Source organism: Bacillus sp. NS1 (assembly GCF_058248265.1).
Genome location: NZ_JBZAZF010000002.1, coordinates 512,764 through 568,880, shown reverse-complemented (window position 1 = coordinate 568,880; position 56,117 = coordinate 512,764). Strand labels below are relative to the sequence as shown.

Annotated in this window: 61 protein-coding genes and 1 pseudogene (1 of these 62 running past the window's edge); 15 read left to right on the top strand and 47 right to left on the bottom strand. The window is 42.7% G+C overall.

What is annotated here, in order from left to right:
- The first annotated feature begins 169 nt into the window (after positions 1-169).
- The gene (speA, locus tag AC4CV5_RS08470) at positions 170-1,642 is read left to right on the top strand and encodes an arginine decarboxylase (RefSeq protein ID WP_166853248.1); all 1,473 of its coding nucleotides are present in this window, start codon (positions 170-172) and stop codon (positions 1,640-1,642) included.
- Positions 1,643-1,675: 33 nt separating this feature from the next.
- On the opposite strand, the gene AC4CV5_RS08465 is transcribed toward speA, so the two are convergent.
- A complete protein-coding gene (locus AC4CV5_RS08465) occupies positions 1,676-1,795 on the bottom strand; it encodes a GapA-binding peptide SR1P (protein WP_222142763.1) in 120 nt (39 codons plus the stop codon).
- Between the two features lie 419 nt (positions 1,796-2,214).
- Here AC4CV5_RS08465 and slp point away from each other — a divergent pair, with 419 nt between their 5' ends.
- Positions 2,215-2,589 carry a peptidoglycan-associated lipoprotein Slp gene (gene slp, locus AC4CV5_RS08460; RefSeq protein ID WP_166853250.1) on the top strand — a complete coding sequence of 125 codons (375 nt, stop codon included), beginning with the start codon at positions 2,215-2,217 and terminating at the stop codon, positions 2,587-2,589.
- Between the two features lie 44 nt (positions 2,590-2,633).
- On the opposite strand, the gene lpdA is transcribed toward slp, so the two are convergent.
- From lpdA to AC4CV5_RS08435, 5 genes are all read right to left on the bottom strand, one after another.
- Positions 2,634-4,046: a dihydrolipoyl dehydrogenase gene (gene lpdA / locus AC4CV5_RS08455; protein ID WP_166853252.1), complete on the bottom strand. Its 1,413-nt coding sequence runs from the start codon at positions 4,044-4,046 to the stop codon at positions 2,634-2,636.
- A gap of 4 nt (positions 4,047-4,050) precedes the next feature.
- Positions 4,051-5,379: a pyruvate dehydrogenase complex dihydrolipoyllysine-residue acetyltransferase gene (gene pdhC / locus AC4CV5_RS08450; RefSeq protein ID WP_003222290.1), complete on the bottom strand. Its 1,329-nt coding sequence runs from the start codon at positions 5,377-5,379 to the stop codon at positions 4,051-4,053.
- A gap of 114 nt (positions 5,380-5,493) precedes the next feature.
- A complete protein-coding gene (pdhB, locus tag AC4CV5_RS08445; RefSeq protein ID WP_014113660.1) occupies positions 5,494-6,471 on the bottom strand; it encodes a pyruvate dehydrogenase complex E1 component subunit beta in 978 nt (325 codons plus the stop codon).
- 3 nt (positions 6,472-6,474) lie between these two features.
- Positions 6,475-7,590 carry a pyruvate dehydrogenase (acetyl-transferring) E1 component subunit alpha gene (gene pdhA, locus AC4CV5_RS08440; protein WP_003222294.1) on the bottom strand — a complete coding sequence of 372 codons (1,116 nt, stop codon included), beginning with the start codon at positions 7,588-7,590 and terminating at the stop codon, positions 6,475-6,477.
- Positions 7,591-8,012: 422 nt separating this feature from the next.
- Entirely contained in the window at positions 8,013-8,684 is a 672-nt protein-coding gene (locus AC4CV5_RS08435) for a YkyA family protein (RefSeq protein ID WP_166853253.1), read from the bottom strand.
- Positions 8,685-8,896: 212 nt separating this feature from the next.
- Between AC4CV5_RS08435 and AC4CV5_RS08430 the strand changes: the two genes are divergently transcribed.
- Entirely contained in the window at positions 8,897-9,049 is a 153-nt protein-coding gene (locus AC4CV5_RS08430; RefSeq protein ID WP_003222298.1) for a YjcZ family sporulation protein, read from the top strand.
- Between the two features lie 109 nt (positions 9,050-9,158).
- Positions 9,159-9,713 carry a peptide deformylase gene (gene def / locus AC4CV5_RS08425; RefSeq protein ID WP_373923526.1) on the top strand — a complete coding sequence of 185 codons (555 nt, stop codon included), beginning with the start codon at positions 9,159-9,161 and terminating at the stop codon, positions 9,711-9,713.
- Between the two features lie 35 nt (positions 9,714-9,748).
- Here the strand turns inward: def and AC4CV5_RS08420 are convergent, their stop codons facing one another.
- The gene (locus AC4CV5_RS08420) at positions 9,749-10,522 is read right to left on the bottom strand and encodes a Cof-type HAD-IIB family hydrolase (protein WP_490922460.1); all 774 of its coding nucleotides are present in this window, start codon (positions 10,520-10,522) and stop codon (positions 9,749-9,751) included.
- A 383-nt stretch (positions 10,523-10,905) separates the two neighbouring features.
- Between AC4CV5_RS08420 and rnpZA the strand changes: the two genes are divergently transcribed.
- Positions 10,906-11,115 (top strand): RNA polymerase subunit omega 1, encoded by a 210-nt coding sequence (rnpZA, locus tag AC4CV5_RS08415; RefSeq protein WP_003222303.1) that lies wholly within the window; start codon positions 10,906-10,908, stop codon positions 11,113-11,115.
- 5 nt (positions 11,116-11,120) lie between these two features.
- A complete protein-coding gene (gene rnjA / locus AC4CV5_RS08410; RefSeq protein WP_014113653.1) occupies positions 11,121-12,788 on the top strand; it encodes a ribonuclease J1 in 1,668 nt (555 codons plus the stop codon).
- A gap of 35 nt (positions 12,789-12,823) precedes the next feature.
- On the opposite strand, the gene ade is transcribed toward rnjA, so the two are convergent.
- The 5 genes from ade to abhA form a co-directional block, all read right to left on the bottom strand.
- Entirely contained in the window at positions 12,824-14,557 is a 1,734-nt protein-coding gene (gene ade / locus AC4CV5_RS08405; protein ID WP_326220613.1) for an adenine deaminase, read from the bottom strand.
- A gap of 157 nt (positions 14,558-14,714) precedes the next feature.
- Complete coding sequence (gene ktrC, locus AC4CV5_RS08400; protein ID WP_003222311.1) at positions 14,715-15,380, bottom strand: Ktr system potassium transporter KtrC; 666 nt, start codon at positions 15,378-15,380, stop codon at positions 14,715-14,717.
- 69 nt (positions 15,381-15,449) lie between these two features.
- Complete coding sequence (locus AC4CV5_RS08395; protein WP_490922458.1) at positions 15,450-16,277, bottom strand: gamma-glutamylcyclotransferase family protein; 828 nt, start codon at positions 16,275-16,277, stop codon at positions 15,450-15,452.
- 16 nt (positions 16,278-16,293) lie between these two features.
- Entirely contained in the window at positions 16,294-17,580 is a 1,287-nt protein-coding gene (gene kinC, locus AC4CV5_RS08390; RefSeq protein WP_490922457.1) for a two-component sensor histidine kinase KinC, read from the bottom strand.
- Positions 17,581-17,771: 191 nt separating this feature from the next.
- Positions 17,772-18,050 carry a transcriptional regulator AbhA gene (gene abhA / locus AC4CV5_RS08385; RefSeq protein ID WP_003244728.1) on the bottom strand — a complete coding sequence of 93 codons (279 nt, stop codon included), beginning with the start codon at positions 18,048-18,050 and terminating at the stop codon, positions 17,772-17,774.
- A 283-nt stretch (positions 18,051-18,333) separates the two neighbouring features.
- Here abhA and mreBH point away from each other — a divergent pair, with 283 nt between their 5' ends.
- The 3 genes from mreBH (at position 18,334) to AC4CV5_RS08370 (ending at position 20,921) form a co-directional block, all read left to right on the top strand.
- The gene (mreBH, locus tag AC4CV5_RS08380; protein WP_490922455.1) at positions 18,334-19,341 is read left to right on the top strand and encodes a cell shape-determining protein MreBH; all 1,008 of its coding nucleotides are present in this window, start codon (positions 18,334-18,336) and stop codon (positions 19,339-19,341) included.
- A gap of 101 nt (positions 19,342-19,442) precedes the next feature.
- Positions 19,443-19,577 carry a protein YkpC gene (locus AC4CV5_RS08375; RefSeq protein ID WP_003238865.1) on the top strand — a complete coding sequence of 45 codons (135 nt, stop codon included), beginning with the start codon at positions 19,443-19,445 and terminating at the stop codon, positions 19,575-19,577.
- 111 nt (positions 19,578-19,688) lie between these two features.
- Positions 19,689-20,921 carry an aminopeptidase gene (locus AC4CV5_RS08370; protein WP_490922453.1) on the top strand — a complete coding sequence of 411 codons (1,233 nt, stop codon included), beginning with the start codon at positions 19,689-19,691 and terminating at the stop codon, positions 20,919-20,921.
- A gap of 29 nt (positions 20,922-20,950) precedes the next feature.
- Here the strand turns inward: AC4CV5_RS08370 and AC4CV5_RS08365 are convergent, their stop codons facing one another.
- Together AC4CV5_RS08365 and AC4CV5_RS08360 are read right to left on the bottom strand one after the other, a co-directional pair.
- A complete protein-coding gene (locus tag AC4CV5_RS08365) occupies positions 20,951-21,862 on the bottom strand; it encodes a ketopantoate reductase family protein (protein WP_166853266.1) in 912 nt (303 codons plus the stop codon).
- 60 nt (positions 21,863-21,922) lie between these two features.
- Positions 21,923-23,542 carry an ABC-F family ATP-binding cassette domain-containing protein gene (locus AC4CV5_RS08360; RefSeq protein WP_014113645.1) on the bottom strand — a complete coding sequence of 540 codons (1,620 nt, stop codon included), beginning with the start codon at positions 23,540-23,542 and terminating at the stop codon, positions 21,923-21,925.
- A gap of 181 nt (positions 23,543-23,723) precedes the next feature.
- Here AC4CV5_RS08360 and AC4CV5_RS08355 point away from each other — a divergent pair, with 181 nt between their 5' ends.
- Complete coding sequence (locus AC4CV5_RS08355; protein WP_003232345.1) at positions 23,724-23,993, top strand: hypothetical protein; 270 nt, start codon at positions 23,724-23,726, stop codon at positions 23,991-23,993.
- A 35-nt stretch (positions 23,994-24,028) separates the two neighbouring features.
- Here the strand turns inward: AC4CV5_RS08355 and sipT are convergent, their stop codons facing one another.
- The 16 genes from sipT to AC4CV5_RS08275 all read right to left on the bottom strand — a co-directional run bounded on the left by sipT (position 24,029) and on the right by AC4CV5_RS08275 (position 40,411).
- Complete coding sequence (gene sipT, locus AC4CV5_RS08350) at positions 24,029-24,610, bottom strand: signal peptidase I sipT (protein WP_166853270.1); 582 nt, start codon at positions 24,608-24,610, stop codon at positions 24,029-24,031.
- Between the two features lie 143 nt (positions 24,611-24,753).
- On the bottom strand, positions 24,754-26,658 hold the full coding sequence (locus AC4CV5_RS08345; RefSeq protein WP_166853271.1) for a PTS fructose transporter subunit IIABC: 1,905 nt from the start codon (positions 26,656-26,658) through the stop codon (positions 24,754-24,756).
- A 14-nt stretch (positions 26,659-26,672) separates the two neighbouring features.
- The gene (gene pfkB, locus AC4CV5_RS08340) at positions 26,673-27,584 is read right to left on the bottom strand and encodes a 1-phosphofructokinase (protein WP_166853273.1); all 912 of its coding nucleotides are present in this window, start codon (positions 27,582-27,584) and stop codon (positions 26,673-26,675) included.
- Positions 27,581-28,336: a DeoR/GlpR family DNA-binding transcription regulator gene (locus AC4CV5_RS08335; protein ID WP_166853274.1), complete on the bottom strand. Its 756-nt coding sequence runs from the start codon at positions 28,334-28,336 to the stop codon at positions 27,581-27,583. Before AC4CV5_RS08335 ends, pfkB begins: the two co-directional genes overlap by 4 nt.
- A 278-nt stretch (positions 28,337-28,614) precedes the next feature.
- On the bottom strand, positions 28,615-29,808 hold the full coding sequence (gene skiZ / locus AC4CV5_RS08330; protein WP_166853275.1) for a sporulation-delaying-protein transporter subunit SkiZ: 1,194 nt from the start codon (positions 29,806-29,808) through the stop codon (positions 28,615-28,617).
- A complete protein-coding gene (yknY, locus tag AC4CV5_RS08325; protein WP_166853276.1) occupies positions 29,805-30,497 on the bottom strand; it encodes an ABC transporter ATP-binding protein YknY in 693 nt (230 codons plus the stop codon). Before yknY ends, skiZ begins: the two co-directional genes overlap by 4 nt.
- A complete protein-coding gene (locus tag AC4CV5_RS08320; protein WP_490922450.1) occupies positions 30,498-31,631 on the bottom strand; it encodes an efflux RND transporter periplasmic adaptor subunit in 1,134 nt (377 codons plus the stop codon). It lies immediately after the preceding gene.
- Positions 31,632-31,635: 4 nt separating this feature from the next.
- A complete protein-coding gene (gene yknW / locus AC4CV5_RS08315; protein ID WP_326220619.1) occupies positions 31,636-32,331 on the bottom strand; it encodes a YknW family membrane protein in 696 nt (231 codons plus the stop codon).
- Between the two features lie 114 nt (positions 32,332-32,445).
- Positions 32,446-34,260: an ABC transporter ATP-binding protein gene (locus AC4CV5_RS08310; protein WP_166853280.1), complete on the bottom strand. Its 1,815-nt coding sequence runs from the start codon at positions 34,258-34,260 to the stop codon at positions 32,446-32,448.
- A 10-nt stretch (positions 34,261-34,270) separates the two neighbouring features.
- The gene (locus AC4CV5_RS08305; RefSeq protein ID WP_019714248.1) at positions 34,271-36,028 is read right to left on the bottom strand and encodes an ABC transporter ATP-binding protein; all 1,758 of its coding nucleotides are present in this window, start codon (positions 36,026-36,028) and stop codon (positions 34,271-34,273) included.
- Between the two features lie 222 nt (positions 36,029-36,250).
- Complete coding sequence (moaD, locus tag AC4CV5_RS08300; protein WP_166853282.1) at positions 36,251-36,484, bottom strand: molybdopterin converting factor subunit 1; 234 nt, start codon at positions 36,482-36,484, stop codon at positions 36,251-36,253.
- Entirely contained in the window at positions 36,477-36,950 is a 474-nt protein-coding gene (locus AC4CV5_RS08295) for a molybdenum cofactor biosynthesis protein MoaE (protein WP_019714246.1), read from the bottom strand. Before AC4CV5_RS08295 ends, moaD begins: the two co-directional genes overlap by 8 nt.
- The gene (mobB, locus tag AC4CV5_RS08290) at positions 36,950-37,471 is read right to left on the bottom strand and encodes a molybdopterin-guanine dinucleotide biosynthesis protein B (protein ID WP_490922448.1); all 522 of its coding nucleotides are present in this window, start codon (positions 37,469-37,471) and stop codon (positions 36,950-36,952) included. Before mobB ends, AC4CV5_RS08295 begins: the two co-directional genes overlap by 1 nt.
- Positions 37,432-38,724: a molybdopterin molybdotransferase MoeA gene (locus AC4CV5_RS08285; protein ID WP_166853285.1), complete on the bottom strand. Its 1,293-nt coding sequence runs from the start codon at positions 38,722-38,724 to the stop codon at positions 37,432-37,434. The genes mobB and AC4CV5_RS08285 overlap by 40 nt, the downstream gene beginning before the upstream one ends.
- 17 nt (positions 38,725-38,741) lie before the next feature.
- On the bottom strand, positions 38,742-39,761 hold the full coding sequence (locus AC4CV5_RS08280) for a molybdopterin-synthase adenylyltransferase MoeB (protein ID WP_490922447.1): 1,020 nt from the start codon (positions 39,759-39,761) through the stop codon (positions 38,742-38,744).
- A 50-nt stretch (positions 39,762-39,811) separates the two neighbouring features.
- A complete protein-coding gene (locus tag AC4CV5_RS08275; protein ID WP_326220625.1) occupies positions 39,812-40,411 on the bottom strand; it encodes a molybdenum cofactor guanylyltransferase in 600 nt (199 codons plus the stop codon).
- Positions 40,412-40,546: 135 nt separating this feature from the next.
- On the opposite strand from AC4CV5_RS08275, the gene AC4CV5_RS08270 reads away from it, so the two are divergent.
- Entirely contained in the window at positions 40,547-41,512 is a 966-nt protein-coding gene (locus AC4CV5_RS08270; RefSeq protein ID WP_490922445.1) for a sporulation protein, read from the top strand.
- Positions 41,513-41,552: 40 nt separating this feature from the next.
- Here AC4CV5_RS08270 and rok read toward each other — a convergent pair whose 3' ends face one another.
- The 3 genes from rok to ahpA all read right to left on the bottom strand — a co-directional run bounded on the left by rok (position 41,553) and on the right by ahpA (position 43,649).
- Positions 41,553-42,128: a transcriptional regulator Rok gene (gene rok / locus AC4CV5_RS08265; protein ID WP_003232378.1), complete on the bottom strand. Its 576-nt coding sequence runs from the start codon at positions 42,126-42,128 to the stop codon at positions 41,553-41,555.
- 450 nt (positions 42,129-42,578) lie between these two features.
- Positions 42,579-43,037, bottom strand: a complete 459-nt coding sequence (gene ykuV / locus AC4CV5_RS08260) for a thiol-disulfide oxidoreductase YkuV (RefSeq protein ID WP_019714240.1) — start codon at positions 43,035-43,037, stop codon at positions 42,579-42,581.
- Positions 43,038-43,106: 69 nt separating this feature from the next.
- Entirely contained in the window at positions 43,107-43,649 is a 543-nt protein-coding gene (ahpA, locus tag AC4CV5_RS08255) for a biofilm-specific peroxidase AhpA (RefSeq protein WP_248602670.1), read from the bottom strand.
- Between the two features lie 244 nt (positions 43,650-43,893).
- Here ahpA and mscT point away from each other — a divergent pair, with 244 nt between their 5' ends.
- On the top strand, positions 43,894-44,697 hold the full coding sequence (mscT, locus tag AC4CV5_RS08250; RefSeq protein ID WP_222142743.1) for a small-conductance mechanosensitive channel protein MscT: 804 nt from the start codon (positions 43,894-43,896) through the stop codon (positions 44,695-44,697).
- Positions 44,698-44,733: 36 nt separating this feature from the next.
- On the opposite strand, the gene AC4CV5_RS08245 is transcribed toward mscT, so the two are convergent.
- From AC4CV5_RS08245 to fadH, 14 genes and pseudogenes are all read right to left on the bottom strand, one after another.
- On the bottom strand, positions 44,734-44,979 hold the full coding sequence (locus tag AC4CV5_RS08245; RefSeq protein ID WP_019714238.1) for a YkuS family protein: 246 nt from the start codon (positions 44,977-44,979) through the stop codon (positions 44,734-44,736).
- Between the two features lie 61 nt (positions 44,980-45,040).
- Positions 45,041-46,165: an N-acetyldiaminopimelate deacetylase gene (locus AC4CV5_RS08240; protein WP_166853290.1), complete on the bottom strand. Its 1,125-nt coding sequence runs from the start codon at positions 46,163-46,165 to the stop codon at positions 45,041-45,043.
- A gap of 69 nt (positions 46,166-46,234) precedes the next feature.
- Positions 46,235-46,945 carry a 2,3,4,5-tetrahydropyridine-2,6-dicarboxylate N-acetyltransferase gene (gene dapD / locus AC4CV5_RS08235; RefSeq protein ID WP_019714236.1) on the bottom strand — a complete coding sequence of 237 codons (711 nt, stop codon included), beginning with the start codon at positions 46,943-46,945 and terminating at the stop codon, positions 46,235-46,237.
- A gap of 104 nt (positions 46,946-47,049) precedes the next feature.
- Positions 47,050-47,505 carry a flavodoxin gene (locus AC4CV5_RS08230; protein ID WP_490922444.1) on the bottom strand — a complete coding sequence of 152 codons (456 nt, stop codon included), beginning with the start codon at positions 47,503-47,505 and terminating at the stop codon, positions 47,050-47,052.
- 15 nt (positions 47,506-47,520) lie between these two features.
- Complete coding sequence (locus tag AC4CV5_RS08225; protein ID WP_373923513.1) at positions 47,521-48,414, bottom strand: WD40/YVTN/BNR-like repeat-containing protein; 894 nt, start codon at positions 48,412-48,414, stop codon at positions 47,521-47,523.
- Positions 48,404-48,880, bottom strand: coding sequence for a flavodoxin (locus AC4CV5_RS08220; RefSeq protein WP_166853295.1), 477 nt, complete (start codon positions 48,878-48,880; stop codon positions 48,404-48,406). Before AC4CV5_RS08220 ends, AC4CV5_RS08225 begins: the two co-directional genes overlap by 11 nt.
- A gap of 111 nt (positions 48,881-48,991) precedes the next feature.
- Positions 48,992-49,873 carry a transcriptional regulator CcpC gene (ccpC, locus tag AC4CV5_RS08215; RefSeq protein ID WP_014113620.1) on the bottom strand — a complete coding sequence of 294 codons (882 nt, stop codon included), beginning with the start codon at positions 49,871-49,873 and terminating at the stop codon, positions 48,992-48,994.
- 146 nt (positions 49,874-50,019) lie between these two features.
- Complete coding sequence (cbpB, locus tag AC4CV5_RS08210) at positions 50,020-50,463, bottom strand: cyclic-di-AMP-binding protein CbpB (protein WP_019714232.1); 444 nt, start codon at positions 50,461-50,463, stop codon at positions 50,020-50,022.
- Between the two features lie 138 nt (positions 50,464-50,601).
- A complete protein-coding gene (gene abbA / locus AC4CV5_RS08205; protein WP_010886502.1) occupies positions 50,602-50,799 on the bottom strand; it encodes an AbrB antirepressor AbbA in 198 nt (65 codons plus the stop codon).
- 133 nt (positions 50,800-50,932) lie between these two features.
- Complete coding sequence (locus AC4CV5_RS08200) at positions 50,933-51,451, bottom strand: ribonuclease H-like YkuK family protein (RefSeq protein WP_490922442.1); 519 nt, start codon at positions 51,449-51,451, stop codon at positions 50,933-50,935.
- A 109-nt stretch (positions 51,452-51,560) separates the two neighbouring features.
- A complete protein-coding gene (locus tag AC4CV5_RS08195; protein ID WP_003218671.1) occupies positions 51,561-51,800 on the bottom strand; it encodes a YkuJ family protein in 240 nt (79 codons plus the stop codon).
- 260 nt (positions 51,801-52,060) lie between these two features.
- Positions 52,061-52,171 (bottom strand): annotated as a pseudogene (locus AC4CV5_RS08190) (manganese catalase family protein); the annotation flags it as partial.
- A gap of 248 nt (positions 52,172-52,419) precedes the next feature.
- Positions 52,420-53,643, bottom strand: coding sequence for an EAL domain-containing protein (locus AC4CV5_RS08185; protein WP_490922441.1), 1,224 nt, complete (start codon positions 53,641-53,643; stop codon positions 52,420-52,422).
- A gap of 63 nt (positions 53,644-53,706) precedes the next feature.
- The gene (gene fadH, locus AC4CV5_RS08180) at positions 53,707-54,471 is read right to left on the bottom strand and encodes a 2,4-dienoyl-CoA reductase (RefSeq protein ID WP_222142739.1); all 765 of its coding nucleotides are present in this window, start codon (positions 54,469-54,471) and stop codon (positions 53,707-53,709) included.
- A 142-nt stretch (positions 54,472-54,613) separates the two neighbouring features.
- Here fadH and AC4CV5_RS08175 point away from each other — a divergent pair, with 142 nt between their 5' ends.
- The 3 genes from AC4CV5_RS08175 to AC4CV5_RS08165 all read left to right on the top strand — a co-directional run.
- The gene (locus AC4CV5_RS08175) at positions 54,614-55,474 is read left to right on the top strand and encodes a metallophosphoesterase (RefSeq protein ID WP_490922440.1); all 861 of its coding nucleotides are present in this window, start codon (positions 54,614-54,616) and stop codon (positions 55,472-55,474) included.
- A gap of 56 nt (positions 55,475-55,530) precedes the next feature.
- Positions 55,531-56,025, top strand: coding sequence for a L,D-transpeptidase family protein (locus AC4CV5_RS08170; RefSeq protein WP_080010306.1), 495 nt, complete (start codon positions 55,531-55,533; stop codon positions 56,023-56,025).
- Positions 56,026-56,100: 75 nt separating this feature from the next.
- A protein-coding gene (locus AC4CV5_RS08165; protein ID WP_019714224.1) for an MFS transporter crosses the window boundary here: on the top strand, positions 56,101-56,117 show its 5' end (the start). It continues 1,276 nt past the right edge of the window; the window shows 17 of its 1,293 coding nt (coding positions 1-17); it begins with the start codon at positions 56,101-56,103; its stop codon lies off the right edge, out of view.

Here is a 56,117-nt window from a genome sequence, read left to right as displayed (position 1 = left end):
TAGATTTGCTTCCCTTAAGAGAAAGCATCTTCATTTGATCATAAATTGTTCTTTACATTCTTTCAAGTTCATAATATAATTCATTTGTTTTACGTCTAAAAAACGGTTGAGAAACTGATTTTAATACACACTATTATGCATAGGTATGATTACAAAGGTGGGAAAACAATTGTCGCAACATGAAACACCCTTATACACAGGACTGAAAAAGCATGCAAGCAGACAGCCTGTTCAATTCCACATTCCCGGCCATAAAAAAGGGGCAGGAATGGACCCAGAATTCAGACAATTTATCGGTGAAAACGCGTTAAGCATAGATTTAATCAATATTGAACCATTAGATGACCTGCACGCGCCAAAAGGCATTATTAAACAGGCACAGGATCTGGCGGCTGAAGCATTTGGCGCAGACCACACATTTTTTTCTGTTCAAGGAACAAGCGGCGCCATTATGACAATGGTGATGGCTGTGTGCGGACCTGGAGATAAAATTATTATTCCTAGAAATGTGCACAAATCAATTATGACAGCTATTGTATTTTCTGGAGCGATCCCAATCTTTATTCATCCTGAAATTGATAACGAGTTGGGCATCTCCCACGGCATTACACTCGAATCTGCCAAACGGGCACTTACCGAGCATCCAGATGCAAAAGGGCTTCTCGTCATCAACCCGACATATTTCGGTGTTGCAGCTGACTTAAAAAGCATCGTAGAACTCGCTCATTCGTTTGATGTGCCAGTGCTTGTTGATGAGGCACACGGCGTTCACATTCATTTTCACGACGAATTGCCGCTTTCAGCCATGCAGGCAGGAGCAGACATAGCAGCGACCAGTGTACACAAGCTGGGCGGATCACTGACGCAAAGCTCTATTTTAAACATGAGAGAGGGCCTTGTATCCAAAGACAGAGTGCAATCCATTCTGAGCATGCTGACAACAACATCAACTTCTTATTTGCTTCTCGCCTCTCTGGACGTTGCCAGAAAACGCCTTGCGACAGAAGGCCATCAGCTCGCCGAGGAGACACTGAAGCTTGCCAACAAGACGAGAGATCGCCTCAATCAGATTGAAGGCATTTATTGTGTCGGTTCTGAGATTCTTGGTTCAAAAGCAGCTTACAGCTATGATCCGACAAAATTAATTATCTCTGTTAAAAACCTTGGACTCACAGGTCATGACGTTGAAAAATGGCTTCGTGAATCCTTTAATATTGAAGTTGAGCTTTCTGATCTGTACAATATTTTGTGTATTTTCACCCCTGGTGACAGCCAAAATGATGCAGACCGGCTTGTAGAGGCTTTAACAGAGATTGCACATCATATGTCAGAAAAAGATGTAACACATCAGCAAACTGAAGTTCTTCTCCCGGAAATTCCTTTATTGGCAATGACTCCGCGGGATGCTTTCTACGCAAATACAGAAGTCATCCCTTTAAAAGAAGCATCTGGACGGATTATCGCTGAATTTGTCATGGTATATCCTCCTGGTATTCCAATCTTCATTCCAGGTGAAATTATTACAGAAGATAACATCAGCTACATTTTCAAGAACCTTGACGCAGGTCTCCCTGTTCAAGGACCTGAAGACTCAACTTTAAACATGATCCGGGTCATCAAAGAACAAAAAGCGATTCAATAAAAAAAGCATGCGGCTCAGGCCGCATGCTTTTTATTACTCTTCATCAATAGGACATTGACATTGTCCGCAGCATGTTCCGTATAATGTAGTCACTTTCTCATCTTCAAAGTAATGAATGGCTTCGTTGCAATCTTGGCAAACAATTGTACCCATCTGTCATTCCCCATTTCTTTGAAATTTGAAAACGCTTAATTTCTTTTGTTGTTATTATATTAATATGTCACATTTAAAATGTCAACAACAAACTGTATAACACATTTAATTTAGATTTCGTTATATATAGCGTATTTTTTCATTTTTCTCATATGATATTTCCTTCATGCAGCAGCGTTAATCGATACATATGCCAAAACACATAACATAATCTCATGTTTTCTTGAACTTTTATGAAAGAACGCAGCAATAAATTCTATATACCCCCAGATTGCTATTTTAAACGATGGATAAAAAATGTAATCTCACTTTAAAAACGGTTTCAATTATATAACAATTAGGTAACAAGGAGCAGATTACGCTGTCTCTCATGATAAACTAAAGCTAGTTTATTTTTGTTTAAACAGAGGAGAAGATAGATGCGATATCGCGCGGTATTCCCCATACTGATCATAGTATTTGCTTTATCGGGCTGTACGCTTTCCACCATCAATCCGGTGAAAAAAAGCCGGATTGACAACATTCATCATACACAAATCCTGTTTTTTTCTGATGAGAACCAAATTGATCAGGAAGCGCCATATTACGATGCACTGCTTGATTTAGAAAAGGACTATCCCGAGCAAATAGATAAAATGAAGGTCTATGATAACAAAGAAGGCTGGGAAAATGAGATTGAAACCGTCCCTACCCTTATGGTTGTTGATCAGCGCCATGTCGTGGTGAAAATCGAGGGATGTGTGAAAAAGAAAGAAGACATTATTAAACCATTGCAGCATGTGCTGTCAAAATAAAAAAACAGCCCTCGCTTTAAGCGGGGCTGTTTTTGATATGAGCATTATTTTACGATGTGAATCGGGCTTCCGATTGCCACTTCAGCAGCTTCCATTGTGATTTCTCCCAATGTTGGGTGAGCGTGAATTGTCATCGCGATATCTTCAGCAGTCATACCGCCTTCGATCGCTAAGCTTAATTCAGAAATCATATCAGAAGCACTTGCGCCGGCGATTTGCGCACCGATCACAAGACCGTCCTCTTTACGAGTGATCAGCTTCATGAAGCCGTCTGTTTCGTTAAGAGAAAGCGCACGGCCGTTTGCTGCAAATGGGAATTTAGCAGCAACAATGTCAAGACCTTCTTCTTTCGCCTGTGCTTCAGTGTAACCAACTGATGCAAGTTCAGGCTCAGAGAAGACAACCGCAGGAATACCAAGGTAATCGATTTCTGCAGGCTCTCCAGCGATAGCTTCTGCTGCGATTTTACCTTCGTAAGATGCTTTGTGAGCAAGCGGCGGTCCTTCGATGATATCACCGATTGCATAAATGTTAGGGACGTTTGTGCGGCACTGTTTGTCAGTTTTCACGACACCGCGGTCCGTCATTTCAATACCGACTTGCTCAAGACCAAGCTCATCAGTGTTTGGACGGCGTCCTACTGTAATCAGTACGTAGTCGGCATCAACAGTTTTTTCTTCGCCTTTTACTTCAAAAGTAACCGTTACGCCGTCGGGTCTTTCTTCAACGCCTTTAGCCATCGCACTTGTATGGATTTCAACGTTGCCTTTTTTCTTCAGTCTGCGTGTAACAAGAGAACTCATTTGTTTTTCGAAACCAGGAAGAATTTCATCTCCGCCTTCAAGAATAACTAGCTCAGTACCAAAGTTAGCATATGCAGTTCCAAGCTCAGTTCCGATGTACCCGCCGCCGATAACAACGAGCTTTTTAGGAATTTCTTTAAGAGCCAAAGCGCCTGTTGAATTCAGGACACGCTCACTATATTTGAAGTTTGGCAATTCGATAGGACGAGAACCAGTTGCAATAATTGCATTTTTGAACGTGTATGTTTGAGCAGAGTTCTCATCCATAACACGAACTGAATTGCTGTCTACAAAGTAAGCTTCACCTTTTACAACATCTACTTTGTTGCCTTTAAGAAGACCGGCAACACCGCCAGTAAGTTTGTTTACAACAGAAGCTTTCCATTCTTGAACTTTTGTGAAATCAACTGATACGTTCTCAGCAGTGATCCCCATGTCGTCAGAATGCTTTGCATTCTCATAACGGTGGCCTGCATTGATCAGCGCTTTTGAAGGGATACATCCAACGTTTAGACAAACGCCTCCAAGAGTTGCTTTTTCAACGACTGTTACTTTTTGTCCAAGCTGTGCAGCGCGGATGGCAGCTACATAGCCGCCAGGTCCCGCACCAATTACAAGAGTATCTGTTTCAATAGGGAAATCTCCTACTACCATAACATTACGCCTCCATTAAAATTAATTGTGGATCGTTCAGTAAACGCTTGATGTGATTTAATGCATTTTGCGCAGTTGCTCCGTCGATCATACGGTGGTCGAAGCTGAGAGAAAGAGCTAAGACTGGAGCTGCTACGATTTCGCCATCACGAACAATCGCTTTTTCTGCAATGCGTCCGATACCAAGAATCGCAACTTCTGGATGGTTGATAACCGGAGTGAACCATTGTCCGCCGGCAGAACCGATGTTTGTAATTGTGCAAGATGCGCCTTTCATTTCAGCTGGAGCAAGCTTGCCTTCACGAGCTTTTGTTGCAAGGCCATTGATCTCATCAGAAATTTCAAAGACAGATTTACGATCTGCATTTTTTACAACCGGTACAAGCAAGCCTTTTTCAGTGTCAGCAGCGATACCGATGTTGAAGTAATGTTTTTGGACTACTTCTTCTGTTTTATCGTCAATTGACGTGTTTAAAACAGGGAATTTTTTCAGTGCAGATGTAAGAGCTTTTACAACGTAAGGCAAGTAAGTCAGCTTGATTCCTTGATCAGCAGCAACCTGTTTGAACTGTTTACGATGTGCAACAAGGTTTGTTACGTCCACTTCGTCCATTAACGTTACGTGAGGAGCTGTGTGTTTAGAGTTAACCATCGCTTTCGCAATTGCTTTACGGATACCGCTCATTTTTTCACGTGTTTCTGGGAATTCGCCCTCTGGAGCTGGTGCAGCAGCCGGTTTAGCAGCTGTTTCTTGTGGTGCAGCTGTTTCTTGCGGTGCAGCTTCTTGTGCTCCTCCGTTTACAAAGCTGTCGATATCTTCTTTTACAACACGTCCGTTGTTGCCTGAACCTGTTACTTTACGGATGTCTACGCCTTTTTCACGAGCATATTTACGTACAGAAGGCATAGCGATCACGCGTTTGTTCGGGTCAACTTCAGCTTGATCCTGCTGTCCTGCGCCAGTTGCTTTTGCAGGCTCTTGAGCTTGCTCTTCTTTCGCAACGTCTTGTCCAGCTTCTGCTGTAGACTGAACTTGTGCTTCAGTTTTCGCATCATCTGACTCTTCGCTGCCTTTAAATTGAAGGTCTTCGTAACCAGGTGCATCAAACGTAATGATCGTTTGTCCAACGGTTGCAACCGTTCCCTCTTCAACTTTTAATTCTAATACTTTTCCTTTAACAGGTGAAGGAATTTCTACTACTGCTTTATCATTTTGGACTTCAGCCAGTACATCATCTTCGTCTACCTCATCGTTAGGCTTGACAAACCATTTTACGATTTCGCCTTCGTGGATACCTTCCCCGATATCTGGAAGTTTAAATTCAAATGCCACAGTTCTCGACCTCCTAGTTTGATTAAGCAATTTTAAAGTTACATCGTAAGCATTGAAAACAGATATATAATAGAGGGAAAACGTTCATCTTCCCTCTCGATTTATGCAGTTTGATTAAAATTCAAGTACTTTTCTTGCTGTTTCAAGAACATCTTTATGGTTTGGAAGCCATACGCTCTCCGCTTGTGAGAAAGGAAATACTGTATCAGGTGCAGCCACGCGAAGTACAGGAGCTTCCAAGCTCAAGATCGCACGGTCATTAATTTCTGCTACTACGTTTGCAGCAATACCGGCTTGTTTTTGTGCCTCTTGAACCACAATCGCGCGTCCTGTTTTTTCTACAGATGCGATGATTGTATCAATGTCAAGCGGGCTTACAGTGCGAAGGTCGACAACTTCAGCAGAAATGCCGTCTTTTTCAAGCTCCTCGGCAGCTTTTAATGATTCATGAACCATTGCGCCGTAAGTGATGATTGAAAGGTCAGTACCTTCACGTTTCACGTCAGCTTTGCCAAGCTCAATTGTGTATTCTTCTTCAGGAACTTCCTGACGGAAAGAACGGTAAAGCTTCATGTGCTCTAAGAAAACAACAGGATCATTGTCTCTGATCGCAGAGATTAAGAGTCCTTTGGCATCATAAGGAGTTGATGGAATAACAACTTTGATACCAGGCTGTTGTGCAACAAGACCTTCTAAGCTGTCAGCGTGAAGCTCAGGAGTATGAACACCGCCGCCGAACGGAGAACGAATGGTTACAGGTGAAGTCCAGCGACCGCCAGAACGGTAGCGCATACGAGCCATTTGGCCAGAAACTGAATCCATTACTTCGTAAACGAATCCGAAGAATTGGATTTCCATTACCGGACGGAAGCCGTTTAAGCCTAAACCAAGGGCAAGACCGCCGATACCAGATTCAGCAAGTGGCGTGTCAAACACACGGTCTTCACCGAATTCTTTTTGCAATCCTTCTGTCGCACGGAATACGCCGCCGTTAACACCAACGTCTTCTCCGAAAACTAAGACATTTTCGTCATTTTTCAGTTCTGTGCGTAACGCATCCGTGATTGCTTGAATCATTGTCATTTGCGCCATGGCTTACTTCGACTCCTTCTGTGTATAAATTTCAAATTGCTCCTCAAGGTTGTGAGGCATTTTTTCGTACATGATTTTCATTAAATCAGTTACTTTTTGCTTCGGCTCAGCATCAGCTTTTTTGATTGCTTGTTTAATTTCTTCTTTCGCATCCTCAATTACTTTTGCTTCTTCTTCTTCAGACCATAAGCCTTTGTTTTCAAGGAACGCACGGAAGCGTACAAGCGGATCTTTTTGTTCCCACTCATTTTCGATTTCTTTTGTACGATATTTAGTCGGATCGTCACCAGCCATTGTGTGCGGGCCGTAACGGAATGTAAGTGTTTCAATCAATGTCGGGCCTTCGCCATTGATTGCGCGCTCGCGTGCTTCAGCAGTTGCAGCGTATACAGCAAGCGGATCCATTCCGTCTACTTGTACGCCGACAATACCTGCAGCTACAGCTTTTTGTGCAATTGTTTCAGCCGCAGATTGTTTTTCAACCGGAGTTGAAATCGCGTAGCGGTTGTTTTGTACTACGAAAATTGCAGGTGCCTTATAAGCGCCGGCAAAGTTAATTCCTTCGTAGAAGTCCCCTTGTGAAGCTCCGCCGTCACCAGTGTAAGTGATTGCGACAGCTTTTTTACCGCGTTTTTTAAGACCTAGCGCAACACCGGCAGTTTGAATGTATTGAGCACCGATAATGATTTGTGGAGAAAGGGCATTCACATCATCAGGCATTTGGTTTCCTCTGAAATGTCCGCGTGAGAAAAGAAACGCTTGATATAATGGAAGGCCGTGCCAAATTAACTGAGGCACATCACGGTATCCAGGAAGTACAAAGTCTTCTTTTTCAAGCGCGAAATGCGTTGCAATCTGAGAAGCTTCTTGACCCGCAGTAGGAGCGTAGAATCCGAGACGTCCTTGACGGTTTAATGAGATAGAGCGCTGATCAAGCACACGCGTAAATACCATGCGGCGCATTAGCTCTTTTAATTGATCATCTGTTAAATCAGGCATCGCCGCTTCATTCACGACTTCTCCCTTTTCATTTAAAATTTGGAACGTTTCGAACTGCTTCTTAATGGCATCAAATTGCTTTTTACTATCAACGATAGCTTTTTTCGTTTTTGCAGCCATACTAAGTCACCTCTTCCTTTCTTTTAAACAGTCATTAGACGTGCATTCCTTTTATACATACAAACTTAGGGTACCCTAAAGTATTAGCAGTAAGTCGTATATATTTTAGCCGATCCCCAGTTTGCCAAAACCTTTTATGTAGGATAGTTACACTCTGCTTTGAACTGTATTATTTCGAAGTTGTAAAAAACTAATACAACACCGCTTAACATGGATTAGTTTACACCAAATAAAGAAGAGCCGTCAATCGTTTTCATCGCTGATTTTCAATAAATGTATTCGCTTTACATTTTCAATAAAAAAACAGATGGCGGCTGTATTCAAAACTGTACTAGTATACACCATCATACTGTACTACAATAGAATTGAAAATTTTGAACGAAATTGGCGTCGCGTTTATTTAAAAAAAGAGCTGTTCAAAGTCAGCTCTTTTTCACGCGATAGCCTGCAGCATCATATAGATCTTCCCGGGCATTATTATATTTTTCTGTTTGTTCATTAAACTCTCCGCTATATTTAAGGACCTTTTCATAAGAAGTATTGACTTTATCGATCTGCTTGTCCAGATCATCTCGTGTCAAGTCTTTATCTTTCAGCTGCATATACAGCTTTTTATTAAGCTGAAGCGCTTTTTTATATTCTTCATACATGGAGCCATATGATGTATATCTTTTCTCCATATGGCTTGCTGCGGCATCAGCCTTTTCTTTTATGTGTTTATCCTTAATTTGTTCAGCAGACGTTTTTGCTTCTTCAAATTCCGTTTCGGATTTTTTGATGCTGTCATTTTCAATCTTCAGATGTTCTTCGCGCTTGCTGACATTTTCTAGCGCCTCGTTAGATAAAGCAACAATTTTTTTGTAATCATCCATATTGAGCTTCATAACATCATCGTAAAGCTGATTTTCCTTCGCCTCTAATTTTTCGAGCGTTTTCTGTTCTTCTTGAAACGGTTTTTCCGATTCCGCAGCTTTTTCTAATGAATGGTGAAGTGAATCAACCGGGTCCTGTCCCATGCATCCTGTTAATATCAGTGTCATCGCACAAAAAGCTCCGATTTTCATTCCAGGCCGCCGTTTTTTTGCATCTTTCACGTTAAATCCCCCAATCATGACAATTTCTACTATAGAATCCATGGGGACGTTTGGCAATAGCTGTACTGTATGAGACAGCTCAGAAATCAAATCAAAAAAGTGAAAAATCAGGACAGATGACCATACAACTTTTTTGTTTTTACATAGGTTATAGTAGACGCTATGCCTACTTCTAAAGGCTCTGGCGTAATTAAAAGAGGAGGTTTTGTAATATGTATGGATATGGTTACGGCGGAGGCTGCTGCAGTTATGGTGGTTACGGATATGGCGGATATGGATATGGCCGCACTTTTGCGCTAATCGTTGTTTTATTCATTCTGTTAATCATTGTCGGTGCTGCTTATTTAGGCGGAGGCTGTTGCTAATTACACAGCTTGAACTTGACCAGCCATCTACGGCTGGTCATTTGTTTCGTTGCACCTTTGTGAAGAAATCCGATATAATTTACATATTAAGCTTTAGGAGTGAAGTTTCTTGATTACTATGGAAAACATCGTACGTGACGGCCATCCAGCCCTCCGAGAGACAGCCGAGCCTGTTGAGCTGCCTCCGACTGATGCAGAAAAACAGCAGCTGGCCGACATGATCGAATTTGTGAAGAACAGCCAAAATCCGGAATTAGCCGAAAAATACAAGCTGCGTCCAGGCGTAGGGCTCGCAGCTCCTCAAATTAATATCAAAAAACGAATGATCGCTGTTCATGCGGAGGATGCTTCCGGTAAGTTATACAGCTATGCTTTGTTTAATCCTAAGATCGTCAGCCATTCTGTTGAAAAAAGCTACTTAACAAGCGGCGAGGGCTGCCTGTCTGTTGATGAAGCGATTCCCGGTTATGTTCCCCGCTATGCTCGCATTAGAGTAAAAGGAACAACCCTTGAAGGCGAAAACATCGATATCCGTTTAAAAGGATTTCCGGCTATTGTATTTCAGCACGAGATTGATCATTTGAACGGCGTTATGTTCTATGATTATATTGATAAGGAGAATCCTTTCAAAGAACCTGAAAATGCAATCGCGATTGAGCGCTAAAAAGAAAAACGGCTGGCACAGTGCCAGCCGTTTCTTTATTTTAAAAGGCCCAATTCTTTTACAGCGTATGCAATTCCATCCTCGTCGACCGGCTTTGTTACAAAGTCCGCGATTTCTTTCAATTCAGGAACAGCATTTCCCATAGCTACACCTGTCCCCACATACTCAATCATTTGCAGGTCGTTTAATCCGTCGCCGAATGCATATGTATCACTGATTTCAAACGGTAGACGCTCGATCACTTTTTTGATCCCTTCCGCCTTCGAACCCCCATGCGGCAGAACATCAGTCGAAAACTCATGCCAGCGCACTAAATCAAATTCAGGAAAAGCAGCATAAGCTTTTTCTTCTTCATCCTGGCAAAATAACAGAAGCTGAAAAATTTCTTTACCTTCATAGAAAAGGTCATCGGTTTCTGGATAATCGGTTTTAAGGCTGCCGATTCCCTCCAGAACATGAGGGTGATCCGCAACAGTCGCTTTCATCGTGTCTTCAGCCATAAACACGACAGGATGTTTGCCCTCTCCCGCCTGCTTTAATAATCGCCTGATTGCCTCTTCAGGCAGCGGATTTTTATAAATGACTTCATTTTCAAAGACAACATACTGCCCATTATAGGAAATAAATGAGTGTATGCCCAGCTCCTCCAAAATCGGCTTAACCAAAAAAGGAGACCGTCCGCTGGCAATAAACACATGGTGCCCTTGGCGCTGCAGCTCCGCAACCGTTTTTCTCGTACTTTCCGGTATATTCTTCTCATGATCATATATCGTACCGTCAATATCAAAAAAGATTAATTTTGAATCCATTGTAACTTCCCCTTTATCGTCTTGATCTGCAATTCCCACCCTCATCATACAAAAAGATTGCCATTCAGCAAACTATTTCGTTCAAAAATCATATTAAATTCCAGTAATAACCACGAAAAGTCTTCCACAACCTCCGTATACTATTTGTATAAAAAGAACTCTGGACAAATGTTTATTAAAGGAGGGACTGACAAATGCTGCGAAAATTAAGAAAGAAACTCAGAAGACAATGGAACGGAATGCTCCGCAAGAAAGTCATTGCCTGACAAGGGATCTTTCACTTTTCGAGAGATCCTTATTTTGCTCAAGGCTTTCCTTATATTCCATTTTCGAATATAATAGAGTAAGCGAGTCTAACATACGGCATTTAAGGAGAGATTTGGATGATTTATAAGGTATTTTATCAAGAAAAGGCTGACGAAGTACCTGTTCGGGAAAAGACAGATTCACTTTATATTGAAGGCGTATCTGAGCGTGACGTCAGAACAAAGCTGAAAGAGAAGAAATTTAATATTGAGTTTATCACACCTGTTGATGGTGCATTTTTAGAATATGAACAACAGAGCGAAAATTTTAAAGTATTGGAGTTATGAGCGGTATGAAATTTGTAAAAAATGATCAGACTGCTGTTTTCGCCCTCGGAGGTTTGGGCGAAATCGGTAAAAATACGTATGCAGTTCAATTTCAGGATGAAATTGTGCTGATTGATGCGGGGATCAAGTTTCCCGAGGACGAACTGCTCGGCATTGACTACGTTATCCCTGATTACACGTATTTAGTCAAAAACGAAGATAAAATTAAAGGGCTTTTTATCACCCACGGGCACGAAGACCACATCGGCGGTATTCCGTACCTGCTCAGACAAGTGAATATTCCTGTTTACGGCGGTAAACTCGCGATCGGCTTACTTCGGAATAAACTTGAAGAGCATGGGCTATTAAGACAGACGAAACTGAACATTATCGGTGAAGATGATATCGTAAAGTTCCGCAAAACGGCTGTGTCATTCTTCAGAACAACACATAGTATTCCGGATTCCTACGGTATAGTTGTAAAAACGCCGCCAGGAAACATCGTACATACTGGAGATTTCAAATTCGACTTTACTCCAGTCGGCGAGCCAGCAAACTTGACGAAAATGGCCGAAATCGGAAAAGAAGGCGTACTGTGCCTGCTTTCAGACAGCACAAACAGTGAGAACCCAGAGTTCACCATGTCTGAACGCCGTGTCGGAGAAAGCATTCATGACATTTTCCGCAAGGTAGACGGCCGAATTATCTTCGCTACATTTGCGTCGAATATTCACCGCTTGCAGCAGGTAATTGAAGCTGCTGTATTAAATGGAAGAAAAGTTGCCGTATTTGGACGTAGTATGGAATCGGCTATCGAAATCGGACAAACTCTCGGATATATAAACTGTCCTAAAAATACATTTATTGAGCATAACGAAATTAATCGTTTGCCTGCCAATAAAGTAACGATTTTATGTACAGGAAGCCAAGGGGAACCGATGGCGGCATTATCAAGAATTGCAAACGGCACACACCGCCAGATTTCAATTAATCCTGGGGATACAGTCGTATTTTCTTCGTCCCCTATCCCGGGCAACACAATCAGCGTAAGCCGGACGATCAACCAGCTGTATCGCGCGGGGGCCGAGGTTATTCACGGACCTCTTAATGATATCCATACATCTGGTCACGGCGGACAGGAAGAACAGAAGCTGATGCTTCGATTAATCAAGCCTAAATTCTTCATGCCGATTCACGGTGAGTACAGAATGCAAAAGATGCATGTCAAACTTGCAACAGATTGCGGCATTCCTGAAGAAAATTGCTTTATCATGGATAATGGTGAAGTATTAGCGCTTAAAGGCGATGAAGCTTCAGTTGCCGGTAAAATCCCGTCCGGTTCAGTATACATTGACGGAAGCGGCATTGGTGATATTGGTAATATCGTGCTTCGCGACCGCAGAATTCTTTCTGAAGAAGGCCTTGTTATCGTGGTTGTCAGCATTGACATGGATGGCTTTAAGATTTCAGCGGGACCTGATTTAATTTCCAGAGGATTTGTGTACATGAGAGAATCTGGCGACTTGATCAATGACGCTCAAGAACTCATCTCAAACCACTTACAAAAAGTGATGGAACGAAAAACGACTCAATGGTCTGAAATCAAAAACGAGATTACAGATACGCTTGCGCCATTCTTATATGAAAAAACGAAACGCCGTCCGATGATCCTGCCGATCATTATGGAGGTTTAAAAAAAAGATGCACTCACTTTGGAGTGCATCTTTTTTTATTGCAATGCAATATGCTGAAAAGACTTTACATCAAATAATCCTGTAGTCGTCATTTTGATGTCAGGAATAACAGGCAAAGCTAAAAACGACAGCGTCAAAAATGGATTAAACCCGCCTCTGAAACCGACTAACGACAATTTATCATGCAGCGTCAGTAAGCTTTGATTCACTTGTTCTGCAGATTGATCGGATAATAACCCCGCAATCGGCAGCGGAACTGAATGAAGCTCTTCTCCATTTTTTATGACCGTTAATCCTCCGCCAATTTCCTGCAGCTTATTAACTGCAGCCGCGATATCGGTATCATTTGTTCCAACAGCAATAATATTATGGGAATCGTGCGAGATGGTTGTAGCAATCGCTCCGCTCTTGAATCCAAATCCTTTCACAACACCAAGCCCGATTTCTTTTAAACCTTTATGCCGCTCGACAACTGCAATCTTTAACAAATCGAGCTCAATGTCCGACTTAAAGTCGCGTCCATTAGGAGCCTCGACATGTACCAATCGTGTTTCAAGCTGATTGGGAATGATTTGAATCACATTGATCTGCTGCTTTGTATCAATTGGCATATGAAAATTCTGTTTGTTAAGAGGAGCAGCAAGCTTAACTGAATCAAGCAGTGCCCGTTCTGGTGCTGCTGTTGAAGCACTATCTTGATAGACTGCTTTGCTGCCTTCAGCAACAGTCTGCCCTTTTACCATCGTCATTGTGACAGTGACGTTTTCCAAATCAGATACAAAGAGTAAATCAGCGTCAAAACCCGGGGCTATCGCTCCCTTTGTATCTAGTCCATAGCATTCGGCTGCGTTGAGGCTCCCTAATTGATAGGCTAAAAACGGGTTAAGTCCGGCTTGAATCGCCATTTTCACCTGATGATTCACACTACCCTCTGACAATAAATCATCCACATGCTTATCATCCGTACAAAAGAAGAAACGGCGCGCGTTCTTTTCATTCACAGCCGGCAGCACATTGAGAGTGTTTTTTGCGACTGACCCTTCACGCATCATCACATACATTCCCCTTCTAATACGATCAAGGGCTTCTTCCTTCGTCGTTACTTCATGATCATTTAAGACCAATGCGGTTCTATATATGTTAATGAGGTCTGACGATAAACCCGCCAAATGACCGTCTATCCGCTTTCCTGCAACACGGGCATCGAGCAGTTTCTGAACCATATCTTCTTCAGCCTGCTGAACCGACACATAATCCATGACTTCAGCCAGCCCCAATACTTCTTCCTCTTCGTAAAAAGGCTTTAAATCGGCTGCTTTGAGTACTGCGCCTGAGCGCTCAAAACTTGCGGCAGGCACACTGGAGGGAAGCATAAAATGGATATTCAGCGGTGTTTGCCGAGCCTGTTCAATCATGAATGCGATCCCTTTTTCCCCAGACACATTCGCGATCTCATGCGGATCAGTAACAACGGTTGTCACGCCATGCGGCAGCACCGCTTTAGCGAACTCTATAGGTGTTACCATTGATGACTCAATATGTACATGTCCGTCAATAAAACCTGGAACAATCATTTGTCCCTCTGCATCAATAATATTTTCGCCTTCATACTCGCCGAGGCCTACAATGACTCCATCAGTAATCGCAATATCTTCATATATCCACTCTTGATTATATACGTCCATAATTTTTCCGTTCTTAATGACGATATCAGCTTTTTGTCTTCGGGCTGAAGCATTCAGCCTATTGACCAGCGCTTCTTTATTCAAATAGGCCCCTCCTCTTTTTTATTATATGGTACAATATGCTATCGGAACGCCTATGCTTAGTCAATAAAGTTTTAAGAAATTGACGCTCATTTCATTAAAGTTGTTATATTCTGATAATATTAAAAGAACCGCCCTTTGGGGACGGCTTGTTTTACTGCTATTTTGTATGAAGAACTCTTTTTTCGAAACGGGAAATGTCTGTAACTGATCCAATGACGATAAGAATATCTTCTTGATGTATAACTTCCGTCGCAAGAGGTGATACAATGACTTCCTTGCCCCGTTTGATGGCTACGATGTTAATACCGTATTTCGCACGAATATCTAAATCGAGAAGCGTATTTCCAGCCAGGCGGCTGTTAGCTACGATTTCAACAAGACTATGCTCTTCAGACAGCTCCAAATAATCAAGTACGTTGTTGGAAACGATGTTATGTGCAATTCGTTTTGCCATATCGCGTTCCGGGTGGACGATGTGATCCGCACCGATTTTAGACAGCACTTTTTCGTGATAATCGTTCTGTGCCTTAACTGTAATGGTATGAACGCCAAGTTCTTTCAGAATGAGCGTCGTTAAAATACTTGCTTGAATGTTTTCTCCGATAGCTACAATGACGTGGTCAAAATTGCGAAGACCCAAATTTTTCAGGACAGATTCATCTGTTGAATCACCAATAACGGCGTGGGACGCGATCTTGGCATACTCGTTGACTTTATCTTCATCAATATCCATCGCCATTACCTCGACGCCTTCTTCGCTTAATGCTTTGCAAATACTGCCACCAAAACGGCCTAGTCCAATTACCGCAAATTCTTTTTTCATATTGGTGCTCCTTTATCTGACTTCATTGATCAAATTTTATCATATTCTTTTGTAACAGTGTTAATTTCGTTATCCTTTTGGGAGCGAATTCATATGCCGCCTGAGCTTTTCAGCAAACCCCGGGGACAAATACATCTCCGCTCCGCGTTCAATTTCAATCTGATAGTGCAGAGGCGGGGCAGTTTCCGCTTCTTTTTGGAGGACGAGAAAAGTTAAGCAGTCTGTGTAGCGCCTTCCGCCTGCTTCAACGTCTACAAATGCCGGCCGATACGTAAGAGATTCAACGCCCTCCCTTTTATATAGATAGGAGAGAGCAGAGAAAGGAATACGATATAAAACGCCTTCTGTTGTACCTCCGTCTTCGATCATATCCGCTCTTGAGCCATCCTCTCTTTTTAGCGTAAAGCGGGTTGTGTATCCTTTTAAAACAGCTCTTCCCACTGGATCTTGAAAATAGTGATCGACTCCCGCCTTTTGAAAGCGGGCATTGTCCATGCAGGACCCATAGGCAAAATAATAAACAGGATTTTGCGATTTGCTGATCATCTGATGTTCTTTCCAGTCGCCGCTGCTTATTATCGGAAAGCCGGCACACTTGTCTTTGTTCATAAAATAAATAAACGCTTTTTTGATCCCGGTATCCGTTTCTACAAGCACCGTTTGTTTATCATAGCCTTGGAAAAACTGATCGAGCTTATGTAAACACAATTCATCTGCTTCATATACTTCGCCGCATATATAGCATTCTTCTTCAAAAATGGCTGCGGGACCCTCCTTTGCAGCAAACAGACATCCCTTCGTTCTGGCCTGCTCATTGATACATACCGATTGAGCAAGCAGATGATGATTTTCTTCATGTTTTCTTAATGTCCCATATACAAACAGAAGCGAGTTCATCTTCATTTTCCCCCTCTCAACTGTCTGATGTTAAAGGCAAAACAACTTGAAAGACGCTGCCTTTTCCAGCTTCACTTTCGATTTTCAATTCCCCGTCATGTTCCTTCAAAATTCTTAAACAAATGGCAAGTCCGAGTCCGGTGCCCTTTTCTTTTGTTGAATAAAAAGGTTTGCCAATCTGCTTAAGCTTTTCCTGCGGCATGCCGTTCCCTTCATCTTTGACGCTTATCACTGCGTGAGAGGCTGTTTTAGCAGTCGAAATGGTTACGACACCGCCTTTTGGCATTGCCTCAATCCCATTTTTAATGATATTGATAAAGACCTGCTTCAGCTGATTTTCGTCTCCGTTAATGATACAGCCATCTGTCTCTTTGAAATTTTTTTCTATGACGATATTGGACAGAATCGCATTGGTATCGAGCAATGTCGTGACTTGTTTCAAGATCTCATTGAGCTGATGCATTTTAAATGTGACCGCCTGCGGTTTTGCAAGCAGCAACAGCTCGCTGAGCACCAAATCGATTCTTTTAATCTCTGAAAAGATGATGTCAAAATAGCCTTTTCTGTCGGGATATTGTGTTTTCATAATCTGCAGGAAACCGCTGACAGATGTTAAAGGGTTTCTGACCTCGTGTGCAATACCGGCGGCAAGTTCACTCGTGATTGACAGTTTCTGAGATTCTCTCGCCAGCCGTTCATTAATTTCAATGAGCTCATCTTCAGCCTCTTTCCGCTCAGTAATATCTGACATTGTACCCAGGCTGCCTGTAAATTGCTCATCCCGGTCGTAATAAAGTTTATAATGAACTTCTCCCCAAAAAATCGTGCCGCTCTTTGTCACGTATTTTGCCGTAAACATGCCGGAAGACGCTTTGTTTTGAATTTGGGTGTTAATGTGGTCGGCTACGTGCTTTTCTTTTATGAAGTAATCATTATACATCGTTCCCATACATTCACTGATTGAAAAACCGGTTATGGATGCCCATGCTTGGTTTAAATATGTAATTTCGCCTTTTGCATTCGTTTGAAATACGATTTCCTGCAAATTATCCATGATACGGTTTTTTTCTTCAGAGAGCTGTTTATACTTCCATTCATTATCCTTCATTTTCTTAACCAGCTGCTGTTTCTCATCGACATAATAAGCCAGCATCCAGACACTTGCTATCGTGACTGCAGTATACACAATATCAACAGGCCAATTAACCGGGTTTTCGCCTATAAAATAAAATAAATAATCCCAAAACATAATAAAAATCATTGCCAAAACGATGGAAATGATACGAGCTTGATATTTTCTCATATGACCACCTGCCGCTTGTGTTTCTCTACTTATTGTACCATTCTTCGACAAATAATTGAGTAAAATATGTAAAGTATCCCAAATCATTCATTACCTATTATTCATGATGTCATATCTTAGGCGGCGGTAATCAGAAATTGGCACGAAAAAAAGACGGAGATTGTATCGCTCCGCCTTTTTCAAACATGATATTATTCTTTTAAAGCGGCTTGAATTTCTTCGAGAAGCAGCTGTGCACCTTCAGGACTTAACGTAATTTTACCGTTGCCGTATTCTTTATTTTCTGAAGTGATTTCTCCGGTCATTAAACAGACGCCATGAGGTTTGTACTTTTTCAAAATAATTTTATCTCCGTCAACAAAAAACTCAATGCTGTCTTTTATAGCAATATCAAGTGCCCGTCTTAATTCTATTGGCATGACAATGCGCCCTAATTCATCTACTTTTCTTACAACACCTATTGATTTCATAAAAACCCTTCTTCCTTTAAATGTTTCTATTCTCATGTAATGTTTAAGGATGTACCTCAATATATCGTAGACGTACGAAACTTAGAAAAAGTTTCCCGCTTTCTATAAAGAATTACAAGATATTTTTTCCATAAAACCGAAAAATGTATTACTTCTGTTACACAGTTCCGCGATTTTTTACAAAAACATTTCTTTACCGACGCACACCCCCAAAAATCTCTTCATTTCTTAGAAACTTTAAATGTAGAATCATATAAAATCAGGATAAAGATTGGGTGAAAACATGTTTCAATCAACTGAAATCGGGATTGACTTAGGAACAGCTAATATACTTGTTTACAGCAAAAATAAAGGGATTATCTTAAATGAACCATCTGTTGTCGCAGTGGATACAACGACAAAAGCAGTCCTTGCCATCGGGGCTGACGCGAAAAACATGATCGGTAAAACACCGGGAAAAATTGTCGCTGTCCGACCGATGAAAGACGGCGTTATCGCAGACTATGATATGACAACCGATCTGCTAAAGCACATTATGAAAAAAGCCGCAAAAAACATCGGCATGTCGTTCAGAAAACCGAACGTAGTCGTTTGCACACCGTCAGGCTCAACGGCAGTAGAACGCCGCGCCATCAGTGATGCGGTGAAAAATTGCGGCGCGAAAAACGTCCATTTAATTGAAGAGCCAGTAGCAGCCGCGATCGGAGCGGATTTGCCGGTCGATGAACCGGTTGCCAATGTGGTAGTAGATATCGGCGGAGGGACAACAGAGGTTGCTATCATTTCCTTCGGCGGCGTTGTTTCCTGCCACTCTATCAGAATAGGCGGAGACCAGCTTGATGAGGATATCGTTTCCTTTGTCCGGAAAAAATATAATTTGCTGATCGGCGAACGTACAGCTGAACAGGTAAAAATGGAGATTGGCCATGCACTGATTGAGCATGTTCCTGAAGCGATGGAAATTCGGGGACGTGACCTTGTGACAGGACTTCCAAAAACCATTATGCTTCAATCTAACGAAATTCAAGATGCAATGCGCGAATCTCTCCTGCATATTCTTGAAGCCATCAGGGCTACTCTTGAGGACTGCCCGCCTGAATTGAGCGGTGATATTGTTGACCGCGGCGTCATTTTAACAGGCGGCGGCGCGCTCCTTAACGGGATTAAAGAATGGCTCACAGAGGAGATTGTCGTGCCTGTACACGTGGCGCAAAACCCGCTTGAATGTGTGGCAATCGGCACAGGCCGTTCCTTAGAAGTAATTGATAAGCTTCAAAAGGCGGTTAAATAGTCTTTTCCTGTAAAAAATCTCACATACAGCAAATTTCTTGCTTCTTTTTTCCTCACTCTCTTCATATTGTGGGAAATGGAGAAACGTTAAGGAGGAAACAGATGCTAAGAGATTTAGGTAGAAGAGTAGCCATCGCAGCCATTTTAAGCGGAATCATTCTTGGAGGCATGAGCATTTCTTTAGCAAATATGCCCCATTCGCCTGCAGGCGGCACTGTAAAACTGAATCATCCGTAATATCGAAAGACCCAAGACATGTTGTTTTGGGTTTTTCACTTTGGCCTCCTTTCTTTCCTTTATAGGATCATATTTGATATGATGAGAAAAAAGCTTGAGGAGGAATCATTTATGGATTCATTTTCACAGAAATTAAATACATATGCGCAGCTGGCGGTAGAGGTCGGCGTAAACGTCCAAAAAGGCCAGTATGTAGTCGTAAATGCTTCAACAGACGTACGGGATTTTGTCCGCTTAATTGTGAAACATGCGTATGAAAAAGGCGCAAAAAATGTCACGGTAAATTGGCAGGATGACGAAGTTGCCAAATTAAAATATGAACTTGCGCCGTTTGAAGCTTTTGAAGAATACCCTGAATGGGAAGCAAAAGGCAGAGAAGAGCTTGCTAAAAAAGGAGCCGCTTTCATCTCTGTTGTGTCGTCAAACCCAGACTTACTAAAAGGTGTAGATTCCAAACGGATTGCTGCCTTTCAAAAAGCAGCAGGCAAGGCATTACATACATACAGACAATATATTCAATCGGACAAAGTCAGCTGGACTGTCGTAGGTGCGGCATCAGCGGGCTGGGCTCAAAAAGTTTTTCCTGGCAAATCTGGGGAGGAAGCGATTCAGCTTCTGTGGGAAGAAATTTTTAAAGCGACGCGCGTAAACGAAGACAACCCGGTTCAAGCGTGGATTAATCACGATCAAAATCTTCATGAAAAAGTTGACCATTTGAACGAGAGACATTATGCTGCTTTACATTATCAAGCAGCAGGAACTGATTTAACCATTAAGCTGCCTAAAAAGCATGTTTGGGCAGGCGCGGGAAGCGTGAATGAAAGCGGTCATGAGTTTATGGCCAACATGCCGACAGAAGAAGTATTTACACTGCCTCAAAAAGACGGGGTCGACGGAGTCGTATCGAGTACAAAACCGCTAAGCTACGGCGGAAATATTATCGAAAACTTCACTCTCACGTTTGAAAATGGCCGCATAATAGACATTAAAGCCGAAAAAGGTGAGGACATTTTAAAAGAACTGGTGGAAACAGATGAAGGTTCTCACTATTTAGGTGAAGTGGCGCTTGTGCCTTACGATTCGCCTATATCACAATCTAATATTCTTTTCTATAACACATTGTTTGATGAAAATGCGTCAAATCATTTGGCGATCGGAAGTGCCTATGCCTTTAACATTGAAGGTGGAAAGCAAATGTCTCGTGAGGAGCTTGTCAAAGAAGGCTTAAATGAAAGCATCGCACACGTGGACTTTATGGTTGGTTCTAAGGATATGAATATTGACGGAATTACAGCAGACGGTAAAAGAGAGCCTATCTTCAGAAACGGAAATTGGGCTTTTTAATAAACAAAAGGAGGCTTTTCGCCTCCTTTTTATTTTTCTGCTTCATACATTTGCAGATTGGCATAAACCGTTTCTAATATAGGTGCCGAAAGAGATAAACGCTTTGCTTTTTCAAGCAAAAAGCCGTGCAGGTGGTCGCCTTCAGTCGTTTGTCCGTTTTCCATGTCACGAAGCATGGAGGACTTCATATGATAAGACATGCTTAACATCGTCCGGAAGCTCTCTTCCTCAAGATTCGGATCAGCCGGAACGCCGTCTTTTCGCAAAATAGAGCCAATCTCTCCAATAAGAGTTTGAGCCGTGTGACGTCCGCCTTCTGTTTCGAGGATCGGGCCAAGCGGCCTTTGAAATAACGTTGTAATCCCCGATTGCGCCGCAATAAACAGATACTTTTTCCAAATGTCCTTCTCGATATGCCCGCTGATGATGACTTCTGCCTTCACGCCTGAAAACGCCTCTTCAAGCGCTGTTATTCGTTCCGTACGCTTACCATTCCACTCTCCGAATACAAAACGATGCGATGCGCTCGTATGATGAATTTCTCCCTTGTTGTCTAGAGCACTTTCTATAAAACACAAACCGCCCAGCACCTGTTCTTTCGAAAATGCCGTAAACAGCTGCTCGTAGTGGCGATACCCATTTAAGAAAGGGATAATGACAGATTCACGATCGATAAACGGTTTGACATCTTCTATCACCTGATCAAGTGAATATGCTTTAGAAGCGATGATAACGACGTCAAAATGCCCTGTTTTTCCGGCACTGATTAATGCAGGCTGAAATGATACATCCCCATTTTCACTATGGATGACAAGCCCGGTTTCTTTTAACTGTTTAGCTCTTTTTTGGCGTACGAGAAATGTCACATCATTTCCTTTCTCTGCAAGCCGGCCGCCAATATACCCGCCTACTCCTCCTGCTCCGACAACTAAAAATTTCATGCTGTGATCTCCTTTCAACTCTATGTATCAAAAAAAGCAGAGGTATCTCTGCTTTTTTTATTACGCGTATAGTTCAGCCAGTTTTTTCTGCACATCGGCATTTTCAAGGAACTCATCATAGCTCATTTGCTTATCGACGATGCCGTTAGGTGTAATTTCTATAATTCTGTTGGCAATTGTCTGTACAAATTGATGGTCATGGGATGTAAACAGCATAGCGCCTTTAAAGCTGATTAAGCCATTATTGAGCGCCGTAATGGATTCTAAGTCTAAATGGTTGGTCGGCTCATCTAAAATTAAAATATTGGCGCCAGAAAGCATCGCTTTCGACAGCATACAGCGAACCTTTTCTCCCCCGGATAGTACGTTTGCTTTTTTGTGGACTTCTTCTCCGGAGAACAGCATCCGTCCTAAGAATCCGCGTAAAAAGCTCTCACTTTGGTCATGAGGAGAATATTGACGAAGCCAGTCTACAAGATTCAGATCACTGCCTTCGAAATATTCGCTGTTGTCTTTTGGAAAATATGCTTGAGAAGTTGTAACGCCCCATTTAAATGTTCCGCTGTCAGCTTCCATTTCCCCGGAAATGATTTTAAACAGCGTAGTAACAGCCAATTCATTGCGGCCAGTGAAAGCAATTTTATCTTCTCTATTCATAATAAAGCTGACATTGTCAAGCACCTTTACGCCATCGATTGTTTTCGTTAAGCCTTCCACCCGAAGAACATCATTTCCGATTTCCCTTTCTGGTGTAAAGTTAACATAAGGATATCGGCGGGAAGATGGTTTAATATCATCCAACGTAATTTTTTCGAGAAGTTTCTTTCTTGATGTAGCCTGCTTAGATTTAGACGCATTGGCGCTGAATCTAGCTACAAACTCTTGAAGCTGTTTAATTTGCTCTTCTTTTTTCTTGTTCGCTTCTTGAGAAAGCTTTAACGCCAGTTGGCTTGATTCGTACCAGAAATCATAGTTTCCGACATAGATTTGGATTTTGTTAAAATCAAGGTCAGCAATGTGCGTACACACTTTATTTAAAAAGTGACGGTCATGGGATACGACAATAACAGTGTTTTCGAAGTTAATCAGAAACTCTTCCAGCCACTGAATCGCCTGAAGGTCCAAGTGGTTCGTCGGCTCATCAAGCAGCAAAACATCCGGCTTGCCGAATAATGCCTGTGCCAAGAGCACCTTTACTTTCTCTGAACCACCAAGGTCTTCCATCTTCTTCGTATGAAGGTCTTCTGAAATACCAAGGCCTTTTAAAAGGATCGCAGCTTCACTTTCCGCTTCCCATCCGTTCAGCTCCGCAAATTCACCTTCGAGCTCAGCAGCACGAATTCCATCCTCGTCTGAGAAATCAGGCTTCATGTAAATAGCGTCTTTCTCCTGCATGACTTCATACAGGCGTTTGTGGCCCATAATAACCACTTTCAGCACTTCATACTCTTCGTACTCAAAATGGTTCTGCTTCAAGATGGCAAGACGCTCGCCAGGACTCATATGAACATCGCCTGTCTGAGGCTCGATTTCGCCTGAGAGAACTTTCAGAAACGTTGATTTACCGGCACCATTTGCACCAATTAACCCATAGCAGTTGCCCGGGGTAAATTTAATATTAACATCTTCAAATAACTTGCGATCCGCAAACCGCAAGCTTACATTATTTACAGCAATCATTTATTATCCTCCATCATGTCTATCATCAATAAAAGTATACCATGAATGCAAGGCAAGAGAAATGATTCCCTGATAAAACAAGGGAGAAAACACTTATACACTCAAACCGGCCCGCTATGTTACAATTAAACAGAGAGAATGCATCCGGCTGGAAAATTACACACTCTCATGGAGGAACACGTTGAGGCTTTTAACACTTACTGAATACTGCTTATTGATCTTTTTTACGGGCTTTTACCTTGCCGTAACAGGCTTTACCGCCAAAGATATCGGCTTATATATAGGGATAGCTCTTATTTACATATTTTCGCACATTTTTTCTAAACGACTTTTAGAAAAACGCGGAAAAGAGAACAAACAGGTTCACCTTTTCTTCAGTGTGCTGGCCATTATCGGTTCAGTGTTCATAACTGTATTATGCATTGCATTGGTCGCTTCTTTTTCAAAATAAAAAACGCCTGCTGTCCAAAGGCCAGCAAGGCGTTTTTATTTTGTTTGACGCATTTCGTTAAACGGGAAAAAGACAAACTTCGATGTGCCGACAATCCGGTCTTCCGCAATCAGTCCCAGCCCATTTCGACTGTCCATTGAATTCAGCCGGTTATCTCCCATGACAAAATATTTGCCTTTTGGAACCTTAACCGGTCCAAAATCGCCTGTCAGACTGACACCAAGTTTTTCTGCTTCCTTTTTGTTTTTAGACAAGTAAGGCTCGGCTACTTTTTTTCCGTTTATATAAAGCGTGTCATCCTTCATTTGAACGGTTTCTCCAGGCTTTCCGATCAATCTTTTTACATAATGGATTTTCGAAGTCTCACCGTTGATAATAACGATATCTCCACGTTCCAGCTCGCCGATATAGTTGACTGTTTTATTCACAAACAGCCTTTCTCCATCATGTAATGTGGGATACATCGATGAACCTTCAACTAAATAAGGCTCAAACAAAAAGTGACGGATCAGGAGAGCCAGCAAAACAGCAATGACAATCGCTTTTCCCCATTCCAAGTACGTATTGGTTTTTTTCTTCGCCGTTTTTTCAGTTTTCGTGTTTTTTTCTTCGGTCAAAGTGTTTCCTCCTAGACGGTTGCTATGTCAGTTGTTTCCCTTCTTTTACTTTATCATAAAAGATAATAAAATACATAACTTAACCGCGCTCCAGCGAGCAGGATAAAGAAAAAGCGTCCTTTTGAATCAGGACGCTTTTTTTCTTATTTCTCTGTTACAGGTTTTTTAACGATACCTAGGATAATTGCCATCACGACAGCACCGATCACGATGCTTAATAAGTAAAGCAGCGGATGGTTAGTGATGAAGGCTACGAACACTCCTCCGTGAGGTGCCGGAAGCGTTACACGGAAGAATTCAGTTAATCCGCCGGCAACAGCTGCACCAACGACAGCAGCTGGAATGACGCGAAGCGGATCAGCTGCAGCAAACGGGATCGCTCCCTCTGTTACGAAAGCAGCACCCATGAAGTAGCATGTAATACCCGCTTCACGGTCTCGCTGAGAGAACTTGTTTCGGAAAATTGTTGTTGCAAGTGCGATACCAAGCGGAGGAACCATACCGCCGGCCATAATCGCTGCATGAGGCGCATAGTTGCCTGCATCGATCATCGCGATACCGAACGTAAAGGCTGCTTTATTAAGCGGACCGCCCATATCGATCGCCATCATACCGCCCAAGATAATACCCATTAATACAAGGTTGCCAGTACCAAGGCTTTCAAGCCAGTTTGTTAAGAAATCCATAAATGCTGCTACTGGTGTATTCACAACGAAACGCATGATAATACCAGTTAAGAAAATACCAAGAAGCGGATAAATTAATACAGGTTTTAGTCCGTCAAGTGACTGCGGAATAAAAACGAATGCTTTTTTCAAAAGAACAACGATATAACCAGCCAGGAATCCGGCAATTAATCCGCCTAAAAATCCAGCATTTGCTTGAGTAGCCATAAATCCGCCGACCATACCAGGCGCAAAACCAGGACGGTCTGCAATACTCATTGCGATGAATCCGGCAAGAACAGCCACAATTAATCCTAATGCATTGTCACCGCCGATAAACTTAAGAGCTGCAGCAAATGTATTGTAAGTAGGATCATCCGGGTTGGAAGAGTTAATTCCCCAGAAGAATGAAATCGCAACGAGGATACCGCCGCCGACTACGAACGGAAGCATGTTGCTGACACCGCTCATCAGATGCTTATAAAACGCGCTTCCGATGCTGCTGCCAGATTTTCCGCTCGCTTCATCTCCATCGTTTGAAGCTGAAGAACCGCCGCTGCCTTGATAAACCGGCGCATCTTGATTCATCGCTTTTTCGATAAGCTCTTGCGGGCGTCTGATACCTGCTGTAACAGGTACTTGAAGTACGCGCTTGCCTTTAAAGCGCTCCATTTCAACCTGCTTGTCCGCTGCGACAATGATTGCAGGTGCATCTTCAATTTCTTGGGCTGTCAGCTTGTGCTTAATGCCGCTTGAACCGTTTGTTTCAACCTTTATGTCCACACCAAGCTCTTTCGCTTTTTCTTTAAGGGCATCCGCAGCCATGAATGTGTGTGCAATACCTGTCGGACACGCGGTCACGGCTAGGATTTTTCCTTTTCCGGCAGGTGCTGGTGCCGCTTCTTCTTCCTCTTCCTCTTCGTCATCATCCTTATCGTGCTGGTTAATAATGTCGATGATGGCATCTTCAGACTCAGCTTCAAGGAGCTGCTTGCGGATTTCTTCACGCATTAACAGCGTTGAAAGTCTTGACAATGCTTCAAGGTGAGTGTTGTTTGCGCCTTCAGTCGCCGCAATCATGAATACCAAATGAGCCGGCTGTCCGTCTAATGATTCATAATCGACACCGTCTTTTGAACGTCCGAACGCGATCGCCGGGTTGATAACGCTTGCTGTTTTCGCATGCGGGATAGCGATTCCTTCACCAATACCCGTTGAGCTTTGGCTCTCGCGATTTAAAATGGCTTCTTTGTAGGCTTGTCGGTCATTTAACTTTCCAGCCTTATCAAGAACAGTGACCATTTCGTCAATAACATTTTCTTTTTCTTTGCTCTCTATATTAAGCTTTATCGTATGCTTCGTTAAAAGCTCAGTTATTTTCACTTTTGTTTCCTCCTCTATATACGTGTGACCTTAACTTCAGGAAGAAGCTGATGGACAAATTCTTCTGTTCCAAGTTCTTCAGAGAACGCGGTAGCGCTGCCTGATGTAACTCCTAAGCGGAAGGCTTCCTCAAGCGGCAGCTGTTTGGAAATACCGGCAAGGAACCCTGCAACAACGGAATCTCCCGCTCCGACTGAGTTTACCAATTTCCCTTTTGGCACGTTAGCAAAATAAACAGCTTCGTTCGTAAACAGAAGCGCTCCGTCTCCGGCCATGGATACGATTACATGTTCAGCGCCTTGTTCTACAAGCTTTTTCCCATAAGGAACGGCTTCTTCAACAGATGTAATTGTCGTGCCGAACATTTCTCCAAGCTCATGATGGTTTGGTTTCATCAAAAACGGTTTCATTTCTGTCGCTTTCAAAAGCGCCTCGCCTGAGATATCCAGCACAACTCGTGCGTTCTGCTGTTTGCAGGCCTCTGCGATTTTTTCATACGTATCATGAGGCAGTGAAGATGGAATACTTCCCGCAAGGACGACGATATCTCCTTCTTGCAGAGATTGGAACTGTTCTAAAAAGGCTTTGAAATCTTCATCTGAAATTGTCGGTCCCTGCCCGTTAATTTCAGTTTCATCACCAGTTTTCAGCTTTACATTGATACGGGTATCTCCTTTTACTTCAGAAAAAGCTGTTTCCAGGTTTTCTTCCCGCAAAAATGTTTTGATATATTCTCCGGTAAATCCGCCGACGAATCCGAGCGCTTTAGACGGTACATGGTGTCTTTTCAGCAGTCTCGATACGTTGATGCCTTTGCCCCCTGGATACTTTGTATCGTATGCGGAACGGTTCAGGCCTCCTACAGTAAAATCTTCAACGTGAACAATATAATCGACAGATGGATTAAGTGTTACAGTGTAAATCATGGTTTCACTACCTTTACGACAGTTTTTTCTTGGTAATTATCGAATGTAAGCTCTTCAGCGTCAGTCGTTATGATTGTTGCGTCGCCTATTCCGGCGAATGCCGAAAATGAAATTTCTCCGAATTTCGAAGGGTCTGCTAAGACGTAAGCGTGTTTTGCCTGTTTGACAGCTTTCTGTTTTAAAAGAGCCTCATCAGGGTCCGGCGTTGTGAAGCCAGCCTCTGTATGGACACCGTTTGTCCCCAGAAAACTCTTGTCGAATCTGTACTGATCCATGGCAATCAGTGAAGCGCCTCCAATAACCGCGCCCGTTCTGTGCTTTACGTATCCTCCAAGCAGATAAAAAGAAATTTCTTTCCTTACTAATGCTTCGATATGCATCACCCCGTTTGTGACAACGACAATATCCTTGCTTTTATCCATAAAATCAATCATGTGCAAAGTCGTCGTGCCTGCATCAAGGTAAATACAATCCCCCTCTTCTAACAGTGAAGCTGCTTTTTCAGCAATCTTCAATTTGTCGTGAAGGTTTTTGGATGATTTTTCAAGCATATCGGGTTCAAGTCTGATATCGGAAAGCTTGGCGGCTCCCCCATGAACACGCTTTAAAAAACCGCGTTCTTCAAGTGTCGATAAATCTCTTCTGATTGTTGATTCAGAAGCATTTGTCAGATTTATGAGCTCTTGAATTTTTACCACATCATACTTTTCTATTTGATCAATAATCAATTGATGCCGTTCAGGAGTTAGCATGCTTCACCTCCTAATGAAAACGTATTCATTTTGAATACAATTTCATTGTAAACGCTATTTTCAGTTTAGGCAACTAAAATCATTCAAATTCATTCAATAACTATCAAAATCTTTCACGTTTATCCATATTAACGTATGTCTATAGGGTTTGTAAACTGTAAATTCGACAAAAATAAGGACAATTGTACGACATTTTCTTCTTATTTTAATGAAAAAAGTCTTTTATATTCATAGTAGAAGTCATTAGACATAAAAAACCTCATGCATATTGCATGAGGTTACTCATAACGCAGTGCTTCAATCGGATCAAGCTTTGCGGCTTTATTTGCAGGAAGCATGCCGAAAATAACACCAATGAGCATACTGAACAGCACGCCCCCGCATACCACCTGCCAGGATATGAGCGACGGCCAGCCCGCAATAGCAGAAACAAGCGTGGCCCCTCCGTATCCGATTCCAATCCCAATCAGTCCGCCGATAAGCGTCAATACGACTGATTCAATTAAAAACTGAGTCAGAATCTGCCCCCTCGTCGCACCGAGTGATTTTCTGATTCCGATTTCCCGCGTCCGCTCCGTGACTGATACGAGCATAATATTCATGACACCGATCCCGCCGACCAAAAGAGAGATCCCAGCAATTGAGCCGATAATCGTCGTCATAATCGCCGTTACTTTGCCAATTCCGGCAGCGATTTCTTCCATGTTCATCACTTGGTACGAATCCTCTGTGCCATGATTGTCATTTACCAGCTGTGCCGCTTCCTTTCCAGCTGATTTTATGTCGTCTGCTGATTCGACTTGCAATGATACATTACTGAAATCACTTGTGCCAAAAGAGGATTTCATCATATTAAAGGGCACATACATTTCACTCAAACCAAAAGAAAGCAAGCCGGTTTCTTTTTTCAGCACGCCGATAATTTCGACAGGCTGTCCGTTGATCCAGATAACTTCACCGAGAGGGGAGGTTTTATCAAACAGCTCTTCAGCCATCTTTTGTGAGATGACTCCGGCTCTTTTCCCCGCAAGAAAATCATTGTCGGTAAAGGTTCTGCCGCTTTCGATTTCTAAAGAATTGACTTTCATGTATCCATCGTTTATTCCGTTAATCGTAACATCGGTTTCTTCCTCATGATAACGCGCTGTCATACTTTGAGAAGTCGAGGCAACGACTTGTTTGATGCCCTCTATCTCTTTTAAACCTTTAATATCGTTTTCTGTAAAAGTAGATTCTGCTAAGGCGTTCGGATTGCTTGCAAGCTCCTCATCGCTTGGCATATAGTACAGCTCTACGGTATTTCCCGGGCCGCTGATCGACTGCTTCAGCATTTGCTCTCCGCCCTGCCCTACCGCAACGACAACAATGACAGAGCCTACGCCAATGATAATGCCTAGCATCGTTAAAACAGAACGCATTTTATGGGCAAGGACAGAACTTAGAGCCATTCTGATGTTTTCTAACAGGCTCATTCTCCCACACTCCTTTGTCCGGAGTTGGCAGGAACAATGTTTCCGTCACGCACCATGACGATACGCTTCGTGCAATCTGCAACTTCCGGCTCGTGAGTAACAAGAACGATTGTGGTTCCCTCAGCATTTAATGCTGTAAATTGATCCATAATCGCCGCGCTTGTTTTCGTATCCAGCGCGCCGGTCGGTTCATCAGCTAAAATTAATTTTGGCTCATTCACGATCGCCCTCGCAATTGCAACTCGTTGCTTCTGTCCGCCCGATAGCTCATTGGGCATGTGGAGCATCCGATCGGCTAACCCGACCTTTTCCAACGCTCTCTCAGCCCGCTCCTGCCGTTCTTTTTTGCCTATGCCGGAATAAATCATCGGCAGCTCAACATTTTTTTTTGCGTTCAGCCGCGGAAGAAGCTGAAATTGCTGAAATACAAAACCGATAGACCGGTTACGGACTGCCGCTAATTCTTTATCTTTATATGAAGAAATATCTTCGCCGTCTAATTTATACGTACCGGAAGTCGGCCGGTCAAGACATCCGATAATGTTCATGATCGTCGATTTCCCTGACCCTGACGGCCCCATAATCGAGACATATTCTCCTTGATGAATGATCAAATCAATAGAATGGAGAACATCGAACGTTTCCCTGCCGATCTGGTAACTTTTTCGCACATTAGAAAGCTGAATCATTTATGCTTTCACTTCCGTTCCATCTGTCACCTGATCAGAAGGATTCAAAATGACTTGATCATCTTGAGAAAGTCCCTCTTTAATTTCTGTCAGATCATCTGTTACTTCACCAATTTTGACATCAATTCGTTTTGCTTTTCCGTCTTTTACTGTATACACATAATATTGATCATCTTCTTTTTTGACAGCCTTTGAAGGAAGCGTATTTGCTTTCCGCTTATCTGTTTCTATATTCATGATGAATTTAAAGCCGGGCTTTCCTTCTGGAAGTTTCCCTTTTATTTTCACTTGAAGGGGGTATTGGACTGCTTGTTCTGTTCCTTGTGCCGCAGTGCTTTCCTGCTGATCCGGAACAAGTCCGACTGCGGAAACTGTGCCTTTCCATGTTTTACCCTGAATTACATCTGAAGTGAGTGTGACCTTCTGGCCTTTTTTCACTTTCAGTGTATCGTATTCAGACAATTTCCCTGAAACGACAAGGTCTTTCGGGTTGCCGATATGTATGACAGGCTCTTGAATATCTGATTTTTTCGATGCAGCTTCTTGGTTGACAGAAATAACGGTGCCTTCGATCTCGCTTTTCACTTGAAGATCTGACACCCGATTGGAAAGTGACTGCCGCTGAAGCTCGGTTTGTTTTAAATCGATCTCAGCGGTTTTTTCCTGCATTTGAAGGTCCGTCCGCTCAGATTCAATTTGTTTTGCTGCTTCTTTCTTTCCAACCTGTTTTGCCAGTTCTTTTTCTTTGCTGTCTAAGGCTTTTAACTTTTCTTGAATTTGGGCAATTTGAAGCTGGTTCGATTCAGCCGTTAACTGGTTCTGTTCTTTTTCGAGGCTCAGCTGCTCATTTGTATAGGTGACCAAAGGCGTGCCCTTTTTAACTTTATCGCCTTCCTTCACTTTAATGTCTTCTAATGTCCCTTTATCTGCTTCATAAAACACATACTGTTCATTTGAAAATTTAAGTGTGCCGGGAACCATAACCGTTGACGACATTTCTTTTTCTTCGAGGCTTCCCGTCTGAAACTCCTGCCCGGCACTGCCGCTTGTCGGAGCGGCAGACCGGTAAATATTCATTCCAATAAATAGAGCGACTAAAACGGCGATTCCAATTCCGATCCAGACTTTTTTCATGAGTTTATGCACCCGCCACAGAGTTGATTAAACCTGAAAAGAACGAAAATAAGACCAGAATCCCGAAAAGAACAATCACTGAAATCCATCCTGCTTTTTTTGAGATGCCACCTGTTTTGTGAAGTCCGATTGCTAATAATACATAGCTCCATATGCTAAATATCTCAAAGGTATTTAACACACTGGCAAGAGCCCCGTCAGATGGGATAACCCCTGCCAGTGACGTCGTGCTGTAAAGGGGATTCACATCAGTCGTAAAAGCAACGATTCCGTTAACCAATAATCCAAGGCTGCTAATCAAAGAGACAAACAGACCGAGTGAAAGCATTTTTTTGTATGTCGTAACTCCGCCTGATATTTTTACACAGAGCCAATAAATAAGAGGGGCAATAAATAACGCTGCAATACCGCCGAATATAGCGCCTGCCATTCCTCCAAATTTGGTAATCGTTGCTACAGTTTCAATTTGTTCAGCTGATAACCCTTGAGTGTCCCCGCTTTTCAAAAGCTCACTATAATCCGTACCGAGTGATTGCAGCACCGCGCCAATGATGATAATCGCTACAACAATAAAAAGCGGACCCCATACAGCCGGTCTTTCTCTTATTCTTTCAAATTGAACGGACGGACTTGTGATCACTCCAAAAAGTGATGGCTTTTCAGTCGCCATTCCGCCGTTTTTTTCTACATTTGTTTCCATTATAAAACCTCCTTGAGAATATCTAACAAATAGTACGGGAGAAGTATCAAAAAGTTTCATTTTTTATTAGTAAATTTCCAAAAGCCTTCAATATATAACTGAAGGCTTTTTATATTATTCTATCGCTGTGCTGTATTGCGCTTTCACAAGCCCGGCATAGATGCCCCCTTTAGAGAGCAGCTGCTCATGGTTTCCTTCTTCCATCTTCTTACCGTGATCAAGAACAATGATGCGGTCGGCGTCGCGGATCGTGGACAATCTGTGGGCGATCATCACTGCTGTACGCCCTTTCAGCAGCGTTTTTAACGCCTGCTGAATTTTCACCTCCGTCTCTGTATCAATACTTGCCGTTGCTTCGTCGAGGATGATAATAGCTGGATCGGCGAGCAATGCTCTTGCAAAGGAAATGAGCTGGCGCTGCCCGGCCGACAGTACGCTGCCCCTTTCCTCCACCTCTGTTTTGTATCCTTCTGCTAAACAAGAAATAAACTCATCCGCTCCGACCGCTTGGGCTGCTTTCACCACTTCTTCGTCTGAAGCACCCGGCCGGCCAAAACGAATATTTTCCATGATAGTCCCCGAGAAAATAAATGTATCTTGCAGCACAATGCTGATCTGAGATCGCAGACTGGCAAGAGAAAGATCCTTAATCGGAATGCCATCGATTTTAATGGTGCCTCCCGTGGCATCATAAAAACGGCTGATTAAATTGGCGATCGTCGTTTTCCCGCTCCCCGTATGTCCGACAAGCGCAAGCGTCGAGCCCGCCGGGATAGCGAAGGAAACCGCGTGAAGGGCTTTTCGTTTTTCATCATAGGAAAATTCAACCTCTTCAAAACTGATCTCCCCACTTATCTTTTTCTTATGAATGGCATCCGGCTTCTCCTTGACATTTGGCTGTTCGTCCAGAAACTCAAAAATCCGTTCTGATGATGCCATCCCCATTAACAGCTGGTTATAGACCTGGCCCAGTCTCGAAATAGGTTCCCAAAACATGCCTAGATAGAAGGCAAAAGAAACGAAGACGCCAATCGTGATGGTTTCATTCATAATGAGTGTGGCGCCATACCAAATCAAAACAGCCGTTCCTATCGCATTCGTCATTTCTACCAGCGGACGGAACATGGCATTTTTTCTTGTTGCTTCCCGCCATGATTTGTAGTTCTCCTGATTGACACCGTCAAAATACGTCATGTTTTCTTCTTCCTGTGTAAATGCCTGTGTGACACGGATGCCCTGAATGCTTTCGTTCAGATGAGAATTGAGCTTTGATTGCTTAAGGCGCACCGTTTGCCAGGAGCGGCGTATTTTTTTTCTGAGACTTGTTGAAATAAAAAACATAATCGGCAGTGTCACCATGATGGCGATAGTCAGCTCAGGGCTCAGCGTAAACAAAATGATAATAACGCCGGCCAGAAGCAGCAAGTCCGTCAATAAGTTGATGACTCCGCTTGTAAAGAGCTCCTGAAGAGAGTTAATATCATTCATAATCCTGACCAAGATCGACCCGGCCGACCGCTGATCAAAAAACCGGTGGGATAAGCGCTGCACATGGGTAAATAAATGCTGCCGCAAATCGTATATCACATGTTGGCCAAGCTGATTCATCCACCTGATTCTTAACACATTGGCCGCATAATTGAGGACATATAAACCGCTAATAATGAAAATGAGCTGAATCAGCAGCTCCGAGTTTCTCGCTGTAATGGCTTGATCGAGAACATAAACGCCGATCAGAATAGGAATCACAAGCTTTACAGCAGTCCCAATCAATACGGTGAGAAAAGCAAGCGGCAAAATTGTTTTTCGATATGGTTTGACATAGCTCAGCAGCCGCCACATTTGAGCCCAGTTAAACGGCTTTTCAATGATTTCATCTGAAGAATAATAGAAACGCTCCAAAATTCCCTGTTTTTTTGCTTGTTTCATATGGCCCTCCCTACCCGACCTGATGCGGCTCATTGATCAATTTGACATCACGGTATTGCAAATCGTAAATTTTTTTATAATAGCCGCCTTTTTCAAGAAGCTCTTGATGTGTTCCCCTTTCACAAATGCGCCCCTTATCAAAAACGAGAATTTCATCGGCGTGTTTCAGTGAAGAAATGCGGTGAGCGATGATAAAGGTTGTGCGGTTTTCCATGACTTCTTTTAAGGCAAGCTGTATGCTGTGCTCCGTTTGCATATCTACTGCACTTGTGGCGTCGTCCAATATTAAAATGCTCGGGTTCAAACAAATGGCTCTCGCAATGGCGATACGCTGTTTCTGTCCGCCGGAAAGCCCCATTCCCCTCTCTCCCAGCATCGTGTCATATCCATCTGGAAGCTCCATAATAAAGTCGTGAGCCTGCGCCCTTTTTGCCGCTTCGATAATGTCTTCCATCGAGGCATCCGGCCTCCCGTATGAAATGTTTGATCGAATCGTAGATGAAAACAGAAAAGATTCTTGAAGTACGACCCCGATATTGGAGCGAAGAGTTTTTAACGAATAATCTGTGATGGGTTTGTGATCAATGGTAATCATTCCGCCAACAGGGCTGTAAAATCTGGTGAGGAGCTGTGTAACTGAGCTTTTGCCTGAACCTGTCGGGCCCAATAGTCCGATTACCTTCCCGCTGCTTGCCTCAAAGCTTACATTGCACAGCGCGTTTGTTTGTTCTTTTCCGTATGCAAGAGAGACATTTTCGAAATGGACATTGCCGGTTAATTTTTGTTTATGCAAAGCGTGAGCGGCGTCTGTGATGTCTTCTTCTTTTTCCAGAATTTCCAGCAGGCGTTCACCTGATGCTTTTGCTTGCGAGAACATATTGATTACAAAGCCTAAGTTCATAATCGGCCACATCATATAATTGACGAGACTGAAAAAAGCGACAAGCTCGCCGGGATTAAGCTGATTTTGCATGACCAAGTAGCCGCCATATGAGAGGAGAGCTACAATACAAATATTACCGATGAACTCCATTAAAGGGAAATACGCAGACCAAATGGATGATGTTTGTAAATACTGTGCCCTGTATTCTGCATTAGCCTTATTGAAAGTGCTGATCTGAAAATCTTCTCTGGAAAGAGATTTCACCGTATTGATGCCGCTGATATTTTCCTGAACTTTTGTATTGAGTGTCGCAAACGATTTGCGGATGCCTCTAAAGGCAGGATGGACCCTTTTGTCAAACTGATATACAGCAACAGCGAGAAATGGCAGAACAGCTATTGTTACAAGCGTAAGTGAAACAGAATAGTAAAACATGACCGACAGGCTGATGGCGACCAGCAGGCCGAATCGAATGAGCTCAGCGAGACCGTATGACAAGAAAAAACGAAGCCCTTCAACATCAGCTGTCAGCCTGGACATCAAATCTCCTGTTTTCGCGTTATCATAGTAAGAAAAAGAAAGCCGCTGCAGTTTTTCATACAGGCCATTTCTCAGCCGATAAACGGATTTGATTCCGAACATATCACCTAAATATTGATGAAAAAAAGTGGCGGTTCCTTTCAGGGCCATTACCGCAATAAATCCTAAGCTAACCCATGCTGCAAGCTGATACTGCCTACCCAGTACGATTTCATCAATCGTAATTTGCAGGATAATCGGGTATACGACAGTAATCGCAGTCATCAAAAGCATAGCCAGAAGCGACCACATAAACACTTTTCTGTACGGCCAATAAAACATTTTTAGTCTTTTAAATGTCTCCATATCCAGCACCTTTCCAGTTTTTATCATCTTTACTATATCGATACCCGAAATAAATTTCTATTGTTTTTCAAAAATTCAGTCTAATGATGGAGTGAGTCTCTTACTTTATAGGGAATCCCTTATGTAGAATAAACGCTTACAGAAAATCATTGTATGCTGAGGATACTTGGGGATATGCGAAAAAAATAAAGAAAAACCGGATGGCTGAATGCCGTCCGGTTTTCATCCACCGCTGACCGGCGGAATGATAGCTACCGTGTCACCTGAAGATACGGAGGTGTTTTCTTTTACATAGCTTTCGTTAACAGCAATCATAGCTGTATCAATGGATTCGAGGCCGTATTGTTCTTTTAGACTCGCTTTTATCTCGTCTGTCGTTGCTTGTTCCATATCTATTTCCACTGCCTGTGTGCCGGCCTGTTCGGCAAGCCCTGCAAATAAAAGAATTTTAATCATGCTGCTCTCCCTCGCTTAGATCTGGTTTTCCGTTCGGATAAGCTGTTGTTTCAAGCTGGTCGCCGATCCATTTCTCACCGTCTTCCCAAATTTCTTTTTTCCAAATCGGCACAATCTGTTTAATTCGTTCGATAGCATACTCATTGGCTTCATAAGCAGCTTTTCGATGGGGTGAAGATACAGCGATCACGACCGCTGCTTCACCGATATCCAGGACACCTACACGGTGCGTGATCGCGGCTGAAGCGCCCTCCCACTTTTCTTCAATTTCAGCGCCGATTCGAGCCAGCATCTGCACGGCCATCGGTTCATATGCCTCATATTCAAGGCGAACCGTTCTTTTTCCGTTTGTCCATTCCCGAACCGTGCCAATAAATGTAGTAATTGCCCCTGCTTCCCGTTTCTCCACTTTTTTGATGATGTCTTCAGTAATAATGGGTGTTTTCGTAATCTCAAACCGTTCCATTATGCAGATTCCCCCTTCAGCTGTGAAAGCACAAAATCCACGGCAACCGGATCATCCGCATGAAAAACGGGTAATCCCTGATGCTCTGTCATATGCTCTTTTTTTCTATAGATGATGGCGATTGTATTTACTGCCCGCAGCGCTTCTAGATCTTCCATTTCGCTTAGTATAACTACTTTAGGATAAGGGGCTTTTTTAAAGCCTTCTATCAGAAGGCAGTCTGTTTCGAGAAACCGATGTAACTCGATCAGCCGCGGCAAATCCCAATTGCGGCGGGCTGTCAGCTGTAACACCCCGGCACCTTCTACTGCTGTCACATCAGCGCCTGCAGCTTGGTATCGGTCAGTGTCTTTTCCGTCAGTGAACGTTTGCGGTTCACCGCCGTGACCGTGATGCTTCAGGCAGCCCAAATTGAGCCCCTGTTTAGAGGCTTTTTTAAGAATACGCTCGATAAATGTTGTTTTCCCGCTGTTTTGAAACCCTACAACTTGGACGATCGGGAAAGGACGGACCAAGGCCATTCACTTCCATTCTCTTCTCTAATGAGCAGCACTTGAACCGTTCGGCCAGATTCATATCCTCTCGTGCCGCCCGGCAGGATAATAAACGCATTTGCTTCTGCAAGTGACGTGACGGAGCTCGACTTATCTAATCCGACGGGGGCCGCCAGCAGCTTCCCTTCCTGGTGGTACACGAACGCACGAACAAATCGGGTAAATGGGTTCGGCTTCGGAAAATCCTTTGTCAAAACAGCTTCCGCACAAATCGAATGCGGTTTTTCGTTGAGCAGCCACGTCTGGATCATCGGTTTGACAAACAGTTCAAAACCGACATAGCATGCTGACGGATTACCTGAAAGTCCAAACAGCAGCATATCGTTTGCATGCGCCACCGTTGTCACGCTGCCCGGGCGCATAGCAACTTTATTAAACAGCACGTCCGCTCCGAGTTTTTCATAGATCGCAGGCAAAAAGTCAAAATCACCGACTGACACGCCGCCAGTTGTGATTAGAAAATCAACCTTTTTCGTGGCTTCTCTGACGGCGGCGAAGCTTTTATCCAGATCATCAGAAATTTTTCCTAAATAAAGTGGTGATCCGCCTGCTTCTATCACTTGCGCATAAACCATACTGGCATTGCTGTTACGGATTTTCCCCGGCTCTAGCGGATCACTGACATTCAGCAATTCGGTACCGGTTGCGATAATCCCGACAACAGGTTTTCTCACGACAGGCACAGATGCGTATCCGAAGGTTGCCAAAAGCGCAGTCACTCCTGGTGTCACTCGGGTGCCCTTTCTCAATAAAACACTCCCTTTTTGAGCGTCTTCACCTGTTTTTGAAATATTATCGCCCGGCTGAAAGCGGCGTTTTAAAGACATAAACGCCTTGCCATTCTCTTCAAAGGTTTGAGTCAGCTCAATCATGACGACTGCATCTGCCTCTTCAGGGATTTGCGCGCCAGTCATAATCCGCACGGCCTGAAATGGGCCAAGTTTTTTTTCAGATACAGCCCCCGCTCCAATATGGTCAATGACCTCAAACCGAACTGGGTTTTCACGTGAAGCTTCAGCTGTATCACACGCTCTTACAGCAAAACCGTCGTATGGCGAACGGTCAAATGCAGGTACGTGGTGATCCGCTGTTATGTCTTCAGCTAAAAATCGATGAAGGCTGTTTTCGAGCGCCACCCATTCTATTTCTCCTTGTTTTTGAAAATGGCTGACACGCCGAACTGCCTCGTCTACCGGTATCGGTGTTCTTTTCTCCAGCATTCTGACCCCTCCTGTTGTTACAATCCAATCACTCTTGCCAACACAGAATTGGCTTCTTTCACATCATTTGTCCCATGGACCAGTGCCCGTCCGTCATTGAAAATGACGATTCTGAAATCTTCGTAAAAAATATGCAGCAAAAATGCATTGGCCTCGACTTTGCCGATTGTTTTCAACCGCTTGATGAGCTCCTGTTTCGGAATTCTTTTTAATGACTCCGACCTTACCTGTACTGTATCACGGCCGCATAGTACAGCGGCTTTTGGTGTGTTCCAGTCTTGGAGGTAAGGGTAAAACGCCTGTGCTCCGCAAGACGGACAATCCTCACGGCGAACATGATTAACGTTAATCTTCATATGCGAATTGTTCCAGACATCGAATGTCACAAAACCGCGCTGTATCGCTTCTGTTTGGCCGGTTAACAGCTTTAATGCCTCAGCCTGCTGATAAGCCGAAACGATATGCACAGCGGGCGGTATGATTCCGGCAGTATCACACGTCGCTCCGCCGACAGGAATCTGCTCAAACAAACAAGACAGACAAGGTGTTTCTCCCGGAATGATCGTCATGAACATCCCTTGGCTGCTTACACAAGCGCCATAGACCCACGGTGTCTTTGTTTTCTGGGCAAGATCGTTTATCAGCATGCGGGTTTCAAAATTATCAGTCGCGTCGATCACGACATCTGCTTTTTTAATCAACGGCTCAAGTGTTTCGGCTGTTCCTTCGGCAACATACGCCTCAATATGTATTCCGCTGTTAATCGCTGATAGATGCTCTTTGGCAGCCATGGCTTTCGGCATGCGGAGTTTGGCATCGCTTTCTGTGTAAAGCTGCTGCCTTTGCAGATTGCTCCATTCCACATAGTCACGGTCAATAATGGTAATGGTACCGACTCCTGCTCTCGTAAGCCCTTCCGCTCCTGCAGTCCCGAGCGCTCCAGCTCCGACAACCAGTACATGGCTGTCTGCCAGCCTTTTCTGGCCCTTTTCCCCTATTTGCTTAAATCTGATTTGCCGTGAATAACGCTCCTCCATCAAACCTGATCTCCTTATCTTTTATGTCATCTTAACATGTTTTTCCCCCATCAGTCCCACCTGAAGGAGTTCGTTTTTTCTTCCAAACGCCTAAAATCATCACGTGTATTAACATTGATAAACTCTGCCGGGTTTGCCCCGATCTCTTCAGCCTGTACGTAACAAACCGAAATTTGGCCTAACAAATCTGATATTCTTAATCTCTTCTCAGAAAGCTGGTCATATAGAATGGGCATGATTCGTTTATGGTAAATTGCAATCAATGGCTGCTCCCGTCCGTCTGAAATCGGAACGACCGCGTCTATCCCCGGAGTCATCAGACACTGGAGCTTCAGCATCGTCCTTCTTTGTATCAACGGCGTGTCACAGGAAAGAACAGTATAAAGATCACCGTCTGTCTTTTTAAAAGCCGTATATATACCAGCCAATGGCCCCATGCCTTGAAATGGATCGGCATCTTGATACACTTCATTTTCACCGTTTTCTTGAAATCTATCAATAAACTCAGGACGGCTGATGATAACCGTATGTTCTCCAAGCGCCTGTTTAGCCCATTCGTAAAACATTCTGCCCTTCCATTTTACAAATGCCTTCGGTTCCCCAAAGCGCCGTGAAGCTCCTCCTGCCAGCAGTACGTTTATATGCTTCATGTCATCTCACCTCTAGTTCGTTAAAAGCATAGCAAAAGCAAAGCCCTAACGCCACTGCTTGTCTGTTTATTAAAGAGGAATAGCTGTTCAGTATTTGCATATTGTAGTGTTAACATCATGAGGGAGATGGTTCGAATGAAAAGATCAGGTCCTTTTTTCCACGACGTGTCTCAGGAGAACCTTTATTTAAAATCTGAGCTTTCAAGGTGCCATAGGCTGATTTCCGAACTTGAAGCAAGCTACTTCCATCAGAAAAATAACAAACTGCTTAAAGAAAATAACGATATGAAAGAAAAACTCCAGCAGATGTCTGCCGAATTAACACAAATGTCAACGAAAGAGAAACACGCCTCCCATACCAGCCAAACCCTGCACCAAATAAGAGCTGAACTGCTTGGTAAAATCGTTGCGTTGCAGGAGTTACTTTCTGCTGAAACCTATAAACGCAAAGCCGAAATAGAAGAAAAACATAAACTTCACATTGCTAACATCAAAATTGAAGAAGAAAATAAAAATCTTCATAAACGAATCAGCCATCTTCAAGCCTCTATTGAGCAGGAACAGGACGCGCTGCTTCAGGCAAAACAGCAAACCGATATGATAAAAGCCGAAAACGGCCGTCTAAAAGAGCAAATGGTAGAAAAAGAATATCAGCTAAAACATATTAAAATAGAAATTGATCATATGAAAGATCGAATCATAGAAACGAAAGAAAGGCTGCTCGAAATAGAAAAAACGAAAGAAAAATTATTTCACGAAACTATTATATCGTATAAAAGGCAGCTTGATGAAAGCGATGCCTGGATTGCTTCTCATTTTGCCGATATTGATGGCGGCACGAAACAAAAAGAAGAAACGGAAGAAGAAGCTTCAGTGGTCTACGCGCAGCCAAATCATGTAGAAACCATACTTGAAGATGTCACCAAACAGATACATGTGCTTCAAAAACAGCTTGCCCGCGCCCAATCATCAGACCAGGCCATGAGCCATACAATCGAAGAGCTGAAAAACAGAGCCGTTGAAGAAAAGCCATATCAAAAGTGGGTATATAAGCTTAATCTTGAAAAAGAAAACAAACCTTCACAGAAAAAACCTCAATAAAAAAACTGCTTGAGCCATGCCAAGCAGTTTTTCTGTATCTTTATTCATTTGCTGATTCTGCTGATTCAATTTCGCCTTCTAAAATGTACTGGCCGCGATACGGCTTTTTCACTTCCGGGTACATTTTAATTAAGCTTTGCATAAACGTTGTCATATTAGGGATTTCAAGACCGCTTTCTTTTTCAATCTCTTTTTGAAGCTCGGAGCTCTTAATCGCCGCGTTGTGGCGTTTTAATGTTTTAATTGCAGCTTCACGCAGCTTAGCTGCTTTTGACCCCGGTCTTGCCGTCCCTCTTCTTCTTCGTGTTGTGCCATCTGGTATACCGGCAGGAAGAGAGGAAATAGATTGAAGCTGAGGCTGAACAGACTGCTGCTGTGATTGTGGCTGATAGCTTCTGATTTCCTGTGCCGCAAGCTCAGCGAGAACCGGCAGAGAATCAGGTTTTTTTTCAGAACGGAAATCCTTTTTGATTTCGGAAGGGCTTCCATTTCTGTCAAGCTCTCTTAATTTTGCGTATATTTTATCACGTTCAATTTGATATTCACGAATGACTTTCACTTCAGCTTCATTTAATTGTTCTAACCGCAAGCGCAAAGCTTCTCTTTCATTAAACATTCCTCAATGTACCCCCTATCAAAATTAACATCTTTAATTAAGATATTAGATTACAAAAGTAATTTTATCAACTATTATTTTAGCATTTTACTATTATATTTACTCTATGAAAAATTCCTTATTTTCTGAAAATGTTTTATTTTTCAAAAGAATCCTTTATTCACAAGGGATAGAGGGCTTTTCGAGTTCATTTGGTATAATGTTGAAAATATATATATTACTTACTTCTTTAATGAAATTTAGTGTAATATCTACAATTTTCGAGTTATGGGATATGAAATTTATCAAAAATTGAGGAAAAACATCAAAAATTAGCTGTGTTTTTAGCGTATCAATCAAACAAATCACCATTTCCTATGCCCAAATTTGGAAAAAAAATCTTCTTACTCTTCTTCGGTTGCTTTCTTGTACAAATAAAAAAACCTGATCTTAAATCAGGTTTATGAAAAACTATTCAGATGCCTGTTCTGTTTCAGCCAGAACACGGTTCACACGTTTTTCAAGCATTTTCATACCGCTCCCGCCGGCTTGGAAGTGACGGAGCTGTCCTGTTTTATCAAACACATAGTATGCAGGCACATATTCATTTCCAAATGCATCGGTTAAAGTATGATCGCTGTCGACAAAAATCGGCTGAGTGATGTCATGTTCAGCAGCTACTTCTTTAATTTTGCCGAGGTCAAGATCATCTTCGGAACGAGGCATATGCACAGCTATAACGTTCAGTTTATCTTGATATTTATCACGAAATTCATTCACTTGCGGCATCGCTTCTTTGCACAGATGGCAGCTGATGGACCAGAAATGAATAAGCGTCGGCTTTTCTCCGATCAATTGCTCTTTCGTTACTTCACCATTGAACCAGGCTTTTTCCCCAGTCAATTCAGGCATTGGCTGACGTAATTTCATTGCTTTACCCTCCTATTAAACAGAAAGGCCTAACGAATAGGTTAGACCCTTTTTCGTTCTTAGAAAGAATTAAAGTGTTTTTTGGCCGGGTTTCCAGTTAGCCGGGCAGAGTCCGCCAGTTTGCAGCGCTTGAAGAACACGAAGCGTTTCATCAACGTCACGGCCAATGTTGTTATGGAAAACAGTTTGATATTGGAGCTCGCCTTCAGGATTGATAATAAACAACCCGCGAAGGGCCACCCCTTCTTCTTCGATTAAAACGCCATATTCACGGGATACCTCATGGTTTGTATCAGCAGCAAGCGGATATTTCAGCTGGCCAAGGCCGTTTTCTTTGCGGTCTGTATTAATCCACGCCAAATGAGTATGGATTGTATCAGTTGAAACACCGATGACTTCAGCATCAAGATCTTCGAATTCGTCATAGCGGTCAGACATTGCTGTAATTTCAGTCGGACAAACAAAAGTGAAGTCCATTGGATAGAAGAACAATACTGTCCATTTGTCGTTTTTCATGTTTTCCTCAAGACTTACTTTGCCAAATTCTTTACTTGCAAGGACTGCTTCCATTTCAAAACGAGGAGCCTGTATACCTACCATACGTTCTGCCATATGTATCCCTCCAATTTATAGTTTGGCTTAAAAGCCGGATTCGCATGGAAATAAAGGATGTTTATCCATAATTCGTTAATAACATCACAATGCCCATTATATAGGAGCGGATTTTACGAGTCAATTTTTAACAAATCAAGCATGTCTTTGGCTTCGACAATTTTGAATAAAGAGTTTAACATATTCATGCATAGGGTAACTAATCTCAATGTCCAGCAATCAATTCAAAAAAAGGAGCTCCAACATGGATTTTATTAAACAATACGATTGGGCGGGACTGATTACAAACGCCAGTATTCTGCTCATTAAACTCGTCATTATGATATTGCTCTATTTTATCGTTCGATCTTTAGGCATAAAAATCATTAAACACCTGTTTGCGAAATTCGAGGAGCAGCACAGCTTGTCTATCGGACGTGCACATACGCTCCGAAGCCTGACTCTTAACATATTTGCTTACATATTAATTTTTATATTCTTTGTCATGGTACTGGATTTGTTTCACTACGATCCAAGCGCTCTTTTAGCGGGGGCAGGAATTGTCGGACTGGCTGTCGGATTTGGCGCCCAAGGGCTTGTCAGCGACATCGTGACAGGTTTTTTTATTTTGCTTGAAAAACAATTGGATGTCGGAGATTATATTACCGTTTCCACCTTTGACGGGATTGTTGAGCAGGTTGGCTTAAGAACCACTCAAATCCGCAGCTTTGACGGAACCCTGCATTATATCCCAAACAGAAACATTACAAACGTGAGCAATCATTCGCGGGGAACAATGCAGGCTTTAGTTGATATTAAAGTGCCGGCTGAAAGAAACATTGATGAAACGATTCATATTTTACAGCAAGTATGTGATGAGACAGCAGCCGCTCTTCCGCAAATAAAAGAAGGCCCTAACGTCATCGGGATTCAAGAACTGGGAACTTCTGAAATTGTGATCAGAGTCATTGCCAAAACAGAAAACATGGAACAGTGGCGGGTCGAGCGGGTACTTAAAAAGGAAATAAAAACCGCGCTTGACCGCGCTTTTCCTAAAGAAACAGAATAAATAAAAGAACCGAAGCTTTTTGCTTCGGTTTTTATTTTACTGAATTCTGCTTTCAACTTCGCTGCAAATTTCTTCAGCAGTCATCCCGGAAGCTGTAATGACAGGTGCTTGTGTTACCGTATCGGCTATGCCTTGCACATTATTATCAAGACCTGTTACGACACAGCAGTCACAGCCTTTTGCATCATCAGGGCTTTTCATCATTACAACGTCATATCCTTTTTCTTTTAATGCAGCTTCTACATCTGATAACGATTGTTCAATTCCAATTTTTTTAGTCATTATTGAACACCTCCGTTTACTAGAGTGCTCACTTAATGGAATTTTATTCTTTCATTTATACTTAATTGGCATAAACAGAAAAATAACCTGTCATAACGTTAACCGCTGTTTCTATCGCATTTTCATCGGGATTCAGCTTTGCGTGATGAAGCCCATGTTCAGAGTTAGCACCTAACCAGAACATGAAGCCGGGATATTTTTTCAGCATGTAGCCAAAATCCTCTCCAGTCATTGCTTCTTTTGCTTCGATTACTGTTGCCAGTTGTTGTTCAGCAACAAAAGACATAAATTCTTCTGTCAGTCCGCTCGTATTGTAAACTTGGTGATACACAGACGGATATGTCACTTTTCCTTTGCAGCGGAAACCAATTTCGATTCCTTTCACCAAATCTTCAATCCGTTCCTTTACCTGCTTCATCGATTCTTCAGAAAGCGTACGGATCGTGCCTTCCAGGTGAGCTGTTTGCGCGATGATATTTTGCGCTGAACCGCCGGTAATGGTACCAACTGTAATGACGGCACTGTCCAGCGGATCTGTGTTTCTAGAGATGATCGTTTGCAGCTGGGTGACAAGTGTGCTTGCTGCTACAACCATGTCCTCAGCCAAATGCGGATAGGCTGCATGTCCCCCTTTGCCTTCCAGATCGATGACAAGCTCTGATGTATTCGCAAAAAGGAGGCCGCTTTTTGTCGAGATGGTGCCTACAGGCAGCTCTGGAGCAATATGCAGCGCAGTGATGAAATCAGGCTGCCACTTTTTCAAAACGTCGCTCTCAAGCATTGGTTCCGCACCGCCAGGTCCTTCCTCTGCCGGCTGGAACAGAAAAAGCAAATCATGTTTGACCGGGTGGTGAACAAAATGGTCAATAATGCCGAGTGCAATCGTCATATGCAAATCGTGTCCGCAGGCGTGCATGTTACCGTGATGCTCTGACGCGAATGGAAGACCGGTTTGCTCCTCAATGGAAAGCGCGTCGATATCCGCTCTATACGCCAGCATTTTTTCCGGTGCCGTCCCGTTCACCTTTACAAAAAGCCCTGTTCGCCATTTCTCAATTTCAATTCTGTCTTGCGGATATTGTTCCAAGACATTTAGTAAATACTGTTGGGTTTTGAACTCCTGAAATCCAAGCTCCGGTATACGGTGCAGATCTCTGCGGATTGCGATGAGCTCCTCTTTCTTCATTTTCATTCCTCCTGCCTATACGAATAAGGCGTGGATATATTATCCACGCCTTTTTTATCAAACTATTCCTTACAGCTGGCGTAATTCCTGCTTGATTTCAGTTTTGCCTTTTGTTTTCTCATCAATGTCTTTGATTTTTTTAGCAGGTGTGCCTGCAACGACAGTGTAAGGCTCAACATCGTTTACCACGATCGCTCCCGCAGCAACAACGGCTCCTTTACCTACTGTTACGCCTTCAAGCACAACAGCATTTGCGCCAATCACAACGTCGTCTTCAATGACAACCGGTTTAGCGGATGGTGGCTCAATAACGCCCGCAAGAACAGAACCTGCGCCGATGTGGCAGTTTTTACCAACGGTAGCTCGTCCGCCTAAGACAACGTTCATATCGATCATTGTGCCTTCGCCGATGACTGAACCGATATTGATAGAAGCTCCCATCATGATGACTGCGTTATCACCGATTTCAACCTGGTCGCGGATGATCGCGCCCGGCTCGATACGCGCTTTGATATTTTTAAGATCAAGCATTGGAATCGCAGAATTGCGGCGATCATTTTCAACCACATAGTCTTCAATTTTGCTTTTGTTTTCTTCAATTGCTGTTTGGATTTCGCTCCATTCACCGAAAACGACACCAGTATTTCCGTTGATAAAAGCTTTCGCAGATTCGCCGAAATTGATTCCTTCCAGCTCACCCTTCACGTAAACCTTTACAGGTGTAGATTTTGTACTATTTTGAATAAATGAAATAATTTCATTTGCGTCCATCATTTTCATATGTATAGTCCTCCTCCTGATTTTCTACCTCATTACTGTATCAAAGGAAAGATACAAAGACAAGAAAAAAAGGAACAGCCGCTTTAGCAGTTCCCAGTGAGTGATTAGACAGTGCATCCGCTTTTTTTTGCGAATTGTCTCCCGAACTCCATTAATTCTTCCTCTTCTTCACCTTCTGGATTATTTTCGATTTTTACCGAAGGCAGCACAATTTCGCCTCCGCGTTCTTTTATTTTTGCTTCGAGCGTATCAACCGCCCCGCAGAAAAATTCATATGCTGTATCACCGGAACCGAATACAGCGCATGTTTTGCCGGAAAAATCAATCTCATCCATATCTTCAGCAAGGTCTAAAAATTCATCAGGCAGATCTCCGTCACCCCATGTATAGGTTCCCATAATAATATGATCATAATCATTAAACAGCTGTGCATCATCAATATCCATCGCTTCAAAACGGTCCGCTTCAGCTTCCGTCTCCTTAAGCCCCTTTTCAATCAAATCTGCCATTGCTTCAGTGTTGCCTGACATTGTTGCATAAACGAGCAAAATCTTCCCCAATTCCTTATTCCTCCTCTAATGAATCATTGCTGAAACTTCGTACGGCTGGACAAATTTACATTCATACAAGCCTGCACAAAAGAAATTCTCTTTCTGATTAGCCACTCTCCACCCATGCCCCTTAATGGTATCGAACCATTTTAACGCCCGGGCTTCGAGATCAGCCTGGTAAATTCTAGAATAACCATTTTCATCTTGCGTTGTTGTGACATATATAATTCCATCATCCTCTGAAATATCAAGAAATGATTCTTCTTTTCTGATCATGCTGGATTGTATGGTGAATTCTTCGTCAGTCAAAGTATTCCGTACAGTGACTGCACCGTGCTTTCCTTTCACAGAACCCATTGCCGCCACAAGCCAATTTTCATTGAACACGAGCATGGATGCCGTCATCCGGTTTTCTTCTTTTTTAACGATTTGGACAGTATCACGTTTAAAATCGTAAGCCCAAATGCCCCCAAAATATGCGTGTATTTGCGTACCGATGAAAAGACTGCCGCCGTGCAGGCACAATGAACGGATTACAGGCGGGTTATCCAATTCCGCAAAAGGTTTGGCTACGCGCCATGAAACACCAAAATCATCCGATACATAAATGCAATGCTTGCCATGGGCGCAGACAAATCCGTCGTTTCGGCCGGTAATCGCCCACACTGTTGCATTTGTCGGAAAGCTCGACATCGTCCAGGTTTTCCCCTCGTCAGACGAGCGAATGACCGTTCCTTTTTCACCGACACCAAATAAGTAAGGCCCTATGTAACTGATGCAATGAATTTTGCTTTTCAAACGAAAAAGCTTTCTCCAGCCCTGCTCTAAAGAATAATGAAAAATGCCTTCTCTTTGTACCGCCACAAAATAACCAGAAAATGCGGATGCCGTGACAGCAGTCGCTCCTTTATGAAACATGGATTTTTTCCTTGTTCATATAATCTGCCCATGCAAGAAAATCTCTCGCAAACGCGCGGCAGCTTTCCACATCTTCATCTGTTTCAGGCGCCAGTTCGATTTTCAAGGTTTCCTGGTAAACAGCAGCTCCCGCCTCTTGCAGCATGGCACTGAACAAATTGACCGCTTCACAAAACTTTGGATAAGAATAATCTCCAGATCCGAAGCAGGCTGTTTTTAAGCCATTAAGCTGAAGCTGTTTGACCTCTTCGAAAAAATCCTCCGCTTCGTAAGGCAAATCGCCGTCGCCCCATGTATAGGTGCCAATCAGTACATAATCATAGGATGTCAGTGCAGACACATCCACATCATCTATCTCGACACAATCGATACCTAATTCATATTGCTGCAGCGTTTCTTTTATAATTACGGCAATGTCCTCTGTATTTCCTGACATGCTGGCATATGTAATCAAGGCTTTAGCCATGTTATCACCTCATCAATTGATAATGATTTTCAATATCATATGTATCACTTTAACTGATAATGATTTTCATTGTCAATGTGTAAATAAAAAAAAGACAGCACATCGCTGTCTTTAAAATGGATTTTCCTGATCCAGCATATCCTTTATCACTTGAACGAAAGCTTGAACTTGCTTCAGCTCAAATGCAGGCTCATAGCCTAATAGCCATGTATCCCGTCCGATCGGATGCTCTTTCATGTCTAACAGAGGCATTTTATTGACTTTATCTTCGTTTTGAAGGGTGACAGACGGCAAAATGGCATAACCGATTCCGTGCAGCGCCATCTGTTTGCACGTTTCAATCTGATCAACCAATATCGTCTGTTTTGGCGACGTTTTAAATTTTTGATGCCACCAGTGCTGAATTTCCTGAAAATAAGTGCTGTCGCTTTTAAATTGGATAAACGGCCGTTCTGTATGGGCAATATCTTCAATGCAGGAAATTTCAGTGTCCACTAAATACAGGTGATCTGTCATTAAGTAATCTTTACGGCCCTTCCACTCAGGGTTGCCCCTAATAATGCCGATATGAACCTGATCCTCATATAAGCTTTTCAGCATTTCGCTGCTCCAGCCGGTAATGAGTGAGACCTTTGCATTCGGATATTTTTCCACATACGTTTTTAGGACTTTAGGAAGCCAATGCTGGCCGATTATGGAGGCGACGGCAAGCTTCAATGTGCCGTGAATTTCACCTTCAAGCTCATCAATATTTTCTCTTATTCTTTCCTGCTCTAACGTCACATCATTGGCAAACTGAATGATTTTCTCACCGGCCGGCGTTACCGTTAACCCTTTTTGGGATCTTAAAAAGATTTTTGTGCCCCACGCCTTTTCAATTGTTTGTAAGCGCTGAGATAAAGCTGGCTGAGATACAAAAAGCCGTTCCGCCGCCTTTCTCATATTTAACTCCTCAGCTAAAACTACGAGCATATGAAGCTCTTGAAGCTGCATGTCGTCCTCCTTTTTGTCATCAATAAGTTTTTCTTATCTCCCATTCTAATAAAATCTTAGTTTCTGATTCAAGCCCTATGCTGATTTAAATTATGTATACGCTTTCTTTCTTCCTCTGCCAATATAATAAAAATAGGCCGTGAAGCCTACTTGTTCAATGAGCGTATATGCTTATTCAATTCCTTTAAAACCACTCTTCTCGTAAAAATTCCTTCAAACACCTGTTCGTCATTTACCACACAAACAAATCCGTTATTAATGACCATGCCAAATCCCTTCATAATCGGATCATTGATATGAAGCCGCGGAATATCAGTCAGCATGACTTCTTCGACAGTAATCTTGTCAAGCTTTTCAAACTCGATTCGCTCAAGCCCAAAAAGGCTGTTCATGATCATATTTGTACCGATTAATCCATGTAAACGATAGGAAGGATCAAGAACCGGGATGGCTGTGTATCCGGTTTTTGTCAGCACTAATAATGCGTGCTCAAGGTTGTTGCCGACTTGAACGTGCGCTACTTTGTCCGCCTCAATCATAAATTGTCCGACTGTTGCCTCAAGAAGCTGGTCTGATTGTAAGCTTATCATGTTTTCGACCCCTTTTCATTTTCATCAACAATACATTCCCTATATTACAATAATATAAACTTTATCAGTATTTGTCGAAAAGTTTCCTTTCAATAAAAAAGATACTCTTTGTGTGAGTATCAATTATAGGGTGCTCCATTAATTTTCAAATCGAAATCGGTCGTATAGCGTTACAAGTTTTTTGTAGGTGGTTCCGTCAACGTTTTTGGTTCCTGTCTCTATATCGTTGATCTCACTGCTTAATAGCTCGATGGCATACTCATGGTTGATCAGGATATTCAGCAGAAGTTTTTGTTCTTCTTCTGTAAATCGTTCACCGATAAGACTCATTCGCAATCAGGCCCCCTGTTTTATACTGAATACCTCTGAAAGCAAGACAACTTACTTTCAGCTCTACCGCTAGAATAAGTAATCAGAAAACAAACGTCAACCGCATAATTCGACATTTCCCTTGGCTTTTTAGCCGGAATTATTTTGTGAAACGATTTGCATAGCTGAAGGCAGTGTATGAATCCGGTTTTATTTTCGCCTCAATCCCCATGGAAGTGATACGTCCTGTCATCTCTTGAATCAGTTCTTTTGTAAGCCCTTTTTTCCCAATATCCAAATGAACCTCAAAGGTAAGATCCGCCCCCTCTCCTGTAAAGGGCAGGAGCAGATCGGTAATATCCATTAAGTGCCCATCAAGAATATGAGCGGCTGTTTCTTGGCTGTACGCCGTTTCTAACGAAATTTTCTCCCGAAGGCTATGTATGGGTCTGTTGACTGTATGATTATTCAAGCAGCCCCAAGCTCCCTTGCCTGTACGATGCAAATGCAATGCGGTAATAAACTTTGTGTAATCGCGGTACACCTGTGAATCGGTTCCGATCGATAACACATAGGAAGAACGGGGGTCCTTTCGAACAAAGGCTTTAAGCCGTTCCATCACATCTTGAAAGGTCATCTGTGCTTCTGAAAGATTATAAAACAGAAAAGAATCAGCCATCACGACACTCCTTTTCAAGGATTTACAACCATGAAACAAGTATGCTCCTTACCGTTTATTTCGATTACTTTTGCAAAAGTGGAAGCTTGTTCCCACTATTTCAGGAATCTTACTGAAGAAGTTCAAAGATTTCGATAGAAACCATGTCGATATTATCAAACGGATATGTGTTAGGTTTTTCACCTTTTTGGAAAACCGTCAGTTCAAACGTTTGATTTTTTTCGAAATATTTAACACTGCATATTTTCTCACCATTTACTTCGAAATAACGCTGCATTGGCTCGTTAGCCGCTTCCGCCGTTTCTTGCAGACTTTGCAGCCGTGTGATGATACCCATTAATTGTGACATTCTAAAAAAAGACTCCTTTCAAAAAGCAACTTCAAATCAACAAGTATTTATTATAATACAAGTTCTATTGAGCATCATACCATAAAGTCGAACAGGATGGCATTTTCACTGCTGAATTTAAGAAAAGAAAAAAAGTGAAAAAACTATTTTTTATTAGTTTGAGGCTTTTTTTGGAATGTCATGCATACAATTATGATTTTTTTGATATACCTGCAGATTCAAGAAGGCTTTTTGCAATTTCATCAAAATCTTCTTTTGGAATTTTGCAATATGTATTGAATCAGAGGAGACATCTCGCCGCATTTTCCGCCTAATAGCTCTTGCACGGCCGCTGCCGCATTGGTGCGGTTATTCGAGCGCTGAAAGAACATTTTTGATGCTCCCAGTGTTCAACGTTTTCCCCTAGTTAGGTTTATTGTTTTATTGGATTGTCTTATGCTTTGGCAAATAAAAAAACTTGGCGGGGGTAGCGCCAAGCTTTTTCGGATCTTGATCTGATAGAGGGGTTGGGGAACAGAGAGTAGCTTCTCTCTATAATTAAATGATAATGATTATCAGTATCAATGTCAATCGTTTTTTGATATTTTTTTCAATTCATAAAAAACGGCCTTTCAGCCGCTTAAATCAATCCATCCTGCTCATATAAATAAGAATAAGGCAAGTCTATAAATAAATACATCTGATCATCCATCGGATACGAAAACGTCCTGATCATTTCACCTGTTTCCAAATCACTGTACAAATCACTGAAAAACCCTTTTCTGAGATTTCTCATTCTCATAATGTTCTCCAGAAAATAAGGACGCCAGCTCCAGTTCTTTTCCGCGTATTCCGGCTGGTAAATCCATTCTCCATCTTGTTTGAACACATTTCCCGTCAGCTGATCGCCTTCTTCATCACACATGTAAATTCTAAAGCTGCAATCGGTCAGCTCTTCCGCCAGCTTTTTAATAAAGTCATCATCAGAAGACAGATTGTTTTTTCTCAAAGATGCTACAGCTTGATGAACCCGTCTGTAAAACTGTTCAGAGTGCTCGTAGACGGTTTCAAGCTTCTTTTTCTCATGTGTGATAAATTGGTGAAATTCAGTTTTAAGTCTTTGTTTCAAAACATCTCTCTCTAGAAACGTTTCAGACGGGGACAACAAGTAATATCCCTGAAAATAACGGCCTCCGTTTCTCCAAGCGTATTGAAGCTGGAAGTTCGCCTCAATGTCTTCATACAGCAGCGCCGCACCGATTTTTCTCGCTAATAAAGATATGCTGTACAGAACATGCTCATATGACGGTGACGGCTGTGATACTTTCAGCGCCTGCAAATCGATTTTTAACAGATCTGGTGAGAGAAGTGCAATTCTGTCCAAATTGCTGCTTTCTTTTCCGATGTTATCAACTGCGATTTTAATTCCGTATGTACGATAGTAGGCAAGCATATGGTAGAGCTGCTCAATATCCCCTTCAAAATTGTGCTCCGTAATTTCAAGTACAAACCGGTGGAGTTCAATTCCCTTTGCTTCATATGATTTCAAAAGCTCCAGAAAGCTTTCGCCGTGATCAAGCATCAGCAGATTGGCATCCTGATTCATAAAAATCAGCAGATCAGAATCGGCCTCTAAAAAACGGTCAAGAGCCTGGCGGATAATTCTATTATCAACCTCTAATTTATATTCTTCGGGTATCCCCGCGTCTAAAAAGAAGGGCCCGAGACTTTGGATTTCTGAATCTGCCACAATTCGCCCCAGCACCTCATATCCGACGATCTTCTGTTCCTCGGCACTGAAAATCGCCTGGTAATATGGAAGGACATCATCAATGTTCGTTAAAATATCAAGTGGATCCAACATGTTATCACCTGCTTCTCTATCTTTGTCTGATTATACCACATTGAATCCATAGATTAATATGCTTTAAAACGGATAGGGATTCAGCCATTGCCCACCGTCCATTGTGACACACTCCCCATTCATATAGGATGCTTCATCTGAAAGTATAAACGCGGCCAAAGCGGCGATTTCCTCCGGTGTGCCCAGCCTGCCGAGCGGGACACTGTTCATTGTGCGGGCCATCGCTTTTTCCGATTCAAATAGCTTCTCCGCACCGCCTGTTCGCTCAATTGGTCCAGGTGCAATCGCGTTTGTGCGGATGCCGTATTGGCTTCCCCACTCCACGGCCAGCGTCCTTGTCAGTGACAATACCCCTGCTTTGGCTGCAGCGGAATGAACGACCCCCGCTCCCGCTCCCCAAGCGTATGTGGCGGCCATATTTAAAATGACGCCCTTCTGCTGCTGCTCGATCCAATGCCTTGCCGCGGCTTGGCTGCAAAAAAATGTACCGTTTAAAACAATCTCAATAACGGCTTTCCATCCATTGGGCGTTAGCTTTTCTGCCGGACAAATAAAATTTCCGGCTGCATTGTTAATCAGCGCATCAAGCCGTCCAAAGGCTTTTATTGCTTCTGTAATCATGTTTGAAGCTTCGGAATCAGAACGGACATCCATTTGAAAACAGGCGACTTGCCCCTCAAAGGTCTCAATTTCTCTTTTTGTATCCTCAAGTGCTTCCTGGTTCCGTCCTGTCACCATGACATACCAGCCTAATTCAGCCTGTTTTTTTGCCATCGCCTTTCCCATGCCGCTTGACCCGCCGGTAATGATAACTGCTTTTTTTTCCATGTTTCTCCCTCCTATTATGAATGAGTATTCATTCAATATTATTCTATCATTATATGCCTGCCTCTGTCAGTACATGCTGACATGAGATTTTTTCAAGATACAGATGCTATAATAGAAAAACTCTATTAAAGGTTGGTTTGAAATGAAAAAGATATCCAGAAGGCAATTTTTGAAAGGAATGTTCGGTGCTCTTGCTGCCGGGGCTTTAACTGCCGGCGGAGGATACAGCTATGCCAGATATCTGGAGCCGCATATGATCGAGACAACCGAACACACAATAAAAAGCTCTCTTATCCCGCACGGATTTGACGGATTTAAAATCGTGCAGTTCAGTGATACACACTTGAGTGATTATTTTACTCTTGAAGATTTAAAAACTGTCATCTTGACAATTCATGAATCTAAACCTGATCTCATTGTTTTTACAGGTGATATCATCGATAATCCTGATACGTACCAGCAACACCAGGCCGTCATTCCATTATTGAAAAAACTACATGCGCCATTTGGAAAAATTTGTATTTACGGCAATCATGATCATGGAGGCTATGGAACTTCCGTTTACAAAAGCCTGATGACGGCCGGCGGTTTTACGGTATACCGCAATGGCTATCAAACATTGTCGCTTGCAGATGGCAGCGAAATCGAGATTGCATCGCTTGATGACTTAATGCTCGGAAACCCAGATTATGAAGGCATCCTATCAAAGCTAAGTGACAGACTATTTTCCATTCTGCTCGTCCATGAACCTGATGCAGCCCTGAAAACAACAGGATATCCGGTGAATATTCAGCTTTCCGGCCATACACACGGCGGCCAGATTCAGCTGCCTTTTTACGGACCGATTATTACGCCCCCATATGGAAAGGTCTACACAGAAGGAATGTATCAAACAGGCAGCACTCATATTTACGTAAACCGCGGCCTTGGGATGACCAGACTGCCTTTGCGGTTTCTAGCCAAACCTGAAATCACTGTCTTTACCTTAAAAAGCATAAATTAATGTAGCAGGATGGACTCCTCATCAATACTTATAAGTAAAAAAGGAGGATGAGGAAACTGCTTACGTACCAGGTGAAGCAAGGTGATACACTGAGCAGCATCGCGGCTGATTTCAGAATCAGCACCGCTGCATTAATACAGGCTAATCCGTCACTGCAGGCAGGGATCACTGCGGGACAGTCCATTGTCATACCAGGCCTGCCGGACCCAAATACGATTCCGTATCATATTGCAGTCTCAATCGGAGCGAAGACCCTTACGCTGTTCCAGAATAATCAAATCATGAAAACCTATCCCATCGCTGTTGGTAAAATACTAACGCAAACGCCTACTGGCGAGTTTTACATTATTAACCGCCAGCGCAAGCCCGGCGGCCCATTTGGCGCTTATTGGCTAAGCCTTTCAAAACAGCACTACGGAATACACGGGACGAATAATCCCGCTTCGATTGGCAAGGCTGTTTCTAAAGGCTGCATTCGCATGCATAACAAAGACGTGATCGAACTCGCTTCAATTGTGCCAAACGGAACAAGAGTCACCATTAACCGGTAATGTTTTCTTATTTGTTTCAAAAACAGGCGGTTTATAATATGATAAAGTGGGACCTTTAGGGTAAGGAGCGTTTTTATGGATATATTTAAAAA

What these genes read in the sequence shown, in the direction of transcription:
- AC4CV5_RS08375 (WP_003238865.1), top strand. Translation starts at nt 19,443, where the DNA reads ATGCTAAGAGATTTAGGTAGAAGAGTAGCCATCGCAGCCATTTTAAGC.
- rnpZA (WP_003222303.1), top strand. Translation starts at nt 10,906, where the DNA reads ATGATTTATAAGGTATTTTATCAAGAAAAGGCTGACGAAGTACCTGTT.
- AC4CV5_RS08175 (WP_490922440.1), top strand. Translation starts at nt 54,614, where the DNA reads ATGAAAAAGATATCCAGAAGGCAATTTTTGAAAGGAATGTTCGGTGCT.
- AC4CV5_RS08200 (WP_490922442.1), bottom strand. Translation starts at nt 51,451, where the DNA reads ATGGCTGATTCTTTTCTGTTTTATAATCTTTCAGAAGCACAGATGACC.
- rnjA (WP_014113653.1), top strand. Translation starts at nt 11,121, where the DNA reads ATGAAATTTGTAAAAAATGATCAGACTGCTGTTTTCGCCCTCGGAGGT.
- mobB (WP_490922448.1), bottom strand. Translation starts at nt 37,471, where the DNA reads ATGGCCTTGGTCCGTCCTTTCCCGATCGTCCAAGTTGTAGGGTTTCAA.
- ccpC (WP_014113620.1), bottom strand. Translation starts at nt 49,873, where the DNA reads ATGCAGCTTCAAGAGCTTCATATGCTCGTAGTTTTAGCTGAGGAGTTA.
- AC4CV5_RS08310 (WP_166853280.1), bottom strand. Translation starts at nt 34,260, where the DNA reads ATGAAACAAGCAAAAAAACAGGGAATTTTGGAGCGTTTCTATTATTCT.
- abhA (WP_003244728.1), bottom strand. Translation starts at nt 18,050, where the DNA reads ATGAAATCAATAGGTGTTGTAAGAAAAGTAGATGAATTAGGGCGCATT.
- AC4CV5_RS08245 (WP_019714238.1), bottom strand. Translation starts at nt 44,979, where the DNA reads ATGACTAAAAAAATTGGAATTGAACAATCGTTATCAGATGTAGAAGCT.
- AC4CV5_RS08430 (WP_003222298.1), top strand. Translation starts at nt 8,897, where the DNA reads ATGTATGGATATGGTTACGGCGGAGGCTGCTGCAGTTATGGTGGTTAC.
- skiZ (WP_166853275.1), bottom strand. Translation starts at nt 29,808, where the DNA reads ATGAGCCTGTTAGAAAACATCAGAATGGCTCTAAGTTCTGTCCTTGCC.
- slp (WP_166853250.1), top strand. Translation starts at nt 2,215, where the DNA reads ATGCGATATCGCGCGGTATTCCCCATACTGATCATAGTATTTGCTTTA.
- ykuV (WP_019714240.1), bottom strand. Translation starts at nt 43,037, where the DNA reads ATGAAATTACGTCAGCCAATGCCTGAATTGACTGGGGAAAAAGCCTGG.
- AC4CV5_RS08270 (WP_490922445.1), top strand. Translation starts at nt 40,547, where the DNA reads ATGAAAAGATCAGGTCCTTTTTTCCACGACGTGTCTCAGGAGAACCTT.
- AC4CV5_RS08285 (WP_166853285.1), bottom strand. Translation starts at nt 38,724, where the DNA reads ATGCTGGAGAAAAGAACACCGATACCGGTAGACGAGGCAGTTCGGCGT.
- AC4CV5_RS08275 (WP_326220625.1), bottom strand. Translation starts at nt 40,411, where the DNA reads ATGAAGCATATAAACGTACTGCTGGCAGGAGGAGCTTCACGGCGCTTT.
- AC4CV5_RS08280 (WP_490922447.1), bottom strand. Translation starts at nt 39,761, where the DNA reads ATGGAGGAGCGTTATTCACGGCAAATCAGATTTAAGCAAATAGGGGAA.
- dapD (WP_019714236.1), bottom strand. Translation starts at nt 46,945, where the DNA reads ATGAAAATGATGGACGCAAATGAAATTATTTCATTTATTCAAAATAGT.
- yknY (WP_166853276.1), bottom strand. Translation starts at nt 30,497, where the DNA reads ATGATTCAGCTTTCTAATGTGCGAAAAAGTTACCAGATCGGCAGGGAA.
- mreBH (WP_490922455.1), top strand. Translation starts at nt 18,334, where the DNA reads ATGTTTCAATCAACTGAAATCGGGATTGACTTAGGAACAGCTAATATA.
- AC4CV5_RS08320 (WP_490922450.1), bottom strand. Translation starts at nt 31,631, where the DNA reads ATGAAAAAAGTCTGGATCGGAATTGGAATCGCCGTTTTAGTCGCTCTA.
- AC4CV5_RS08295 (WP_019714246.1), bottom strand. Translation starts at nt 36,950, where the DNA reads ATGGAACGGTTTGAGATTACGAAAACACCCATTATTACTGAAGACATC.
- AC4CV5_RS08365 (WP_166853266.1), bottom strand. Translation starts at nt 21,862, where the DNA reads ATGAAATTTTTAGTTGTCGGAGCAGGAGGAGTAGGCGGGTATATTGGC.
- pfkB (WP_166853273.1), bottom strand. Translation starts at nt 27,584, where the DNA reads ATGATTTACACTGTAACACTTAATCCATCTGTCGATTATATTGTTCAC.
- ktrC (WP_003222311.1), bottom strand. Translation starts at nt 15,380, where the DNA reads ATGAAAAAAGAATTTGCGGTAATTGGACTAGGCCGTTTTGGTGGCAGT.
- AC4CV5_RS08225 (WP_373923513.1), bottom strand. Translation starts at nt 48,414, where the DNA reads ATGTTTCATAAAGGAGCGACTGCTGTCACGGCATCCGCATTTTCTGGT.
- lpdA (WP_166853252.1), bottom strand. Translation starts at nt 4,046, where the DNA reads ATGGTAGTAGGAGATTTCCCTATTGAAACAGATACTCTTGTAATTGGT.
- pdhB (WP_014113660.1), bottom strand. Translation starts at nt 6,471, where the DNA reads ATGGCGCAAATGACAATGATTCAAGCAATCACGGATGCGTTACGCACA.
- cbpB (WP_019714232.1), bottom strand. Translation starts at nt 50,463, where the DNA reads ATGATAAGCTTACAATCAGACCAGCTTCTTGAGGCAACAGTCGGACAA.
- kinC (WP_490922457.1), bottom strand. Translation starts at nt 17,580, where the DNA reads ATGAGAAAATATCAAGCTCGTATCATTTCCATCGTTTTGGCAATGATT.
- AC4CV5_RS08360 (WP_014113645.1), bottom strand. Translation starts at nt 23,542, where the DNA reads ATGATTGCTGTAAATAATGTAAGCTTGCGGTTTGCGGATCGCAAGTTA.
- yknW (WP_326220619.1), bottom strand. Translation starts at nt 32,331, where the DNA reads ATGGAAACAAATGTAGAAAAAAACGGCGGAATGGCGACTGAAAAGCCA.
- AC4CV5_RS08465 (WP_222142763.1), bottom strand. Translation starts at nt 1,795, where the DNA reads ATGGGTACAATTGTTTGCCAAGATTGCAACGAAGCCATTCATTACTTT.
- AC4CV5_RS08420 (WP_490922460.1), bottom strand. Translation starts at nt 10,522, where the DNA reads ATGGATTCAAAATTAATCTTTTTTGATATTGACGGTACGATATATGAT.
- AC4CV5_RS08240 (WP_166853290.1), bottom strand. Translation starts at nt 46,165, where the DNA reads ATGAAGAAAGAGGAGCTCATCGCAATCCGCAGAGATCTGCACCGTATA.
- AC4CV5_RS08305 (WP_019714248.1), bottom strand. Translation starts at nt 36,028, where the DNA reads ATGGAGACATTTAAAAGACTAAAAATGTTTTATTGGCCGTACAGAAAA.
- AC4CV5_RS08335 (WP_166853274.1), bottom strand. Translation starts at nt 28,336, where the DNA reads ATGCTAACTCCTGAACGGCATCAATTGATTATTGATCAAATAGAAAAG.
- moaD (WP_166853282.1), bottom strand. Translation starts at nt 36,484, where the DNA reads ATGATTAAAATTCTTTTATTTGCAGGGCTTGCCGAACAGGCCGGCACA.
- pdhA (WP_003222294.1), bottom strand. Translation starts at nt 7,590, where the DNA reads ATGGCTGCAAAAACGAAAAAAGCTATCGTTGATAGTAAAAAGCAATTT.
- AC4CV5_RS08220 (WP_166853295.1), bottom strand. Translation starts at nt 48,880, where the DNA reads ATGGCTAAAGCCTTGATTACATATGCCAGCATGTCAGGAAATACAGAG.
- AC4CV5_RS08395 (WP_490922458.1), bottom strand. Translation starts at nt 16,277, where the DNA reads ATGAACTCGCTTCTGTTTGTATATGGGACATTAAGAAAACATGAAGAA.
- ahpA (WP_248602670.1), bottom strand. Translation starts at nt 43,649, where the DNA reads ATGGCAGAACGTATGGTAGGTATACAGGCTCCTCGTTTTGAAATGGAA.
- rok (WP_003232378.1), bottom strand. Translation starts at nt 42,128, where the DNA reads ATGTTTAATGAAAGAGAAGCTTTGCGCTTGCGGTTAGAACAATTAAAT.
- AC4CV5_RS08195 (WP_003218671.1), bottom strand. Translation starts at nt 51,800, where the DNA reads ATGTCACAATTAATGGGTATCATCACACGGCTGCAAAGTCTGCAAGAA.
- fadH (WP_222142739.1), bottom strand. Translation starts at nt 54,471, where the DNA reads ATGGAAAAAAAAGCAGTTATCATTACCGGCGGGTCAAGCGGCATGGGA.
- mscT (WP_222142743.1), top strand. Translation starts at nt 43,894, where the DNA reads ATGGATTTTATTAAACAATACGATTGGGCGGGACTGATTACAAACGCC.
- AC4CV5_RS08370 (WP_490922453.1), top strand. Translation starts at nt 19,689, where the DNA reads ATGGATTCATTTTCACAGAAATTAAATACATATGCGCAGCTGGCGGTA.
- AC4CV5_RS08185 (WP_490922441.1), bottom strand. Translation starts at nt 53,643, where the DNA reads ATGTTGGATCCACTTGATATTTTAACGAACATTGATGATGTCCTTCCA.